Source organism: Streptomyces sp. NPDC030820 (assembly GCF_055572075.1).
In genome coordinates this window covers 146,008-202,775 of record NZ_JBVIEB010000014.1, presented here as the reverse complement: position 1 = coordinate 202,775, position 56,768 = coordinate 146,008, and the positions used below count along the sequence as shown (strand labels likewise).

Annotated in this window: 47 protein-coding genes and 3 pseudogenes (2 of these 50 only partly in view); 33 read left to right on the top strand and 17 right to left on the bottom strand. The window is 73.0% G+C overall.

The window, feature by feature from the left end:
• Positions 1–342, top strand: partial view of an isocitrate lyase/PEP mutase family protein gene (locus ACZ418_RS33540; RefSeq protein ID WP_468370684.1) — the end only. Its footprint begins 522 nt before the window's first position; only the last 342 of its 864 coding nucleotides appear in the window; the start codon falls outside the window, past its left edge; its stop codon occupies positions 340–342.
• Positions 339–599 carry a hypothetical protein gene (locus tag ACZ418_RS33535; RefSeq protein ID WP_468370682.1) on the top strand — a complete coding sequence of 87 codons (261 nt, stop codon included), beginning with the start codon at positions 339–341 and terminating at the stop codon, positions 597–599. Before ACZ418_RS33540 ends, ACZ418_RS33535 begins: the two co-directional genes overlap by 4 nt.
• 114 nt (positions 600–713) lie before the next feature.
• Here ACZ418_RS33535 and ACZ418_RS33530 read toward each other — a convergent pair whose 3' ends face one another.
• Positions 714–896, bottom strand: a complete 183-nt coding sequence (locus ACZ418_RS33530; protein WP_468370680.1) for a hypothetical protein — start codon at positions 894–896, stop codon at positions 714–716.
• A 243-nt stretch (positions 897–1,139) separates the two neighbouring features.
• A complete protein-coding gene (locus ACZ418_RS33525; RefSeq protein ID WP_468370678.1) occupies positions 1,140–2,153 on the bottom strand; it encodes a hydroxyacid dehydrogenase in 1,014 nt (337 codons plus the stop codon).
• Between the two features lie 212 nt (positions 2,154–2,365).
• Here ACZ418_RS33525 and ACZ418_RS33520 point away from each other — a divergent pair, with 212 nt between their 5' ends.
• The 4 genes and pseudogenes from ACZ418_RS33520 (at position 2,366) to ACZ418_RS33505 (ending at position 5,697) form a co-directional block, all read left to right on the top strand.
• A complete protein-coding gene (locus ACZ418_RS33520; protein WP_468370677.1) occupies positions 2,366–2,650 on the top strand; it encodes a putative Ig domain-containing protein in 285 nt (94 codons plus the stop codon).
• 51 nt (positions 2,651–2,701) lie between these two features.
• A complete protein-coding gene (locus tag ACZ418_RS33515; RefSeq protein ID WP_468370675.1) occupies positions 2,702–3,154 on the top strand; it encodes a hypothetical protein in 453 nt (150 codons plus the stop codon).
• Positions 3,155–3,181: 27 nt separating this feature from the next.
• Positions 3,182–3,978, top strand: a pseudogene (locus ACZ418_RS33510) (hypothetical protein).
• A 150-nt stretch (positions 3,979–4,128) separates the two neighbouring features.
• Positions 4,129–5,697 (top strand): carboxylesterase/lipase family protein, encoded by a 1,569-nt coding sequence (locus ACZ418_RS33505; protein WP_468370755.1) that lies wholly within the window; start codon positions 4,129–4,131, stop codon positions 5,695–5,697.
• Between the two features lie 140 nt (positions 5,698–5,837).
• Here ACZ418_RS33505 and ACZ418_RS33500 read toward each other — a convergent pair.
• Both ACZ418_RS33500 and mmuM read right to left on the bottom strand, forming a co-directional pair.
• Positions 5,838–5,988, bottom strand: a pseudogene (locus tag ACZ418_RS33500) (LacI family DNA-binding transcriptional regulator); the annotation flags it as partial.
• Between the two features lie 142 nt (positions 5,989–6,130).
• On the bottom strand, positions 6,131–7,057 hold the full coding sequence (mmuM, locus tag ACZ418_RS33495; RefSeq protein ID WP_468370673.1) for a homocysteine S-methyltransferase: 927 nt from the start codon (positions 7,055–7,057) through the stop codon (positions 6,131–6,133).
• 73 nt (positions 7,058–7,130) lie between these two features.
• Between mmuM and ACZ418_RS33490 the strand changes: the two genes are divergently transcribed.
• The 4 genes and pseudogenes from ACZ418_RS33490 to ACZ418_RS33475 all read left to right on the top strand — a co-directional run bounded on the left by ACZ418_RS33490 (position 7,131) and on the right by ACZ418_RS33475 (position 10,779).
• Positions 7,131–7,379 carry an RICIN domain-containing protein gene (locus ACZ418_RS33490; RefSeq protein ID WP_468370753.1) on the top strand — a complete coding sequence of 83 codons (249 nt, stop codon included), beginning with the start codon at positions 7,131–7,133 and terminating at the stop codon, positions 7,377–7,379.
• Between the two features lie 204 nt (positions 7,380–7,583).
• Positions 7,584–7,946: pseudogene (locus ACZ418_RS33485) on the top strand (SGNH/GDSL hydrolase family protein); the annotation flags it as partial.
• 67 nt (positions 7,947–8,013) lie between these two features.
• On the top strand, positions 8,014–9,747 hold the full coding sequence (locus ACZ418_RS33480) for a DUF2264 domain-containing protein (protein WP_468370751.1): 1,734 nt from the start codon (positions 8,014–8,016) through the stop codon (positions 9,745–9,747).
• Positions 9,748–9,969: 222 nt separating this feature from the next.
• Entirely contained in the window at positions 9,970–10,779 is an 810-nt protein-coding gene (locus ACZ418_RS33475) for an isocitrate lyase/PEP mutase family protein (protein WP_468370672.1), read from the top strand.
• Here the strand turns inward: ACZ418_RS33475 and ACZ418_RS33470 are convergent.
• Entirely contained in the window at positions 10,713–11,429 is a 717-nt protein-coding gene (locus ACZ418_RS33470; RefSeq protein WP_468370671.1) for an alpha/beta fold hydrolase, read from the bottom strand. The genes ACZ418_RS33475 and ACZ418_RS33470 overlap by 67 nt on opposite strands.
• Positions 11,422–12,006, bottom strand: a complete 585-nt coding sequence (locus ACZ418_RS33465; protein WP_468370669.1) for a TetR/AcrR family transcriptional regulator — start codon at positions 12,004–12,006, stop codon at positions 11,422–11,424. The genes ACZ418_RS33470 and ACZ418_RS33465 overlap by 8 nt, the downstream gene beginning before the upstream one ends.
• Before the next feature lie 179 nt (positions 12,007–12,185).
• On the opposite strand from ACZ418_RS33465, the gene ACZ418_RS33460 reads away from it, so the two are divergent.
• Positions 12,186–13,055, top strand: coding sequence for a 4'-phosphopantetheinyl transferase family protein (locus ACZ418_RS33460; RefSeq protein WP_468370668.1), 870 nt, complete (start codon positions 12,186–12,188; stop codon positions 13,053–13,055).
• Between the two features lie 242 nt (positions 13,056–13,297).
• On the top strand, positions 13,298–16,348 hold the full coding sequence (locus tag ACZ418_RS33455) for an AfsR/SARP family transcriptional regulator (protein WP_468370666.1): 3,051 nt from the start codon (positions 13,298–13,300) through the stop codon (positions 16,346–16,348).
• A gap of 112 nt (positions 16,349–16,460) precedes the next feature.
• Here ACZ418_RS33455 and ACZ418_RS33450 read toward each other — a convergent pair whose 3' ends face one another.
• Positions 16,461–16,619, bottom strand: a complete 159-nt coding sequence (locus ACZ418_RS33450) for a hypothetical protein (RefSeq protein ID WP_468370664.1) — start codon at positions 16,617–16,619, stop codon at positions 16,461–16,463.
• Positions 16,620–16,872: 253 nt separating this feature from the next.
• Between ACZ418_RS33450 and ACZ418_RS33445 the strand changes: the two genes are divergently transcribed.
• The 17 genes from ACZ418_RS33445 (at position 16,873) to ACZ418_RS33365 (ending at position 37,746) form a co-directional block, all read left to right on the top strand.
• The gene (locus ACZ418_RS33445; RefSeq protein ID WP_468370663.1) at positions 16,873–17,856 is read left to right on the top strand and encodes an AfsA-related hotdog domain-containing protein; all 984 of its coding nucleotides are present in this window, start codon (positions 16,873–16,875) and stop codon (positions 17,854–17,856) included.
• A gap of 64 nt (positions 17,857–17,920) precedes the next feature.
• The gene (locus ACZ418_RS33440) at positions 17,921–20,785 is read left to right on the top strand and encodes an AfsR/SARP family transcriptional regulator (RefSeq protein ID WP_468370661.1); all 2,865 of its coding nucleotides are present in this window, start codon (positions 17,921–17,923) and stop codon (positions 20,783–20,785) included.
• A gap of 376 nt (positions 20,786–21,161) precedes the next feature.
• Positions 21,162–21,659, top strand: coding sequence for a WhiB family transcriptional regulator (locus ACZ418_RS33435; RefSeq protein WP_468370659.1), 498 nt, complete (start codon positions 21,162–21,164; stop codon positions 21,657–21,659).
• Positions 21,656–22,636 (top strand): alpha/beta fold hydrolase, encoded by a 981-nt coding sequence (locus tag ACZ418_RS33430; protein WP_468370658.1) that lies wholly within the window; start codon positions 21,656–21,658, stop codon positions 22,634–22,636. The genes ACZ418_RS33435 and ACZ418_RS33430 overlap by 4 nt, the downstream gene beginning before the upstream one ends.
• A gap of 124 nt (positions 22,637–22,760) precedes the next feature.
• A complete protein-coding gene (locus ACZ418_RS33425) occupies positions 22,761–24,527 on the top strand; it encodes a fatty acyl-AMP ligase (RefSeq protein ID WP_468370656.1) in 1,767 nt (588 codons plus the stop codon).
• Positions 24,528–24,595: 68 nt separating this feature from the next.
• A complete protein-coding gene (locus tag ACZ418_RS33420) occupies positions 24,596–26,314 on the top strand; it encodes an acyl-CoA dehydrogenase (protein WP_468370654.1) in 1,719 nt (572 codons plus the stop codon).
• A gap of 35 nt (positions 26,315–26,349) precedes the next feature.
• Positions 26,350–26,637: an acyl carrier protein gene (locus ACZ418_RS33415; RefSeq protein WP_468370653.1), complete on the top strand. Its 288-nt coding sequence runs from the start codon at positions 26,350–26,352 to the stop codon at positions 26,635–26,637.
• Positions 26,634–29,594 (top strand): type I polyketide synthase, encoded by a 2,961-nt coding sequence (locus ACZ418_RS33410; RefSeq protein WP_468370651.1) that lies wholly within the window; start codon positions 26,634–26,636, stop codon positions 29,592–29,594. Before ACZ418_RS33415 ends, ACZ418_RS33410 begins: the two co-directional genes overlap by 4 nt.
• 44 nt (positions 29,595–29,638) lie before the next feature.
• A complete protein-coding gene (locus ACZ418_RS33405; protein ID WP_468370650.1) occupies positions 29,639–30,670 on the top strand; it encodes a 3-oxoacyl-ACP synthase III family protein in 1,032 nt (343 codons plus the stop codon).
• Positions 30,671–30,675: 5 nt separating this feature from the next.
• Entirely contained in the window at positions 30,676–32,715 is a 2,040-nt protein-coding gene (locus ACZ418_RS33400) for an HAD-IIIC family phosphatase (RefSeq protein WP_468370648.1), read from the top strand.
• Positions 32,716–32,729: 14 nt separating this feature from the next.
• Positions 32,730–32,966, top strand: coding sequence for an acyl carrier protein (locus ACZ418_RS33395; RefSeq protein ID WP_451008257.1), 237 nt, complete (start codon positions 32,730–32,732; stop codon positions 32,964–32,966).
• A complete protein-coding gene (locus ACZ418_RS33390) occupies positions 32,963–33,802 on the top strand; it encodes a 2-oxo acid dehydrogenase subunit E2 (protein ID WP_468370646.1) in 840 nt (279 codons plus the stop codon). The genes ACZ418_RS33395 and ACZ418_RS33390 overlap by 4 nt, the downstream gene beginning before the upstream one ends.
• On the top strand, positions 33,729–34,616 hold the full coding sequence (locus ACZ418_RS33385; protein WP_468370644.1) for a 4'-phosphopantetheinyl transferase family protein: 888 nt from the start codon (positions 33,729–33,731) through the stop codon (positions 34,614–34,616). The genes ACZ418_RS33390 and ACZ418_RS33385 overlap by 74 nt, the downstream gene beginning before the upstream one ends.
• Positions 34,613–35,704 (top strand): alpha/beta fold hydrolase, encoded by a 1,092-nt coding sequence (locus ACZ418_RS33380; RefSeq protein WP_468370642.1) that lies wholly within the window; start codon positions 34,613–34,615, stop codon positions 35,702–35,704. The genes ACZ418_RS33385 and ACZ418_RS33380 overlap by 4 nt, the downstream gene beginning before the upstream one ends.
• Positions 35,701–36,477, top strand: a complete 777-nt coding sequence (locus tag ACZ418_RS33375) for a thioesterase II family protein (RefSeq protein ID WP_468370641.1) — start codon at positions 35,701–35,703, stop codon at positions 36,475–36,477. The genes ACZ418_RS33380 and ACZ418_RS33375 overlap by 4 nt, the downstream gene beginning before the upstream one ends.
• A gap of 58 nt (positions 36,478–36,535) precedes the next feature.
• Positions 36,536–37,582, top strand: a complete 1,047-nt coding sequence (locus ACZ418_RS33370; RefSeq protein WP_468370639.1) for an ABC-2 transporter permease — start codon at positions 36,536–36,538, stop codon at positions 37,580–37,582.
• Positions 37,583–37,593: 11 nt separating this feature from the next.
• Positions 37,594–37,746, top strand: coding sequence for a hypothetical protein (locus ACZ418_RS33365; RefSeq protein WP_468370638.1), 153 nt, complete (start codon positions 37,594–37,596; stop codon positions 37,744–37,746).
• A 3-nt stretch (positions 37,747–37,749) separates the two neighbouring features.
• On the opposite strand, the gene ACZ418_RS33360 is transcribed toward ACZ418_RS33365, so the two are convergent.
• From ACZ418_RS33360 to ACZ418_RS33325, 8 genes are all read right to left on the bottom strand, one after another.
• Positions 37,750–39,066 (bottom strand): jacalin-like lectin, encoded by a 1,317-nt coding sequence (locus ACZ418_RS33360; RefSeq protein ID WP_468370636.1) that lies wholly within the window; start codon positions 39,064–39,066, stop codon positions 37,750–37,752.
• 103 nt (positions 39,067–39,169) lie between these two features.
• Positions 39,170–42,070: a glycoside hydrolase family 2 TIM barrel-domain containing protein gene (locus ACZ418_RS33355; RefSeq protein ID WP_468370635.1), complete on the bottom strand. Its 2,901-nt coding sequence runs from the start codon at positions 42,068–42,070 to the stop codon at positions 39,170–39,172.
• A 12-nt stretch (positions 42,071–42,082) separates the two neighbouring features.
• A complete protein-coding gene (locus ACZ418_RS33350) occupies positions 42,083–42,898 on the bottom strand; it encodes a carbohydrate ABC transporter permease (RefSeq protein ID WP_468370749.1) in 816 nt (271 codons plus the stop codon).
• Positions 42,899–42,921: 23 nt separating this feature from the next.
• Positions 42,922–43,887 (bottom strand): carbohydrate ABC transporter permease, encoded by a 966-nt coding sequence (locus tag ACZ418_RS33345; RefSeq protein WP_468370634.1) that lies wholly within the window; start codon positions 43,885–43,887, stop codon positions 42,922–42,924.
• A 20-nt stretch (positions 43,888–43,907) separates the two neighbouring features.
• On the bottom strand, positions 43,908–45,173 hold the full coding sequence (locus ACZ418_RS33340) for an ABC transporter substrate-binding protein (RefSeq protein ID WP_468370632.1): 1,266 nt from the start codon (positions 45,171–45,173) through the stop codon (positions 43,908–43,910).
• Positions 45,174–45,388: 215 nt separating this feature from the next.
• Complete coding sequence (locus ACZ418_RS33335; RefSeq protein ID WP_468370631.1) at positions 45,389–47,269, bottom strand: glycoside hydrolase; 1,881 nt, start codon at positions 47,267–47,269, stop codon at positions 45,389–45,391.
• Positions 47,270–47,280: 11 nt separating this feature from the next.
• Complete coding sequence (locus ACZ418_RS33330) at positions 47,281–48,522, bottom strand: ROK family transcriptional regulator (RefSeq protein ID WP_468370629.1); 1,242 nt, start codon at positions 48,520–48,522, stop codon at positions 47,281–47,283.
• A gap of 141 nt (positions 48,523–48,663) precedes the next feature.
• Complete coding sequence (locus ACZ418_RS33325) at positions 48,664–49,935, bottom strand: FAD-binding protein (protein WP_468370627.1); 1,272 nt, start codon at positions 49,933–49,935, stop codon at positions 48,664–48,666.
• A gap of 157 nt (positions 49,936–50,092) precedes the next feature.
• Here ACZ418_RS33325 and ACZ418_RS33320 point away from each other — a divergent pair, with 157 nt between their 5' ends.
• From ACZ418_RS33320 to ACZ418_RS33310, 3 genes are all read left to right on the top strand, one after another.
• Positions 50,093–50,767: a pyridoxamine 5'-phosphate oxidase family protein gene (locus ACZ418_RS33320; protein ID WP_468370626.1), complete on the top strand. Its 675-nt coding sequence runs from the start codon at positions 50,093–50,095 to the stop codon at positions 50,765–50,767.
• A gap of 58 nt (positions 50,768–50,825) precedes the next feature.
• Positions 50,826–52,163 (top strand): radical SAM protein, encoded by a 1,338-nt coding sequence (locus tag ACZ418_RS33315; RefSeq protein WP_468370624.1) that lies wholly within the window; start codon positions 50,826–50,828, stop codon positions 52,161–52,163.
• Positions 52,164–52,400: 237 nt separating this feature from the next.
• On the top strand, positions 52,401–53,888 hold the full coding sequence (locus ACZ418_RS33310) for a cellulose binding domain-containing protein (protein ID WP_468370622.1): 1,488 nt from the start codon (positions 52,401–52,403) through the stop codon (positions 53,886–53,888).
• A 169-nt stretch (positions 53,889–54,057) separates the two neighbouring features.
• Here ACZ418_RS33310 and ACZ418_RS33305 read toward each other — a convergent pair whose 3' ends face one another.
• Both ACZ418_RS33305 and ACZ418_RS33300 read right to left on the bottom strand, forming a co-directional pair.
• Positions 54,058–55,680: a DEAD/DEAH box helicase gene (locus ACZ418_RS33305; protein ID WP_468370620.1), complete on the bottom strand. Its 1,623-nt coding sequence runs from the start codon at positions 55,678–55,680 to the stop codon at positions 54,058–54,060.
• Positions 55,681–55,767: 87 nt separating this feature from the next.
• Complete coding sequence (locus tag ACZ418_RS33300) at positions 55,768–55,974, bottom strand: cold-shock protein (RefSeq protein ID WP_468370618.1); 207 nt, start codon at positions 55,972–55,974, stop codon at positions 55,768–55,770.
• Between the two features lie 326 nt (positions 55,975–56,300).
• Here ACZ418_RS33300 and rsgA point away from each other — a divergent pair, with 326 nt between their 5' ends.
• Positions 56,301–56,768, top strand: the 5' end (the start) of a protein-coding gene (gene rsgA / locus ACZ418_RS33295; protein ID WP_468370617.1) for a ribosome small subunit-dependent GTPase A. The gene runs 642 nt beyond the window's last position; the window shows 468 of its 1,110 coding nt (coding positions 1–468); the start codon lies at positions 56,301–56,303; the stop codon falls past the right edge of the window.

The following is a 56,768-nucleotide window of genomic DNA, read 5'->3' as shown; positions in this document are numbered from 1 at the left end:
GTGGTGCTGGTCGACGGGGTGCGCAGCATCGAGTGGATCAAGCGCATCCGTGAGGTCGTCGGAGACAAGCCGCTGCTGTTCAACCAGATCGCCGGCGGCAAGTCGCCCCGGCTGTCCCTCGGTGAGCTGTCCGACCTCGGCGTCGACGTCGCGATCTACAGCACCCCGTGCCTGTTCGCGGCGCACGAGGCGATGGACTCCGCGCTCGCCGGCCTGAAGGCGGCCGACGGCCGGCTGCCGGAGGTGGATCCGGCGAGCGGGATCGGCGTGAAGGCCGCCACCAGCCTGCTGGAGCGCAACATCGCCCGCGAGCGGCTCACCCCCGAAGGGGTGGGCGTGTGACGGGCGCCGTACTCCGGCTCGGGATGGTGGCGGCCGTCGCCGCCGCGGTGCTCGGGGCCGGTGCGGCACCGGCGGCCGCGTCCGGCAGTCTGCTCACCGTGATCGACAACTCCCACGCCGACTCCTGGCTGGAGATCGACCGCACGGCCAATGTCCAGACCGGCAAGGGCACCGCCGGCAGCGACCACGACGGCAGCGCCGTGGACGCGATCGAGGCCCTCGTCGGCGCCGCCCACCGCCACCGCGGGGAGGACTGACCGGCGGCCGTCCCCCCGTCACCCCGCACACGGCGTACGACGGCGGCCGGGCACCCTCTGCGGGAGGTGCCCGGCCGTCACCGCGGTGCAGGCCCGGGCGGGCCGGGGGCCGGTTCAGTCCTCGCCGAGGTCGGGCCGGCCGTCCTTGGGGTCGTGCTCGTCGCCGGGTGCGGCCACGGTGGCCCGGTGCGGTCCGGGAGCGACGGTGTGACAGGCGGCGTGGGCCGTGCCGTAGGCGGTGACCAGGGCGACTGCGGCCACGGCGAGGGCCGCTGTGGTGCGCGTGGTGAGGTCCATGCCCGGGAAACGATCCCGCCCGGGATGCCGTCACCGTCCTGCGCCCGAAAAGGCGCCCCACATCACGCAGTTGGCCGTCCCTCGGGCCTGCCCGGTCCCGCCCGCGCCGGTGCGGAAACCGTATCCCATCGTCACTCCGACCCGGCGGGCCTGTGGACAGCCGCCCCCGAGGGCCCGGTGAACCTGTGGACAGCGGCCCTCCAGGGCTCGGTGGGCCGGTGGACAGCAACCCTCCCGCGGGCATCAGGCGACCCGGGCCAGATCCGCGTGCCGCACCTCGTGCAACGGCGGCAGGCCCGCCGCCAGCCGCTCCAGCTCCGCCACGACGATCTCGCCCAACCGCTCCAGCTCGTTGCCGAGCGAGCCCGCGATGTGCGGGGTGAGGAACACGTTGGGCAGCCGGTACAGCGGGGAACCGGCGGGCAGCGGCTCGGGCTCGGTGACGTCGAGGACCGCGCGCAGTCGACCCGAGACCAGCTCCTCGGTCAGCGCCTCGTGGTCGACCAGCGCACCGCGTGCGGTGTTGATCAGCACACCGCCGTCCCGGATGAGGCCGAGCCGGGCCCGGTCGAGCATGTGGTGGGTCTCGGGGATGTCGGGGGCGTGCAGGCTGACGATGTCGCTGCGCCGCAACAGCTCCTCCAGCGGCAGCAGTTCCGCCCCGAGGGCGGCGGCCGCGGCGGGGCCCACGTAGGGGTCGTGCAGCAGCACCTTGAGGTCGAACGGGCGCAGCAGCTCCATGAGCCGGCGGCCCACGCGGGAGGCGCCGACGACCCCGACGCGGCGGCCGAGGTTGCCGGTGGCCCGGGTCTCGGCGGGGGGCGGGCCGGCGTGGGTGCGGCGGTAGCGCTCGCGGTGGTCGAAGGCGTCCTTCCCGACGAGCAGGATCATCGCGAGCGCGTACTCCGCCACCGGCAGGGCGTTGCCCGTGACCGCGCTGGACACGGTGACGCGGTGCTTCCACAGGGGCTCGCCGATCAGGGAACGCACCGAGCCCGCGGCGTGCAGGACGGCACGCAGCTTCGGGACCGCGGCCAGGACATCGGCGTCCAGATGCGGACAGCCCCAGCCGGTGATCAGCACCTCGGTCCGGGCCAGGGCGTCGGCCGCCGCCGGATCGGTGAAGTCCCGTACGACGAGCTCCGTGTCGATGTCGGCCGTCCGCCTCAGCCGGGCCATGAGCGGCGGGGGGAAGAGCAACGGCAGGTGCACCGGATCCATCGCGAACACGGCCCGTGGCTGGTGAGGGCTGGGCATGGCTCTCCTGGGAGGGAAGCGGGAACAGGGATGGAGCTGGTACCTGGATGCTTGCAGAAACCTTCAGAAAGCGCCTTCTACCGTATGTCTGCCGGGGAACGGCGGTCAATCGGCAGGCGGAGTGGCAGGGGTGGGGTGTATTGGCGATCCCGGCGCGGCTCGCGCACCAACACCGCCGGCCGGGGCCGCTGTCGGAGTCCGCCTCCGCCGCCATGCCGACCCCGTCCGTGCCACGGCTCACCTCGCCCACAACCGCCTTCGCGAACACGGGCGTTCCCTTCCAGCACCTCCTGCGGGCGGCGCACGAACCCACCCGGTTCACGGCGGACGGGCTGCCCGACGGCCTGCGCGTCGACCCCCGCACCGGCCTGATCTCCGGAACACCCACCGGCACCGGCGAGTTCACCGTCACCACCACCGCGGGCGACGCGGCCGGCGACACCAGCGGCACCCTCACCCTCACCGTCGGCACCCCGCCGCCCGCGCCCTGGACGTAGGGCGACCTCGGTGACGTCATCCTCGACGACCGCGCCTACGGCACGCTCGGCGTGGTCGCCGTCCAGACCCCCGCCTGCACCGCCCACCAGGACGGGACCTTCGTGGTGCGGGGCGCCGGGACCGACCTCAGTGTCAACAACCAGGACGTGACGGGCCAGTTCGTACGGCAGTCCGTCACCGGCGACTGCGAGATCACCGCCCGGCTGGTCTCCCGCAGCGGGGCGAGCGGCGACCGGGTCGGACTGCTCATGGCCAAGTCCCTGTCACCGTTCGACCAGGCGGCCGGGGCGATCGTCACCGGCGGCACCAGCGCCCAGCTCATGCTGCGCACGACCGTCGCCGGAAAGTCCGCCTTCACGGGCAACGCGACGGTCACCGCCCCCTGCCTGCTACGGCTCAGGCGCACCGGCACGACCTTCACCGCCTGTGCCTCCACCGACGGCGGCGCCACCTGGACCCCCTCGACCTCCTGGCCCGCAGGACCACCGAGTTCGACGAGGTGAGCATCACCCCCATGTAGACACTCCACGATGGGAGATGCCCTCCATGAGCCGCACATCCCCCCACGCACACCTCCCGGGACCGAGGTCAGCCGCCGCGGTCTGCTCAAGACCGCCGGCGGCCTCACCGCCGCCCTCGCCCACGGCGCCTCCGCCCCCGCGGCCCCGGCGACCTTCACCCACCCCGGGATGCTGCACAACTGGGGCGACATCAACCGCGCCAAGGTCAGGGTCGCCGCGGGCGACGACCCCCGGCTGTCCGGCTGGAACAGGCTGACCGCCAACTCCCACTCCGCGTCCACCCGGACACCCAACCCGCAGGCCACCATCATCCGCAACAGCTTCCTGACCAACCACAACGACGCCTGCATCACCAACTACTGGGCCAACTGGGACCTGTGCAACACGGCCGCGACCAGGGGCACACCATCATGGGCATGGGCCAGATGGGCGCCCTCTGCGAGATGGCCTGGAACCAGGGTGACGACCTGTACTCGTACGACGACCGCCGCTTCATGAAGGCCGCCCAGTACGTCGCGAAGTACAACACCGGCCAGGACGTCCCCTACACCACCTACACCTGGGGCAGTGGCCAGAACTGCGCCCAGCAGTCGCAGACGGTCATCGGCTCCGGCTCCCGCGGGCAGGTCCGCCCCGTGTGGGCGATGCTCCACTTCCACTACAACCGCCGTCTGTACCTGGACGACAAGTACATCTCGGCCCTGTACCACGACCTTGTGGCCCTCGAAGGCGGCGGCGGTGACTACGGCTCCACCAGAGGCGGCCACGACCAGCTCGGCTTCGGCACGCTGATGTACGCCAAGTAGCCGCCGCACGGAAAGCAACACGTCCCTCACCTACCGTACCGGGGTAGCCCGAACGGCCCTCCCGCGCGCCCGTGCGCCGGAATACCGGGCGCTCTTGTGGTGCTCTGATGGTGCACGGTGCACGAGCGCGCGGCGAAGGGCTGGTGGGCGATGACGGCGGACCAGGCGAACCCCGTGGTCAGAACGCCGTACGGGGCCGTACGCGGCCGGTACGAGCAGGGTGTCGCGGTGTTCCGGGGCATCCCGTACGCCGCCCCGCCCTTCGGCCCCCGGCGGTTCCGTCCGCCCGAGCCGCCCGAGCCCTGGGACGGGGTGCGCGACGCCGGCGCCTTCGGGCCCACCGCGCCGAAACCGCCGTACTCCGAGGCGTTCGCCCAGTACCTGTCCGACCCGGAGATCCCCGGCGACGACTGCCTCAACCTCAACGTATGGACCCCCGAGCCGGGTCCCGGCGCCCGCCTCCCGGTCCTGGTCTGGCTCCACGGCGGCGCTCTGACCAGGGGATCCTCCGCCGTGCCCGTCTACGACGGCGCCACCTTCGCCCGGGACGGCGTCGTCTGTGTCTCCGTCAACTACCGGCTCGGCGTCGAGGGCTACGGGCTCTTCCCCGACGCACCGCCCAACGCCGGCCTGCGCGACCAGCTCGCCGCCCTGCGCTGGGTGCACCATGCGATCGGTGCCTTCGGCGGCGACCCGGACCAGGTCACCCTGTGCGGCCAGTCGGCAGGCGCCATCAGCGTCGGCGCCCTGCTCGCCGCACCCGCGAGCCGGGGCCTGATCCGGCGCGCGGTGCTGCAGAGCGGACCACCGGAGGCGTCCGAACGGGACAAGGTACGGCGGATGGTGCGCCGCATGGCCACCCGGCTGAAGATCCCCGCCACCGCCGAGGCCTTCGCCGCCGTCGACCGTGACCTGCTGCTGCGCACCCAGGCCGAGGTCGGCCGGCTGAGCAGCCCGGTCCTGGGCGGACCCGCGTTCGGCATCGTCGTGGACGGCGACCTCGTGCCCCGCGATCCCCTCCAGGCCCTGATCGACGGCGACGCCGCCCAGGGTGTCGAGCTGCTCATGGGCTGGACCCGGGACGAGTACCGGCTCTGGCTGGTGCCCGGCGGGCTGCTGGAACGCGTCGACCGGCTCGGGCCCGTCGCCCTCGCCGGAGCCATGGCCCGCTGCCGCGCCGGCCACGAGGTGCCCCGCGGCTACCGCGCCCTGCACCCCGACGCCGGCGCCGCCGAGATCGTCGGCCAGATGGTCACCGACCATCTGCTGCGCCTCCCGCTGCACCGCCTCGCCGACGCCCGCCCCGGCGCTTCGTACGCCTATGAGTTCGCCTGGCCGTCCAACCGCCCCGGCCTCGGCGCCTGCCACGCCCTGGAACTGGGGTTCGTCTTCGACTCCGGTGACCTGCCCGAATCGAAGAAGCTGGCGGGCGAGGGCGCCCCGCGGGAGCTGGCCGAGGCGATGCACGCGGCCTGGGTACGCTTCGCGACGACCGGGGACCCCGGCTGGCAGGCCTGGGACGCGTCCCATCCGGTGCGGGTCTTCGGCGACGGCGAACCGCATACCGCACACGGGCCGCGGGACGCGGAAATCGCCCTCTGGTCGACCGCCCCCACCGACCCGGAACCCGGCCCCGCCTCGGACGTCCGGGCACCGGGAGCGGAGCTGGCGGCGGCGGCACGGCGCTTGCGGCGGTCGGTGGGGGCCCGGCGGCGGTGAATGGTCACGGTCGCCGGCTGTCGGTCGCGCGCTGACGGGAGTCAGCCGCTCATCCCTCGGTCGCCGCCACCGAATCCCGCACCACCCCATGCGTGCCCAACAGCAGGTGCTCGCCGGGGGAGTCCGCGGCGTGGCCCAGGGCGGTGCGCCCGCAGCACCCGGGTCCGGGTCGCCGAGCTCACCGGATACACCACGCCCAGCACCCGGGACACCGTCGACGCGGACACCCCGGCCCGCGCCGCGACAACCCCGGATCGTGCTCCGCCCGGCGGCCTCGCTCTTCCTGGTCACACCCAGCCCCTCCGCACCGTCGGGAACTGCGGCAACGCCATAGAAACCGGTTCCCGTGCGGGAGGCTAGCGCTCGGAAGGAGGCGGGGCCAGTGTCACCGGGGCACATACGTGCGATGAACGACGCAACCGTCCCTCGTCGTTCAGGCCGTGCCCAAGGCCCGCCTGATCGACGCGATCGCCTCCGGCCCCACCCGGCAGCACCCCCCGATGAGCTTCGCCCCCGCGTCCCGCCACGTCTTCACCTGGTCGGCGCCGAACCTCGTCCGCCCCGTCCAGGCGCGCGCCTCGGCGTCCCAGGCCTCGCCGCTGTTCGGATAGACCACCACCGGCTTGCCGGTGACCCGCGCCGCGATCTCCACGGCGGGCTCCACGTCCTTCGGCGCACAGCAGTTCACGCCGACCGCGATCACCTCGCCCACGTCGGCGGCCAGGGCGAAGGCCTCCTCCAGCGGCTGCCCGGCCCGCGTGTGCCGGCCGTCGACCGAGTACGACAGCCAGGCCGGCACCCCCAGTCCGCGCACCGCCCTGAGCAGCGCGGCGCCCTCGTCGGCGTCCGGCACCGTCTCCAGCGCGAGGACGTCCGGCGCGGCGGCGGCCAGCACCTCCATCCGCGGCCGGTGAAAGCGCTCCAACTCGTCCACGCTCAGCCCGTAGCGGCCGCGGTACTCGGAGCCGTCCGCGAGCATCGCGCCGTACGGCCCGACGGACGCCGCCACCCACAGCGGCCGGTCGATGCCCTCCTCCTCGGCCTGCCGGGCGGCCTCCCGCGCGAGGTCCACGCTCCGCGCGAGCAGCCGCGCGGCCTCGTCATGGCCGATCCCGCGCCGCGCGAAACCCTCGAAGGTGGCCTGGTAGCTCGCGGTGATGGCCACGTCCGCGCCCGCCCGGAAGTAGGTGAGATGCGCCTGCGTCACCGCTTCCGGCCGTTCGGCGAGCAGCCGCGCCGACCACAGCTCGTCGCTGAGGTCGTAGCCGGCCGACTCCAGCTGGTTGGACATGCCGCCGTCGAGCACGACCGTCCCGGCGGCGAGGGCGGAGGCGAGGCTGGGGGAGGCGTCGCTGGTCATGTCACGACGCTAGTCGAAACGGAACGCCGGCGGGCCTTGGCGTCCGGCTGGTGAGCGTCCCGCCGCGCCATGACTGACCTGCGGAAAACCGCCGTGTCAGGTTCGGCGGGCTGCCCCCGGCTCCGGTGCGCGCTCCGCTCGTGCACAACCGACGTGCGCACAGCAGTGGTCCGTGGTGACCTCGGGCTCGTACGTGAACATCAAGGCCCGGACGACCGGCGAGTGCCTGGACGTGTCCGGCGCATCCACCGCCAACTCCGTGGCGATCACCACCTACGCCTGCAACGGAGGAACGAACCAGCAGTGGACGCACGGAACATGAACCGACCTCAGGCGAGCAGGTCGATGGCGTCGATCGCCGTGCCCGCGCTGAGATGGCCCGTCGTCCCCGAACCGCTCACCAGGTCGATCCTCAGCACGTTGTACCGGCTGGGGTCCGTGTGCTCGGCTGGGTGGCCGGGAGGGGATCGCCGAGGCCCAGGTGCCGTTGACCGTGTCTGTGGCCGGCCGCCCGCGCAGGCCGGCCACCGACGAGGCCACCTACCGGGCCAACCTGGAGACCCTGTCCGCGGGCATCCGGGACCAGGGCGGCGAGCCGGTGCTCGTCACCCCGATCGTCCGCCGCTGGTTCAACGCCGACGGCACCCTGGACAACAGCACCGCACTGCTGGTCAACGGTCTCGGCGTCGATCTCCCGGCGGTCGTCCGGTCCGTGGCCGCCGCCGAACACGTCCCCCTGATCGACCTCACCGCGAAGACCAAGGCACTGGTGGAGTCCCTCGGCCCGGAGGGCTCCAAGGCGATCTACCTCTACAACGAGAAGCGTCTGGTCCGCGACGCGCTTGCCGACCTGCATCTGGTGCCCGAGGGCTCCGTGCGGGTGGGATGAGCTCCTGGGGCGCCCCGACCGGAACCGGGGCGTCCCGGGCCCCGCCAGGAAGGACAGCACTGCCGTGATCCGACTGCCCGCCGACGACCGCGAGTCGAGCCCGTACACCGGCTACACCCGCGCCCACTGGGAGGCCGCCGCCGACGCCCTGCTGGCCGCCGTCCAGCCCTACGCCACCCCCGACGGCGCCCTCTACCATCTGCCCGGCGACCATGTGAGCCACTCCGGGCACCTCTCCGACGGCCTGGAGGGGTACGCCCGTACGCTGCTGCTGGCCGCCTTCCGCCGCGACGAGACCGCGCTCGGCCGCTATGCCGACGGCCTCGCCGCCGGGCCCCGCGGGGTCTGGCCGCGCATCGAGGACCGCGGCCAGCCGCTCGTCGAGGCCGCGTCGCTCGCGCTCGCCCTGCGGCTGACCCGGCCGCTGCTGTGGGACCGGCTCGACGACTCCGTACGGCAGCGCACCGCCGACTGGCTGGCGGACGCGCTCACCGCGGAACCCTGGCCGTGCAACTGGGAGTTGTTCCCCGTCACCGTCGGCGGCTTCCTGGTGGAGATCGGCCACCGGCCGGAGGCGGCACGCAAGGCGATCGACCGCGGTCTGGAACGGATCGAGGGCTGGTACCTCGGCGACGGCTGGTACACCGACGGTGACGGCCGGAAGTTCGACTACTACAACGGCTGGGCCATGCACCTGTACCCGGTCCTCCACGCCTGGCTGGCCGACGACAGCGAACTGCTTTCTGTGTACGGCGGACGGTTGTCGCGCCACCTCGCCGAATACGCCCGCCTGTTCGACGGCGACGGCGCTCCCATGCACCAAGGCCGCTCCCTCACCTACCGTTTCGCGACGACCGCCCCGCTCTGGCTCGGCGCACTGACCGGACAGACGCCCCTGGCCCCCGGTGAGACCCGGCGCCTGGCCTCCGGCGCGCTGCGGTACTTCCTCGACGGCGGCGCGGTCGACGAGCGCGGACTGCTTCCGCTGGGCTGGCTCGGCCCCGACGAGTCACTGGTGCAGAACTACTCGGGCCCGGCCTCCCCGTACTGGGCCAGTAAAGGGTTTCTCGGCCTGTTGCTGCCCGCGGAGCACGAGGTGTGGACGGCGACCGAGCAACCGGGCCCGGCCGAGCGCGCCGACGAGGTGCGGCCCGTCCGGGCCCCCAACTGGCTGCTGCAGTCCACCCGTTCGGACGGGCTGGTCCGGCTGCACAACCACGGCAGCGAGGACATCCGCTACGACCCCTACTACACCCGGCTCGCCTACTCGACGGCGACCGTGCCCACCGCGTCGTACGACAACAGCGTGATCGTCGGCGGCGATCCGAGCCGCACCGGGATCGAACCGCTCGGCACGGGCGAGGGATGGATCGCCTCGCGGCACACCGTGCGCGACGGGATCACCGTCACCAGCCTCGTGCTGGCCGAGGGCGCGGTGGAGGTGCGCGCCCATCTCGTGGCCGGGGCCGAGCCCGGGACACCGGTGCGGATCACCGGTTGGCCGGCCTCGGACGGGCTGCGCGCCGAACTCCTGCCCGTGTCGGGCCTGTCCGGGGAGATGACGGGGGAGACGGGGGCGGGCGAGGCCACGCTGTTCGTGGCGCTCGCCCGGCTCACCGGCGAGCCGGCCCCCCGGCCCCTCGCGGAGCTGGTGTCCGTACAGGTGGGCGAGCAGTACGAGGTGAGCGTCCGCTGGGCGTCCGGCGCGGAACGCGTCTTCGGCTTCACGGCTGCGGACGGGCGGGCCAGGGCTTCGGACGGGCGATCCGCAGGCTCGTCGTGGTCGGTGCGGCGCCGGTGACATGGGCGGAGCGGGGCGCGGTGACGGGCGCGTAGGCCCAGGTGCGGGTGCCCGGGGGCGGTCACCGCGGTGGAACGGGTTGCCGTCGGCTCGGGGTTCCGCTTGGGCACCCGCCCGACGGACCAGGTCGGCCGAGGGCGCGCCGGCGGGGCGACTGCCGTTCACCGGTCCGGCCCGCACCGTTCGGCCCGCGCCGAAGGGTTCGGCGCCTAGCGTGGCCGCATGACCGCAGAGCCCACCGTGACCTCCTTCGCCGGACTCCACCACCACCCCGGCGAGCCGCTCCTCCTGCCCAACGCCTGGGACCACGCCTCGGCCGGCGCGCTCGCGGCCCGCGGCTTTCCCGCGATCGGTACGACGAGTCTCGCGGTGGCGGCGGCCGTGGGACTGCCCGACGGTCAGGGCGCGACCCGCGAGCACACCCTGCGCCTCGCCCTCACCCTCGGCTCGGAGCCGTACCTGCTGTCCGTCGACGCCGAGGACGGTTTCGCCGACGACCCGGACGAAGTGGCCGAGTTCGCAAGCGAGTTGTGGGCGGTGGGCGTGGTCGGCATCAATCTGGAGGACGGACTGGGGCCCGTGGACCGGCACGCCGCGAAGATCGCCGCGGTGACATCGGCCGTACCCGGCCTGTTCGTCAACGCCCGCACGGACACCCACTGGCTGGGCGACGGTGACGAGACGGACACCCTGCGCCGGCTGGATGCCTACCAACAGGCCGGTGCCGACGGGGTGTTCGTGCCCGGGCTGACCGACCCCGAGCGGATCGCCGCGCTCGTCCGGCACCTCGACGCCCCGCTCAACATCCTCTACTCGCCCACCGGCCCCACCGTCGCCCACCTCGCCGACCTGGGCGTCCGCCGCATCAGCCTCGGCTCGCTGCTCTACCGGCGGGCGCTCGGCGCGGCCCTGGACGCGGTGACCGAGATCGCCGCCGGACGTGCCCCGGGCGGCACCACCCCCACCTACGCCGAGGTCCGCGGACTGGAGCGCAGCGTGTCGGCGAGGAGGTCCGCGAACGCCGACGGATGATCCAACGTGCCCAGGTGCCCGCCCGGGAACTCGGTGAACGCACCGCCCAGCCGCTCGGCGAGCGACACGGCCGTCCGGTGCAGCACCCCGTCGCGCGAGTCGGCGCCGGCGGCGAGCGTGAGCGTGCCCGGTGCGGCGGTGAAGGCCGGCGCGTACGACGTGAACGGGCGCAGTACCCGGGCCAGGAACACGCCGTACGGCGTCGCCGACTCGCCCTCCGCGGGCGGGCGTCCGGGGCCGTCCAGCTGCCCGATCAACTCGGCCCGCCGCTCCGCCCCGTCGGGCAGCACCGTCACACAGGGCGCTTCGTGCGCGACCACGTGCGCCAGCCGCCCGGGGTGCCGGGCGAGCAGGTCCAGAGCGGTGATGCCGCCGGAGCTGGTCCCGAACACATACGCTGACCCGCCCTGGGGCAGCACCGCCTCCAGCACCCGGTGCGCGCCCTCGCTCCAGTCGGCCACCCGCTGCCCGGGGACCGGCAGGCCGAGCCGGCCGTGGGCGAGGCCCAGCGGGTCGTACGTCACCACGGTGAAGTGCGCGGCCAGCCGCTCGGTCAGCGGCCCGAGCCCCATCGGATGCCCGGCCCCGCCCGGCAGGACCAGCAGCACCGGACCGCGGCCCGAGACGTCGTAGTGAAGCGGTTCAGTCATCGTTCCCCTTCTCCCGGGGCCAGTGGGTGAGGGCCAGGTGCAGGGCGTCGATCGCCTTGTCCCAGGAGGCCCGTACGTCCCGGTCCGCGCCGAAGCCGCCGGAGGACTCCAGGGCGCAGTAGCCGTGGAAGGTGCTGCGCAGCAGGCGTACGGCGTCGGTCAGGTCCGGTTCCGCCAGGTCGTAGGCGCGCAGCATGCCGTAGGTGATCTCGGCGGTGCGGCGCATCGCCGGGGAGTCGGCGATCAGGGACTGGTCGATGCGGATCTGAGTGGCCGCGTACCGGCCGGGGTGCTCCAGGGCGTAGGCGCGGTAGGCACCGGCGAAGGCGGCCAGCGCGTCCTTGCCCGCGCGGCCCGCCACGGCCGCCGCGATCCGGTCGATCAGCTCGCCGCCCGCGTGCAGCGCGAGCCGGGTGCGCAGGTCGGCGAGGCCCCGGACGTGTGAGTACAGACTCGCGTCCTTCACGCCGAAGCGGCGGGCCAGCGCGGACAGGGTGACGTTCTCGAAGCCCGCCTCGTCGGCGAGTTCGGCGGCGGCCGTGACGACACGGTCGGCGGTGAGGCCGGCTCGGGCCATGGGAGCCCCTTTCCCTAAGGCCTCTAGGTTACACCCTAGGCAAGCCAGGAAACCGCCCGGGCTGAAGCGTCCGGGTCCGAAGCGGTCCTGCCGCGAGCCGTGCTGAAGCCGTTCTGCAGCAGCCGGACGCACAGTGGTTCCCGGCCTGTTCGGGAACTCTCGGTGCGAGGTGGTGCCGTATGACGTCGACGACGGACGCGAGGCCCGTGCGGCGGGCGCCGCTCTTCCCCCAGGCGGCACCCCTGCCGGAGTCCGGTTACTGCCCGCCCCCCGGGCAGGTGGACGTCTGGCTGGTGCGCGTGTCACCCCGCCAGTGCGCCGAGGCCGAACGGTCGGCGCACCTCCTCGGTCCGGACGTGGTGCGACGTCTGGACCGAGGGGTGCACCCCCGGCTGCGCCCCCGGGTCCTGCTCGCCGAGGTCACCCTCCGGCTGCTGCTCGCCGCGTGCGCCGGACTGCCACCGCAGCAGGTGCGCCCGCTGCGCGAGCGGTGCGCCGAGTGCCGCGTGCGGCACGGCAGGCAACTGCTCCCCGACATGCCGGGGCTGCACTTCTCCACCGACCACACCGGCGAGACCGTCGTCTGCGCCCTGGCCGCCGCCCCCGTCGGCATCGCCGCGGAGGAACGCGAGCCGTGGGACGCCGGACTGCTCGACGCCGACGCCCTGGCGCCCCAGTTGCACCCCGCCGAACGGCTCGCCATCGCCGTCCAGCCGCCCCGCCGTCGCGGCGCCGCCCTGCTCAACTGCTGGACCCGCAAGGAGGCTTACCTGCGCGGCTGCCACAACGGCCTGGAGGCCGACCGCGGCACCATCTGCGTGGGCCCCGGACCGGGCTACGGCACCCCGCTCGCCCGGGTCGACCGCTGGGCGCTGCTGCCCGTGCCCGCCGGAGCCGGTGTGTCCGCCGCCGTGGCCCTGCGCCAGGCCGGTGAACTGCCGCCTCGCGTCCGGACCTTCGGCGCCGATCTGACCGCGTGGCGGCACTCCGCACAGCGACGGCCCGGCGAACCTTCCCGTCTTCCCCACGAGTTGGAGAAGGGCAACTAGGCCGTCGGCAAACGTTTGTTCAAGTGGCAAGTGCCCCCGGCTTCCCTCGTCGCACTGAGGTTACGATCACGCGCGGACCGTGACACGCGGGTCGACTGGATCCACGGGGGGTGCCAGAGCGTGTCGGTCCCGGCACGCCTCGACGTACAGTGCCGTGCGTCCAGGCGCAGGACGGCTCGATGTCCCCCCGTCGTCGAGTGCTGCCGGTCGATGCAGGCCCTCGGGACCTGGAGACGGAGAACATGACGCAATCGGGGGAGCAGGACCCAGCGGTGTTCCGCGTGCTGGGTCCGCTGGAAGTGCATGTCGGTGACCGGCCCGTGGAACTGGGCGGCCTCAGACAGCAGCGGCTGCTGGCCACCCTGCTGCTGGAACCGAACCGGGTCGTGCCCGCCTCGCACCTCGCCGAGGCCGTCTGGGAGGAGGACCCGCCCGCCACCGCCGCCCAGCAGATCCGCAAGACCGTCGCCGAACTGCGCCGCCGCATACCCGGCGGCGCGGAACTCATCCGCACCGAGGGCGTCGGCTACCGCACGACCGTCGGCGACGACCAGCTGGACTCGCTGCGCTTCCGTGCCCTGCTGCGGCAGGCTCGCGACGGCCGCGGCAGGGACAGCGCGGGCACCGCCGCACTCCTGGAGGAGGCGCTCGGCCTGTGGCGCGGCCCCGCCCTCGACGGGCTCGGCGGACTCGTCGTACAGAGCGCCGCCACCGCCCTGGACGACCAGCGGACGACCGCCGCCGAGCAGCTGTACGCCATCCGGCTCGACCAGGGCGCCGGCTCCGAACTCGTCCCCGACCTCAGGCGGTTCGTGTCCGCCCACCCCCTGAACGAGCGACTGCGCGGCCAGTTGATGCTCGCGCTGTACCGCTCGGCCCGGCAGGCCGAGGCACTGGAGACCTACGCCGACATCCGCCGCCGGCTCGCCGACGAACTCGGCGTGGACCCCTCCGGCGAACTCAGCGGCCTCTACGAGGACATCCTGCGCAACAGCCCCGCCCTGGGCCTGCGTTCCTCGCTGTCCGAACAGGCCCGCGCCGACGCCTTCCGGCCCGCGCCCGTACCCGTGGGCGGGCCGCCGAACTCCCTGCCGTACGACCTGCCCGGCTTCACCGGACGCCAGGAGGAGCTGCGGCTGCTGGAGAAGTGGACCCAGGGCCAGAGCGGCGAACACCTGAAGATCGTCTCGCTGGAGGGGATGGGCGGCAGCGGCAAGACCGCGCTCGCCGTGCACTTCGCCCACCGCGTCCGCGACCGCTACCCCGACGGCCAGCTCTACATCGACCTGGCCGGCTTCTCGCCCGGACGCGAACCCCTCGCCTCCGGAAGGGCGCTGGAAGTACTGCTGCGCACCCTCGGCATCCCCGGCGAGCGCATCCCCGAGGACCCGCTGAGCCGGATAGCGCTGTGGCGGGTCACCACCGCCGGCCTGCGGCTCCTCGTCGTCCTCGACAACGCCGCCGACGCCGCCCAGGTCAGGCCCCTGCTGCCGTCCTCCGCCGACTCCCTCGTCCTGGTGACCAGCCGCAGCCGGCTCGCCGGACTCGACGGGGTCGCCGCCCTCGCCGTCGGCGAACTCACCCCCGAGGACTGCCGGGCGCTGCTCGTCCACACCCTGGGCGCCGAACGCCTCGCCACCGACCCGGCCGCCACCGAGGCACTGATCGGCCTGTGCGGGCGGCTGCCGCTCGCCCTGCGCATCGCCGCCGGACGGTTCGCCGACCGGCCCCGCTGGACCCTGTGCCATCTCGTGCGCCGACTGCGCAACCAGGAGCGCACCCTCGCCGAACTCAGCCAGGGCGACCGCAGCGTGGAGTCCAGCATCCGGCTGTCGTACGACGCCATGCAGCCCGAACGCAGGCGCGTCTTCCGGCTGCTCGGGCTCTTCCCCGGCGACGGCCTCGACGTCGCCGCGGCCGCCGCCCTCCTCGGCACCGACCACTACACCGCCGAGGAGCACCTGGAGGCGCTGGTCGACGTGAACCTGCTCGAACAGCGCACCGACGAACGGTACGGCTTCCACGACCTGGTCCGCAGCTTCGTCCGCGCCCTGCCCGACGAGACCACCCACGCCGAGGACCACCACGCCCGCCGGCGGCTCCTGAAGCACTACGGCGAGCGGGTGCGCGCCGCCCAGCGGGTCCTGTACCGGAGACAGGACGAGCGGGCCGGTGACGGTGACGACAACGACGCCGGGGACGACGGCGGCACCGGGTTCAGCGGATCCGCGCAGGCCGTCGACTGGTTCAACCGAGAGCGCGGCAACCTCGTGGCGCTGCTCCGACTGGCCCGCGACACCGGCCTGCCCCGGGAGGGACTGCCCCTCGTCCGGCCGCTCGGCGCGTACCTCGCGGTGAACGGCAATCTGCACGACCACCTGGACGTCGCCGAGACCGGGGTGGCCCTCGCCCGTGCGCTGGGTGAGACCGGGCCACTGCTGGACATTCGGACCGAGCTGTGCATCGCGCTGTGGGGGCTGAGCCGCTACCAGGAAGGCATCGCGGCCTTCCGGCAGAACAGGGAACTGGCCCGGAGCGTGGGCGACACCGAGACCGAGGCGATCTGCCTGCGCGGCATCGGTGTCATCCTCGGCGAGCTGGGCGAGTACCAGCAGGGGCTGGAACTGCTGGAACGCGCCGCGGAGATGCACCAGGTGCTCGGCGATCCGCGCCGGGTCGGCATCGCTCTGTTCAACATCAGCTGGACGAGCGGGGTCCTCGGCGACTACGAGCGGGCCGCTCGCTGCGCGGACGAGGCCGTCGCCCTGATCCGCGCCGCCGGGGACGAGGTCCTTGAGGTGGACGCGCTGCTCAACGTGGCCCACGCGCAGGCCGGTCTCGGCCGGCTGGAGGTGGGCCTCACGGCGCTGGCCCGGGCCGAGCACCTCGTCGCCCGGCACCGCACCCGGCCCCGGCTGGCCCGGCTGGCCGCCCGCTCGGCCGAACTCCTCGCCCTCGCGGGCCGCCACCGGGAGGCCCGCGAACACGCCAACCGGGCGCTGCGGCTCAATCGCATGGAGAGCTCGCCGTTCCTCTCCTCGCGCGTGCACACCGCCGCCGGGCTGGTGTACCGCGCGGGCGGCGATTTCGCGCACGCGCTCGACCACTTCCAGAAGGCGTACACCCTGGCCTCCGGCATCGGCCGGCGGCTGGGCGAGGCGCTCGCCCTGCAGGGCATGGCCGACGCGCACGAGGCCCTCGGCGACACCTGCCGCGCCCGCACCGACCGGGAACTGGCCCGGGCGCACTTCGAGGCGATGGGCGTACCGCGGGGGTTGCTGAGGACCTGCTGAGGCTGTGCTGACGGCCTGTAAGGACGGTTCCGGCCGCGGGCCGGTGCACGGCTGACGTGTCGTGCGGCGCCCGGGCCGCCGTACGGTGGTGCGCCGGGCGCCGACGCCGCGGTCAGCCGAGGACGAGCGACGGTGCGCCGGCCGGTGTCCTGTTGCCCACCTCCGGGTCGGCGACCACACTGTGCCCAGCCGGGGAGTGCCCGTGGGCGGTGGCGGCGAACGGCAGCAGGGCAGCGACGGCCACCAGGGCGATGACGGCACGCTTGAACACGGATCCTCCTAGGGACGGGACAGGGCGGGCACACGGCTGACGTACGGCCGGCGTACGAGGCCGGCGCGGAGCCGGCAGGGGCCGGCACACGGGTGGAACCCGTGCTGGGCCGGACATCCGGTCCGGCGACGGCCGGGTCCGGCTCGCTGCCTCCACCCTCGCCCCGCCCTGTTCCGAAGGAGTACCGGGAACGCTCCGCCGCCCTTCCCGGCGCGGGATCGGGAACGGAACGGGCCTGGCCCACACTGCCGGTATGCACGCAGACCCCGTCATCACCCGCGAACCCGAGCCGCTGCACCACCTCGTGCACCGGCCCGGCCCCGCCCTGGGCGCGCCCGCCGCGGCCGGGCCGGTGCGCCAGGAGTTCGGTCTCGCCACCGTGCTGCCCCAGCCCGCGCCCCCGTTCGCCGAGGGCACCGGTCCCTGCCACGACCCCTGCGTCCCCGTCGAGATCCTGCGCAAGATGGCCCTCTTCGTCGCCCACCAGCACTTCGACGTGCCGGCCCGCCGCGAGACCGCCTTCGCCGAGGCCGCCCTCGCCCTCGACCCCGCCGACGCCTGGCGGCGCGGTGCCCTGCCCGCCCAGCTCGACCTGGACCTGACCGTCGACCCCGTCGACGTCGTGGGCGGGGTGCCCCGCGGACTGCTGTGCCGCGCCGGACTGCGCGTGGACGACGTCCCGTGCGGTACCGCGAGCGCCCGGCTGGTGTTCCTCACCCCGGGCGTGTACCGCCTGCACCGCACCCAGGGACGGGACAGGGCACTGGACGGGCTCGAAGCAGCCGGATCATCACCTGGTGCGGACGGGCCGGGTTCGCCGGTCGGAGCGGCCGACGTGGCCCGCACCGACCCCCGCGACGTGCTGCTGACCGGCGTCCGCCACACCGCGGACACCCTGACCGCACACGTCCGCCCGCACCCCGGCCGCCTCCTGCGCCACATCAACGGCGTCGGTGACCACATCCCCTCCCTGGTGCTGATGGAGGCCACCCAGCAGGCCGCCGTCCTCTTCGCCCAGCGCGAGCGGTCCCTGACCGCCGGCTCGTGCGTGCTGACGCAGTGGCAGGCCCGCTTCCAGGGATTCGCCGAACCCGACCTGCCCCTGCGGCTCGATCTGCGCGCCCGTGCCCCGTACCGCACACCGGACGGACCGCCCGAGCTCCGCGTCGACGTGCAGCTCACCCAGCACACCCACCAGGTGGGGGTCGTCCGGATGACCGTCGTCCAGGACGTCTGAGACGTCCGGACATCGGGAGAACACACGGGAGAAGTCAAGAGGAGAACGAGGAGACACGGGGGACATGAACCGCTACCGCCTGCTGGGGCCGCTGGAGGCCGAACCGGCCACTCCGACGGCCGGAAAGGTCCGCACGGTGCTCGCCACCCTGCTGCTGCGCGCCCGTGAGGTCGTGCCCAGCAGCACCCTGATCGACGAGGTGTGGCCGGACGGTCCGCCCCGCTCGGCGCCCGGTGTGCTCCAGGTGTACGTCTCCCAGCTGCGCACCGTGCTCCAGCCACCGGGCCCCGGCTCGGCCGCCCGGCTGCTGGTTCACGTGCCGCCCGGCTACCGCCTGGACAGCGCACCCGGCGACACCGACCTGGAGGTCTTCGCCCGGCTGGCCGGGCAGGGCCAGCAGGCATACGACGAAGAGGACTTCGCGACCGCCGCACGGCAGCTCGGCCGGGCGCTGGCGCTGTGGCGGGGCCCCGCCTTCTCCGGGGTGCCACAGGGACCGCTGCTGTCCGCGGCGGCCGTCCGGCTGGAGGAACAGCGGCTCACCGCGCTGGAACGCCGGATAGCCGCCGAACTCCGGCTCGGCCGGCACGCCGCGCTCGTCGGCGAACTCCTCGGGCTCACCACGGAACACCCCTACCGCGAGGTCTTCCACGCCCATCTGATGGTCGCCCTCTACCGCTGCGGGCGGCAGGGCGAGGCGTTGCACCGGTACGACAGGCTGCGCCGCATGCTCGCCGACGAGCTCGGCACGGACCCCGGCCCCGGGCTGCGCCGGCTGCACCAGCGGATCCTGCGGTCCGACCCGGCCCTGCTCACCGCCCCGGCGGCGGACCGCGACACGGGCGCCCGGTCCCGACTGCCGGAGCGCGTACGGCAGTTCATCGGCCGGGAGCGGCTGCTGACCGAGGCCGGTGCCCTGCTCACCGGTGGTGGCCCCGCCGGTCCGGCCGTCGTCCTGCTCGCCGGGACGGCCGGCGTGGGGAAGACCGCCGTCGCCCTCGAACTCGCCCACCGGCACGGTGGCGCGTTCCCCGGCGGCGCGGTGTTCGCGGCGGTCGCGGCGGAGGAGGACCGGAGCGGCCGCGCCCTGCGCGCGATCCTGCGCGCGCTCGCACCCGACGCGGCCGACGGCGCGGACGCGGACATACGGCACCGGGTCGCCGAGGCGCTGCGGGAGCCGCGCCGCCTCCTGGTCCTGGACGGCCTCGACGGCCCCGACGCGGAAACGGAACTCACCGCCGTCACCGCGCTCCTCCCCGCCGGCACCCTCTTGGTGACCACCCGCCACCCGCTCACCGGCCCCGACGGAACCCGCCACCTGCCGGTGGAGCCCCTCCGCCAGGGGGAGGCGGAACGCCTGCTGCGGGCGGTGATCGGGGCGGGCGCGGAGGAGGACGCCTCAGTCGGGGCCGGTCACGGTGAGGGCACGGGGGGCTCGGGTCAGACCGGGGCGGGTTCTGACGACGCCTCGGGGTACGTCTGGTTCGGTTCCGTATCCGGCACGGCCCCGGGCGGGCTCGGTCCCGGCACCGTGGAGCCCGGAGCCGGTGCCGAGCCCGCGGGGAGCGGGGCCGAGAGCGGAGCCGGAGCCGACGGGGTCGGTGACGACGAGGCCGTGCGGGATGTCGTAGGGGCCTGTGGCGGGTTGCCGGCGGCCGTGCGGGCCGCCGGGATGCGGCTGGCCGAACGGCCGCACTGGTCCCTGCGGACCCTCGCCGACGCGCTCACGGACCCCGGAGCCCTGCTCGACCTGCCCACCCGGGATGCGGAGGGCCCCGACCTCCGGGCCCGGCTGCTCGGCGCCTGCCGGCCGCTGTCGGCACCCGCCCGCCGGGCCTTCCGGCTCAGCGCGCTCGCCCCACGCGAGGGCTTCCCGCTGTGGACCCTGGCCGCGCTGCTCGGCGCCGACCCCACCCAGGCCGCGGGCGTGGCCGCCGAACTCACCGCCGTCCACCTGCTGCTGCCCCGGCGGCAGGGCGGCGGGGCCGAGCCGTGGTACGACTGTCATCCGCCGGTCCGCGCCCTGGCCCTGGACCTGCTGCACACCGAGGAGCCGGCGGAGAGCCGCAGGGCAGCCGTACGACGGCTGGCCGGCGCCTGCGCCGCGATCGCCCACTACGCCGACCGCCTGCTCGCCCCGGGCCGCGGGCCGGCGAAGGAGCCGGAGGCCGAGGCGATGCCCGGCTGGCTGGACCCCGCCCGGATCGTCGCCGGCGACCCGGCCGCCTGGTTCGGCACGGCGCTGCCCGGCCTGACCACCGCCGCCGGACACGCCCATGCCGCCCGCCTGTGGCCGCAGGTCTGGCGGCTGGCGGACGCGGCGAGCGGCTACCTGGAGGCGGGCGGGCACTGGGACACCTGGGCGCAGCTGCTGCGGGCGGCCCGGGACGCCGGACGCCGGGCCCGCCGCCCCGACGTGCTCGCCGGGGTCGAGCGCTCGCTCGGCGATCTGGCCTGGCAGCGCCGCCGTATCGAGGAAGCCGCCGCGCACTACCGGCAGGCCCTGGCGTACGCGGACCTCGCCGCCGGCGGTGCCGAGGCCGGCCGGGCCCTGGTGGGACTCGCCGACAGCGCGCTGAGCGCGGGGGACCCGGCCGGGGCCGAGGCGCTGTACCGGCAGGCACTGGAGCCCGCCCGGCCGGACGGGACCGCCGCGGGCGACGAGCGGTGCCGTACCGACGCGCTGCGCGGGCTCGCCCTGGCCGAACTGGCGGCCGGGCGGCTGCCGGAGGCGCTGCAGGGGTTCACCCGCTTCACGGAGGCGGCCGAACGGCTCGGCGACACCCGCTGGCTCGACTACGGCCACCGCACCACCCGCCGCATCCTGCGTGACCTCACCGCCGCCGAGCACTCCGGGTCCCCCGGCGAGCCGCCGGCCCTGGAGGTCCGCCCCGGGGTCTGGCTCATACGGGAGCCGGTGCCGGGATGACGGCAGGTCAGGCCACCGGCCCACCACGGAAACTCCGCGAGCGGACGCGCGCTCCGCACAGGCGCGGGCGCCACCGCACCGCCCGCCGCATCCTGCGTGACCTCACCGCCCGAGCACTCCGGGCCCACCACGGAAACTCCGCGAGGGGCGCGCCCCGCACAGGCGCGGGGAACCGTGCGGGCGACCACAGTGCATCCGCACCCGGCGCAGCACCGAAGCCCTCACTCACCTGCCGCGATGAAGCCACTCTGAAGCACCCCCCGGCAGCGTGTCCGATCGGTCGCCCGTCCGTGCGGCGGGCGCCGTGCCGCATCGCGGTGGCCCGCCCCCACAGGACAGCGAACCGAGACACCGGGACCACGAAGGTGACCTGAAGATGACCACCGACACCACCACGCTCCCCGCCCCGGACCCCCGCCCAGGCGCCGACCTGTTCGCGCAGGCGCCCTGCCGCGGGCTGGACCCGGAGCTGTTCTTCCCCGTAGGCGAGGGTTTCGCCGCCGCGCAGCAGGTGCGCCGCGCCAAGGCGGTCTGCGCCGGCTGCCCGGTGCGCCGCGCCTGTCTGCGCGAGGCCCTGCGGGTCGGGGACACCGAGGGAATCTGGGCGGGCCTGACCGCGGCCGAACGCCGCGAACTGCATCAACTGGCCCGCGCCCAGACCCCGTTGTCCCGCGTCACCCGCGCGGCGCTGGAGCTGCTCGCCGGCCGCCCGGCCCGGATGCGCAACGCGGAGAAGCCCGCCGTCGCGCTCGCCCTGGTCGGCCACGGCTGGAGCGAGGAGCGCGCCGCCGGCGCGGTCGGTGTCAGCCCGCATGTGGTGCGGCAGGCCCGCGAGACGGTCCGGCAGCTGAGCCGGACGCTCGATGCCGCATGACCGGCACCGCTCCGGCGCCCCGGCGCGTCTCGGAACTGCGCACCCGCCACCGCGTGATCCACGGCCACCGCATCGCCTTCCGCATGGCCGGCCGGGGCCCGGCGGTGCTGCTCATCCACGGCATCGGCGACACCTCCGACACCTGGGCCGACATCCTGCCCGGGCTGGCCCGCGACCACCGGATCATCGCCCCCGACCTCACCGGGCACGGCGCCTCGGACAAACCCCGCGCCGACTACTCGGTGGCCGGATTCGCCAACAGCATGCGCGACCTGCTCACCGTCCTCGGCATCGAACGGGTCACCCTGGTCGGCCACTCCCTCGGCGGCGGCGTCGCCATGCAGTTCGCCTACCAGTTCCCCGAGCGCTGCGAGCGCCTGGTCCTCGTCGGCACCGGCGGAGTCGGCCGCCAGGTCACCCCGCTGCTGCGCGCCGCCACCGTACCCGGCGCAGAACTCGCCCTGGCCGCACTGCAGTTGCCCGGCATGCGAATCCCACTCGGGCTGCTGGTACGGCTCGCCCGGCTGGTCGGCGGCGGACTCGCCCTGGACGCGCCCGAACTGCTGCGGGTCGTCGAGGCGCTGCCCGACGGCCCGTCCCGGCAGGCCTTCGTCCGCACCCTGCGCTCGGTGGTGGACTGGCGCGGCCAGGTCGGCACCCTGATGGACCGCTGCTACCTGGCCCGCGGCATGCCGACGATGCTGGTGTGGGGGCGGCACGACGAGGTGGTGCCGGCGATCCACGCGGGCCTCGCCCACATGGCCATGCCCGGCAGCAGGCTGGAGATCTTCGACGGCGCCGGGCACTTCCCGTTCCGCCACGACCCGCAGCGCTTCCTCGCCCTGCTGAAGGACTTCATCGCGCACACCGAACCGGCCCGGTACAGCGCCGAGGAGTGGCGCACCATGCTCCGCGCCCGCCGCCCGCACCCACGCAGCACGACCGTCACACCACCGGCCCTCCCGCACGCCGTATGACACACCGGCCGTACGGACGGCCCGCCCCCGGCCGCGTGAAGCGGCCCTGAAGCCGTCCGGCGCAGCATCGACGCAGATCCAGGGGCAGCCCGCAGGCCCCGAGACATCCACGAGGGGAACAACCGTGCCCGCCTTCACCAACTTCACCGACCTGGTCCTCGACCGGTGCCGGCAGCGCCCCGACCGGGACGCGTACGTGTTCCTGTACGACGACGGCGCCGACGTCCGGCCCGAGCACCTCACCTACCGCGAACTCGACGCCGAGGCACGGCGGTTGGCGTCCTGGCTGCAGGGCCGCGGCCTGCAGGGCGAGCGGGTGCTCATGCTCTACGACCACGGGCTCGCCTTCACCAAGGCCTTCACCGGCTGCCTCTACGCCGGTGCCGTCGCCGTGCCCTCCCCGCTGCCCGGCGGGCACGGCCAGGCCTTCTCCCGGGTCACCGGCATCGTCCGGGACGCCGGGGTGCGCACCGTGCTCACCGACCGGGCCAGCGCCGAGGAGGTCACCGACTGGCTGGAGAGCGAGGGCCTCGGCGAGGTCGAGTGCCTGGTGACGGACGAGCCCGGCTACGGCGACCCGGACGCCTGGCGGGCCCCGGAGATCGAACCGGACGACCTCGCCTTCCTGCAGTACACCTCCGGCTCCACCAGCGAGCCCAAGGGTGTGATGGTCTCCCACCGCAACCTGCTCGCCAACGAGGAGGTGCTCGCCGTGGTGCTGGGCACCGACAGCGAGGACCGGCTCGGCTCCTGGCTGCCGTACTTCCACGACATGGGCCTGATCGGGTTCATCCTGCACGCCCAGTACCTGGGCACCACCCTGGTCCAGATGGCCCCCGTCTCCTTCCTCAAGCGTCCCATGCGCTGGCTGGAGATGATCAGCCGCTACCGGATCACCGTCTGCGGCGGCCCCAACTTCGCCTACGACCTGTGCACCCGCCGCATCACCGACGAGCAGCTCGCCACCCTGGACCTGTCCTCCTGGAAGGCCGCGGTCAACGGCGCGGAGCCGATACGCGCCTCGTCCATACGGGAGTTCGCCGAGCGGTTCGCCCCGGCGGGCTTCCGCGCGGAGGCCAGCCACCCCGGTTACGGCATGGCCGAGGCCACGCTCGGCGTCACCGGCTCCGAGATCGGTGTCGCCCCGCGCGTGCGGTCGGCGTCCGCCGAGCGGCTGGAGCGCGACGAACTGGCCGACGCCGCACCGGGCGAGACCAGCCGTACGGTGGTCAGCTGCGGCCGGCCCTACGGCTTCGACCTGCGCATCGTGCACCCCGAGACCCGCGAGGTGCTGCCCGAGGGCCGGGTCGGCGAGATCTGGCTGCGCGGCGAGAGCGTGGCCCGCGGCTACTGGCGCCGCGAGGAGGTCAACAAGGAGATCTTCGGCGCGCTCACCAGCGACGGCGAAGGACCGTTCCTGCGCACCGGTGACCTCGGGGTGCTCGACGACGGCGAGCTGTACGTCACCGGGCGGCGCAAGGAACTGCTCATCTTCCAGGGCCGCAACGTCTACCCGCAGGACATCGAACAGGCCGTCCAGGCGCTGCTGCCCGCCCTCGCCACCGGCCCCGGCTCGGTGTTCACCGTGGAGGCCGACGGCCGGGACGTCGCGGTGGTGCTCCAGGAGGTACGGCCGCGCGACGTGGCCGGCACCGACCTGGAGGCGCTGGTGCAGACCGTCCAGTGGGGCGTGTCGCGGGAGTTCGACGTGCCCGTCGGCGGCGTCCTGCTGGTGCGGCCCGGCACCATCCGCAAGACCACCAGCGGAAAGATCCAGCGCGCCCTGATGAAGCAGTTGTTCCTCAAGGGCGAGATCACGGCGGTGCAGGAGGTGCTCACTCCGGAGGTGGCCCGCCTGATCGGCCGTGAACTGCCCGCGGCGGTCGCCTAGCCGCATAACGGTACAGCCCCGCGCCCCTTCGGGGCGCGCCCCCCAGAACCGAGAGAAGGACGAACCCGATGGACACGGTGCGGAACACCCCGGTGCGGCCCGCCCCGGCCCCGCCGGTCTCCCGGCCCGGCTCCCGGCCCCACCCCGGCGAACTCGCCGTACGGGAGCGGATCCGGCGGATCGAGGAGGCCTTCGGCGACCCCTGGGATCCGCACAACCCCACCGGGCACGCGGCGCTGCTGGAGGCCGACGCCCGGCGGGCCGTGCCCTGGCCGGGGCTGCGTGCGCTGGAGCGGGCGGAGCTGACCGCCGACCTGGTGCCGGACCGGCTCGGCGGCCGGCTCGCCCGGGCCGACGGCTTCGCCCGCATCCTGCGCCATGTCTTCCGCCGGGACGCCTCCCTCGGGATCGGGCACGGCCTCATGTCGTACATGGCCGCCGCCCATGTGTGGACCGCGGGCGACGCCGCGCAGCAGCGGCGCACCGCCCGACTGCTCCTGGACGGCGGCTGGATGACCAACGCCTACCACGAAGTCGCGCACAGCAACGACCTGTTGCGGGAGGAGTACCGGGCCCGCCCGGTCCCCGGCGGCTACCGGCTCTCCGGCCGCAAGCACGCCGTCTTCAACGGCGCCCGCGCCGACGCCCTCACCCTGGTCTGCCGCACCGCCGACGGACCCGGCACCCGCAACTACTCGCTGCTGCTGGTCACCCGCGCCGGCCTCGACCCGGACCGGGCCCGGGAGCTGCCCCGGCAGCACACCCACGGCGTCCGCTCCTGCCATGTCGCCGGCCTCGACCTGCGCGACTGCCCCGTCGACGACGGCTGCCTGATCGGCACGGAGGGCGACGGCGTCCGGCTCACCCTGCGCTCCTTCCAGGCCGTGCGCGGGGTCGCCGCCTCGGCGCTGATCGGCGTCGCGGACACCGCGCTGCGCACCGCCGTACGGCATGCCCTGCGCGAGGCGCCCGGCGAGCGCCCGCGGTCGGTGCTGGCCGGCGCCTTCGCCGACCTGCTGCTGTGCGACGCGCTGGCCCTGGCCGCCACCCGCGCGCTGCATCTGCTGCCGGAGGAGACCAGCGTGCTGGCGGCCTGTGCCAAGTACCTGGTGCCCCGGGTGCTCGACCAGGCCCTGCACGACCTGTCCAGCGTGCTCGGCGCCCGCCGCTTCGAGCGCACCGGCGAGGCCGGCTTCTTCCAGAAGGCCGTCCGCGACCTGCCCGTGGTGGGTCTCGGCCATGCCGGCACCGCCGCCTGCCAGGCCATCGTCGTCCCGCAGCTGCGGCAGCTGGCGAGCCGGTCCTGGCTGCGGGACGAATGCGCGCCCGCAGCGCTGTTCCGGCCCGGCGCCGACCTGCCTGCGCCGGCCGCGGCCGACCTGCTCAGCCTGACCGCGCCCCGGGAGACCGTCAGCGGCTGGCTCACCCGGGCCGGCGGGGCCGAACTCCGTCCGGCCGGCGAGGTGTTGCTCGCCGAGTTCCGCGCGCTCGGCGAGGCCTGCCGGACCCTCGACGCCAAGGCCCCGCGGGGCGGTCCGGCCCTGGCCGACCGGTACGCGCTGCTGCTCGCCGCCGCCGCGGTCGTCGCCGTGCACACCGAGAGCGCGGACCCGTTCCTCGCCGACCCCGCCTGGGCGCGGGCCGCGCTCACCCGCATCGCCCACCGGCTCGGCCACAGCGTCCCCGGCCCGGCCGAACCCTGGGCGCAGCCGCTCGGCGACGAACTGCTGCGGCGCGGCGCCGAACAGCGCACCTTCGACCTCTACGCGACCCCCGTGCCCGGCTGATCTGCGCACCACCGTTTCCCCGAGGAGCCTCTTCCATGATTCCTGCCACCACCGACCCGACCGTCGCCCGTCTGCGCGAGTGGCTCACCGAGCGCATGGCGGTCTATCTGCGCCAGAGCCCGGCCGACATCGGCCCGCAGGTGCCGCTGGCCACCTACGGCCTGGACTCCGTCATCGCGCTCAGCCTGTGCGGCGATGTCGAGGACGAGTTCGGCATCGTCCTCGATCCGACCGTCGCCTGGGACTACCCGACCATCGAGGAACTCGCCGACCACCTCGCCGGGCTGGTGCCCGCGGATCTGCCGGGGAGTGCCGCTCGATGAACGCCGTCGCCATCGTCGGTCTCGACTGCCGCTTTCCCGGCGCCCCCGACCCGGCCGCCTTCTGGGACCTGCTGATGCGGGCCGGGGACGGCGGCGGCGAGGTCCCGCCGGACCGCTGGAGCGCCGCCGACTTCCACGACCCCGAGGGCGGGCCGGGCCGTACCAACACCACCCGGGGCGGTTTCCTCACCGACGCCGACGCCTTCGACAACGAGTTCTTCGCGGTCTCGCCCAAGGAGGCCGGCGCGATGGACCCGCAGCAGCGGCTGTTCCTGCAGACCGTCTGGCGGGCCCTGGAGGACGCGGGCCTGCCCCCGCACCAGCTCGCCGACACTGCGACCGGTGTCTACACCGGTGTCATGGCCGGCGAGTGGGGTCAGCTGCACCTGTCGCAGTACGACCATGTCACCGCCCAGAGCGGCCCCGGAAACGGTTACTGCATGATCGCCAACCGGGTGTCGTACCACCTCAACCTCAAGGGCCCCAGCCTCGCGGTGGACACCGCCTGCTCCTCCTCCCTGGTCGCCGTGCACCTCGCGGTCAACGCCCTGCTGTCCGGCGAGGTCGACACCGCGGTCGCCGGCGGGGTCAACCTCCAGCTCACCCCCGCGCTCGGCATCTTCTACACCGCCGCGGGCCTCTCGGCCCCCGACGGCCGCTGCAAGCCGTTCAGCGCCGACGCCGACGGCATCGGCCGCGGTGACGGCGTCGGCGCGGTCGTCCTGCGCCGCCTGGAGGACGCGCTCGCCGACGGACAGCAGATCTACGCCGTCATCCGGGGCACCGCCGTCAACCAGGACGGCCGCAGCAACGGCCTGACCGCGCCCAGCCGCTGGGCCCAGGAGGAGGTCCTCGCCCAGGCGCTGCGCCGGGCCGGTGTCGAGGCCCACCAGGTGGCCTTCGTCGAGGCGCACGGCACCGGCACCGCCCTCGGCGACATGATCGAGTCCAAGGCGCTCGGCCAGATCTACGGACAGGGCCGCACCAAGCCGTGCGCGATCGGCTCGGTCAAGGGCAACATCGGGCACACCGAGGCCGCCGCCGGCATCGCCGGGCTGATCAAGACGGCGCTCGCGCTGCACCACCGGATCGTGCCCGCGAGCCCCTTCGCCGCCCGCGAGAACCGCCGCCTCGACCTCGCGGGTCTCGGCCTGAAACTGCTGAAGTCGCCGCTCAGGCTGCCCTCCGGCACCCAGCTCGCCGGGCTCAGCAGCTTCGGCATGGGCGGCACCAACGCCCATGTCGTGCTGGAGACCTCGCCCGTGCGCGCCCGGCGCCCGCTCGCCGCCGACGGCAAGCCCCGGCCGGTGGTGTTCACGCTGAGCGCCAACAACCCCGACGGGCTGCTGCGCAACATCCGCGCCCAGGCCGAGAACCTCTCCCGCCGCGCCCAGGAACCCCTGGCGCCGCTGGCCTGGAGCAGCAACAAGGTCCGCACGACCCTGCCGTACCGGTTCGCGGTCACCGCCCGCACCACCTCCGAGCTGGTGGACCGGCTCACCGGCGCCGTCCGCGACGCCGAGGAGCTGGCCGCGCTCACCGGCCACCCCGAGGGCCGGCACCAGGTGGCGTTCCTGTTCACCGGGCAGGGCGCGCAGTTCCCCGGCATGACCAAGGCGCTGTACCGGGACTCGGCCGCCTACCGGCGCCACCTGGACGACGCCGACGACGCCCTGCTGCCGCACGTCGGCCGCTCGGTGCGCGACCTGCTGCTCTCCTGTGACGAGGCGATCCACCGCACCGAGAACGCCCAGCCCGCCCTGTTCGCCGTCGAGTACGCCATGGCCCGCACCCTGGGCGGCCTCGGCATCGAGCCGGACGCCGTACTCGGCCACAGCATCGGCGAGTTCGCCGCCGCCGTGACCGCCGGGGCGCTGTCCCTGGACGAGGCGGCCTGGCTGGTCGCGGCTCGCGGCAGCCTCATGCAGCGGCTGCCCGAGGGCGGCGGCATGCTGGCGGTCCGCGCCGCCGCCGAGGACCTGGCCGAACTCGTCGAGCAGGAGCCCGCGGTGGACGTGGCCGTGCTCAACGGCCCCGAGGCCACCGTGCTCTCGGGTGAACTGGAGGCGCTGAAGCGGATCGGGCGCGCGCTGCGCCGGCGCGACATCGGCGCCACCGCGCTGCGCGTCTCGCACGCCTTCCACTCCTCGCTGATGCGGCCCATGCTCGCCGAGTTCAACCGGATCGCCTCCGCCTGCCGGCCCCGCCCGCCGCACCGCCCGTTCTACTCGACCGTGCTCGGCCGGGCCCTGGACGGCGAACCGCTGGACGGCGGCTACTGGACCCGGCACGTCAGCGACCCGGTGCGGTTCGCCGAGGCCGTCACCGAGCTGGTCAAGGACGGGCCCCGGCTGCTGGTGGAGATCGGTCCCAAGCCCGTGCTCACCCCGCTGGTCCGCAAACTGCGGCTCGCCGACGACCTGCTCTGCCTCAACCCGGGCGCCGGGGAGACGGCCGGCGGCCACGAGCTCGCCGAGACCACCGCGGCCCTCTTCCGCGCCGGCCTCGCCCCCCGCTGGGAGGACCTGTACGAGGAGGAGGAACGCCGCTTCCAGCGGCTGCGCCCGTACGAGTTCGCCACCGGCCACCGCTACTGGTTCCGCACCACGGGTGCCGCCGGTCCCGCGATCACCTCCGTCACCTCGGCTCCGGCACCCGCCGCGGACGGCGGCGCGGACGGCCGCCGGGCCGGGACGACGGGGGAGCGGGTCGCCGACGCGGTGCTCGGCGCCATCGCCGAGACCGGCGGCTACGCGGCCGGCGAGATCGCCCTGCGCGCTCGGCTGTACGAGGACCTCGGCTTCGACTCCGTGACGATCATGCAGCTCAAGGCGCGGGTCGAGGCGAGCCTGCCGGAGACGGCCCACCTGTCCGTGCAGGAGCTGCTGCCCCATCTGTCGTCGGTGGGCGCCCTCATCGAGTTCCTGCGCGAGCACGCGGCCGCCACCGCCGCCTGACCCGACCCCCCGACCCTCACCCCTTGCCACCGGAAAGGCAGCCCATGTCCGTGACCGACGATCCGCAGGCGTACATCGCCTCGATCGGCACCGCCCTGCCCGGCGATCCCGTCGACAACCAGGAACTCGCGGGGCGCTTCGGCATCGACCCCGACTGGATCGAGGTGTTCATCGGCACCCGCACCCGGCACTTCGCCGTCGACCTCGACACCGGCACCCCCCGCCAGACCCTCGCCGAACTGGCCGCGCTGGCCGGCCACCGCGCGCTGACCGCCTCCGGTGTGGACCCCGACGACATCGGCTTCCTCGTCATGGGCACCGCCACCCCCGACGCGCTGATGCCCGCCACCGTCAACCTGGTCGCCGACCGGCTCGGCCTGGACCACCTGCCCACCTACCAGCTGCAGTCGGGCTGCGCCGGCGCCGTCCAGGCCCTCGACCTCGGCCGCACCCTGATCACCGGCGGCGGACACAGGGCCGGACTGGTGCTCGGCGGCGACGTGTGCGCCAAACACCTGCCGCTGGACCAGGACTTCAGCCGGATGCCGGCCTCCGAACTGGTCAACTTCGTGCTCTTCGGCGACGGTGCGGGGGCCGCCGTCCTGACCGCCGAACCGGCCGGCGCCCGGCTCGCCCTGCGCCGGGTGCTCAACCTGCTCACCGGCCTGGGCCGGGAACCGGGGCAGACCGTCGAGTGGTTCGGGGTCGCCGACCGCACCTCGGACCGGCAGCCCATCCGCGAGGACTACAAGTCCATCGAGCAGGCCGTGCCGGTGATGGCCTCCGAAACCCTGTGGGAGCTGCTCGACGAGCAGGGCTGGAGCGACTCCGACCTCGACTTCCTGCTGCCGCCCCAGCTGTCCGCGCGGATGACCGAGAAGATCGTCGCGCACATGGACGTGCCCGCCGCGGCCGAGGTGTCCTGCGTCGCCGACACCGGCAACACCAGCAACGCCCTGCCGTTCATGCAGATGGCCCGGCTCCTGGACCGCATCGAGACCGGCCAGAAGGCGATCGGCGTCGCCATCGAGTCCAGCAAGTGGATCAAGTCGGGCTACGCCCTGGAGAAGGTCTGACCACCATGACGGACATCACGGAAACAGCGACAGAAACCGTTTCAGCAATCACTTCGGCAACCGCTTCAGAAACCACTTCCGTAACCGCTTCGGCAACCGCGCCGGACGCCAAGCCGGACACCGCGCTGCTCGACGGCGCCGACGCGCTCGCCGCGATCCGCGGCTGGCACGCCGAAGCCCGGCTGGTGGAGCACTATCCGCAGGTCCTCGGACTGCTGCCGGGCCTGGACGCGGCCGCCCGCGGCTCGGTCGGACAGCTGCTGGCCCGGCTGGACGCCGAGGAGGTGCTGCGTCTGCACCCGCAGACGCCGGCCTTGACCGTGGCGATCACCGGCCACTCCACCCTGGCCGGTCTGGTCGCCCCGCTCACCGCTGAACTCGCCCGGCACGGACTGCTGTTGCGCCACCGCCTGAGCGACTACGACGGCTGGGTGCGCGACCTCGGCGACCCGCAGAGCGAGGTCTACCAGGACGGCACCGACCTGGTGCTGTGCGTGCTGGACGCGGAAACCGTCTTCGACGACCTGCCCGTGCCCTGGCGGGTGGAGGACGCCGAGGCCGCCCTCACCGCCCGGCTGAACCTCCTCGACTCCCTCGCCGGCACCTACGCCGCCCACGGCAGCGGTACCCTCGTCCTCAACACCCTGCCGCTGCTGCCCCGCTTCCCGCGCCAGCTGGTCGACCTGCGCTCGCGCACCCGGCTGTCCATCGCCTGGCGCGAGTTCAACGCCGACCTGCTGCGGCTGGCCGAGGCCCACCCGAACGTCCTCACCGTCGACCTCGACCCGCTGCTCGCCGCGGGCGGCCCCGCCGCCGACCCCCGCCTGAGCAGCTATGCCAAGGCCCGCCTGTCGGACGAGACCCTCGCCGGGTACGCCGTCGAGATCGGCCACCTGGCCCGCGCCCTGACCGGGCGCGCCAAGAAGGTCCTCGTCCTGGACGCCGACGGCACCCTGTGGGACGGCATCCTCGGCGACGACGGCCCCGAGGGCATCGCCGCCGCAGGCAGCTTCCGCGGCGAGGCGTTCGGCGACTTCCAGAAGGTGATCAAACAGCTCGGCGCCCAGGGCGTCCTGCTCGCCGTGTGCAGCAAGAACGACCGCGAGCCGCTGCTGTCGGTGGTCCGCGACCACCCGGACATGGTGCTGCGCGAGGACGACTTCGTGCACATCACCGCCAACTGGCAGCCCAAGGACGGCAATCTGCTCGCCCTCGCCGAACGCCTCAACCTCGGCGCCGACAGCTTCGTCTTCGCCGACGACAACCCCTTCGAGTGCGGCCTGGTCCGGGCCGGCGTCCCCGGCGCCGCCGTGATCGGCCTCGACGACGAGCCCGCCCTGCACATCGACAAACTCCTCGCCGACGGCTGGTTCGACGTGCGGGAACTCACCGACGCCGACCGCGGCCGCGGCGCCCAGTACCGCAGCGACGCCGCCCGCCGCGAACTGCAGGAGGCCTCCGGCTCCGCCGAGGAGTACCTGGCGAACCTCGGCGTCACCGTCACCTTCTCCCCGCCGGCCCCGCTGGAGGTCGCCCGGGTCTCCCAACTGACCCAGCGCACCAACCAGTTCAACCTCACCACCGTACGGCTGCAGCCGGAGCAGGTGCGTGAGCAGCTCGCCGACCCGGGCCGGCTGGTCCTCGCCATCCGCGCTTCCGACCGGTTCGGGGACAACGGCCTGGTCGGCGCCGTCTTCGCCCGCCACGCCGACGACGGACTGCACCTGGACAACATCCTGCTCTCCTGCCGGGTCTTCGCCCGCGGCATCGAACAGGCCTGCCTGGCCCACCTGTTGGAGGCCGCCCGCGCGGCCGGGGTGCCCGCGGTGCACGCCGAGTACCGGCCGACGAAGAAGAACCACCGGATGCGGTCCTTCTACCCGGACCACGGTTTCGCGGCCGTCACCGAGCCCGCCGAACCCGCCGAACCCGCCGGGACCGCCGAGGACGCCGGCGTGCTCCGCTTCCGGCACGACCTGACCACCATCGCCGCCGCGCCCGCCCATGTCGATCTGACCGCCGACCTCTCCGGCGCCTTCCAGTAGGGACTGCACACGCCATGGCCACCCTCACCACCCAGGACGACTACCTGCTCATCCTGCGCGACCTCGTCGGATTCCCCGTCGAGGCCGACGAACTCGACACCCCCTTCGACCGGTTGCGCGGCTGGGACTCCGTGCACCTGCTCAAGCTCGTCACCGCCATCGAACGCGAGACGGCCGTCCGGCTGCCGGTCACCCGGGTCCTGGAGGCCCGCTGCCTCGCGGAGATCTTCGCCCTGGCGGTGGCCGGATGAGCACCGGCGCCGTCCAGCGGTACGTCCCGGAACGCCAGCGCCGGCACACCCTGTACTTCCTGGAGTACGCCTTCGCCCGGCAGCGCTCGGTCCTGATCGACACCGAGATCGACATGAGCGCCGTCGCCGCACACCGGGCCGCCGCCCGGACCGCGGGCCGGCGGATCTCCCTGGTCAGCTATGTGGTGTGGGCCGGCGCCCGCGCGGTCGCCGCCCACCCCGAGGCCAACGCGGCCCTCACCGGCCGGTTCGCCCCGCGCATGGCCCAGTACCAGGGCACCACCGCGAAGGTCGCCCTCGACAAGACCTACCAGGGCCGGCGCGCGGTGTTCTCGGCACTCGTCCAGGACGCCGAGCGCCTGACGCTGGAGCAGATCCAGCAGGTCGTCGACCGGCACCGCGACGCCGACGCCGAACACTTCCCCCAGTTCGCGGGCGTCCGCCGGGTCAACCGGCTGCCCGCACCGGTCGGCCGGCTGCTGTTCCGCCGGCTGCTCAGTCGCCCGGAGGCCCGCCGCCGCGTCCTCGGCACCTTCTCGGTCAGCTGCCTCGGCCACCGGCCCGTCGACGCCTTCGCCGGCGCCGGCGGCACCGCCGTCACCCTCAACATGGGCCGGATGAGCGAGCGTCCCTGGGTCCAGGACGGGCGGCTGACCGTCGCCCCGGTCATGCGGCTGAACCTCACCTTCGACCACCGGGTGATCGACGGCGCGCTCGCCGCCGACCTCCTGGCAGACATCAAAGCCAGTCTGGAGGGCTTTCATGCCGGCACCTCCGCCGACCATTCCGCGGCCGGTACGGATCGGCTCCCCCCGGTCCTGGAAGGTCGTCCATGACGACCTCGCCCGGCTGGGCACGGCCGTGCTGTACGCGCCGGCCGGCGAATGGCGGCGGGACGAGCGGGACGAGGCGGGGCTGCGCCGGCTGCTCGGCCGCGACTGGGACCGCTATCAGTCCTTCGGCCACCCCGGGCTGCGCCGCCAGTTCGCCGCCTCCCGCGCCCTGCTGAAACAGGCCGCGGCGGTGGCCCTGCGGCTGGCCCCGGAGGACATCGAACTCGCCTACGGCCCCTCGGGGCGGCCGTATCTGCGCGGCTTCGACCAGATCGACCTCAGCCTCAGCCACACCGACGACATCCTGCTCGTCGGCATGACCACCCGCGGCCTGATCGGCGTGGACGTGGAGCGCTCCGACCGGCCCCTGTACGGCCCCGGCCTGGGCCGGCAGATCTGCACCCCGCACGAGCTGAAACAGCTGTCCCGGCTGCCCGAGCAGCGGCGCAACGCCGAACTGGTCCGGCTGTGGACCCTGAAGGAGGCGTACAGCAAGGCCATCGGACAGGGCATGCGGTTCCGCTTCACCCAGTTCGGCTTCGCCACCGACCCGGCCGACGGCCGGGTGCTGCGCCCGGACGGCCGGCGCGGCGGCGAGGAGTGGACCCTGCGCACCTACGCGCTGCCCGAGGGCTACTGCGCGAGCGCGGTGGTGGAGAACGCCGGCTTCGGCCGGCTCGACGACCCGGCCGCGGCCACCATGCTCGACCGCGACCTGGTCGTCGCCCTGACCAGCGCCCTCGCCGACCAGCCGGACCCCGCCGAGCCCCGCGACGAGCACCCTGCCGACGACCCCGCCAAGGAGACACCCCGATGACCCACGACCCGCATGCCCGGCACGACCTGGCAGAGCTGAAGAACTTCGTGCTGCTGCACGCCCGCGCCCTCGGCCTGGACGCCGAGGAGGCGGCCCTGGTGCGCGACCGCATCGACCGCGACGACGGCAGCGGCCGGCCCGGCAGCTGGGCGGGCGAGTGGACGGCCGCCGCCGAGACCCGCGAACACGCCGGTGATCTGCCCGGCGCCGTCGCCCGCTACATCCTCGCGAGCTTTCCCTACCCCGACAGCCTCGCCCGGCACCGGGCCCGCACCCGCGGCCAGGAGGTCTTCGACCGCTGGCGCTCCGCCCTGCCCGGCGTCGGCCGCCTCGACGTACGCACCCCGGCCGGCACCGTCCGCTGCTACACCGCCGGCCTGGACGCCGACCCGGCCCGCCCGGTGGTCGTGGTCACCGGCGGCATCGTGAGCGTCAAGGAACAGTGGTCGCCGTTCCTGCTCCTCGCCGAACAGGCCCATCTCGCCGTCGTCGTCGCCGAGATGCCCGGCGTCGGCGAGAACACCATGCCCTACCGCCGCGACAGCCACCAGCTGTACGGCGCCGTCCTCGACGCGCTCGACGGCCGCGCCGACACCTCCCACGCCGTCCTGGTCGCGCTCAGCTTCAGCGGGCACCTGGCGCTGCGGCACGCCGCCCAGAACCCGCGCATCCGCGGCATCGTCACCGTCGGCGCCCCCGTCGCCGCGTTCTTCACCGACCCCGCCTGGTGGCCGCGCATCCCCGCGCTCACCCTGGACACCCTGGCCCGGCTCACCGGCGTACGCCGGCCCGGACTGCGCGAGCACCTGACCGAATGGGCGCTCGCCGAGGACGAACTGCGCGCCCTGGACATCCCCGTGACCTATGTGCGCAGCCTGCGCGACGAGATCATCCCCGGCGCGGACGCCGAGCTGCTCGCCCGGCACGTGCCCGAGCTGGAACTGATCGAGTACGACGACGTGCACGGCTCACCGGGCCACGTCGACGAGGTCCGCGCCGCCCTCGCCCAGGCCGTACTGCGCATGACGGGCCGTCAGCCCACCGGCGCCCGGCCGACGGTGGGCTCGCTGCAGGGGAGCGGCGCATGACCGGCCCGAACCCCTATCTGCCGCACCCGCCCACCGGCGAGGCCCCGCTGCGCCTGTTCTGCTTCCACCACGCCGGCGGCAGCGCGGGCGCCTTCCGCGGCTGGCCGGACCTGCTCGGCCCCGGCATCGAGATCGTCCCCGTGCAACTGCCGGGCCGCGAGGGCCGGATCCGCGAACCCCGCTTCACCCGGCTCGCCCCGCTGGTCGAGGAGGTCTCCGACGCGCTCTCGGGCCTGCTGGACGTGCCGTACCTCTTCTACGGCCACAGCATGGGCGCCCTGCTCGCCCACGAGATCACCGCCCGGCTCCCGGAGGACGCCCGCAGACCCGAACTCCTCATCGTCGGCGGCTTCCCCGCGCCCCACCTGGGGCACGCCCTGAACCTGCCGCCGGGCCTGTCCGACGCCGAGCTGACCACCCTGCTGCTCGGCCTCGGCGGGCTGCCCGCCGAACTCGCCGACCGGCCCGAATGGCTGGAGGTGCTGCTGCCGGTCGTCCGCGACGACCTCACGGTCTGCGCCGACCACCGACCCGCCCCGCCCGAACCGCTGCCGGTGCCGATCCACGCCCTCGCCGGCCAGGACGACCTGCTCGTCGACGTGGACAAGGTGCTCGCCTGGCAGCGCCACACCTCCGTGTCCTTCCGCGCGGAGTCGCTGCCCGGCGGCCACTTCTTCGCCAAGGACCACCCCTCCGCCTTCTTCACCGCCCTCACCTGGGCGATCCGGGCCCGGCTGCCGCACGGCCCGATCCCGGTGCGGGCGGCGCGCTGAGCCCCCACCCGCGACCCGGCCGGGTCCCGCCCGACCGCGAACAGAACCGAGGTACACCATGTCATCCCCGTCCACCACGACCCCCACGCCGACCGCACCCGATCCCGCACCCGCCCCCGCCGCCGGACCCCGTGCCGTCCCCCCGCTGCGCGGGCTCGGCGGAGTCGCCCTGGCCGCGCTCGCGGTCGTGGCGCTGTTCGTGTGGATCGTCGGCGCGTCGATGAGCGCGCCGAAGCCGCACGACGTGCCGCTCGCCGTGGTAGCCCCCGCCCCCGTGGCCGCGCAGGCCGCCAAGCAGCTGTCGGCCGCCCAGCCCGGCGCGCTCGACGTGCGGACGTACGCCGACCCGGCCAAGGCCCGCCGCGCACTTCAGAAGCAGGACGTGAAGGGAGTCCTCACGCTCGGCCTCCGCAGCGACGAGGTGCTGGTCACCGGCGCTTCGGGCGACGCGGTCAAGCAACTGGTGACCACCGTCGGCGAGAAGGCCGCGGCCGAGGGGCACGTGCCGCTGAAGGTGACCGACGCCGGCCCGCTGCCGAGCGGCGACCGGCACGGACTGATCGCGTTCACCCTCATGGTGGCCCTCAGCCTGGCGGGCCTGGTCTTCCAGGGGCTGTTCGCGTTGCGGCTGCCCGCGCTCGGCCGATGGGCCTGGCTGGCCGCCGCGGCCGTGTTCTCGGCGGTTGCCGGGGTCGTCGCCGCGAGCGTGGCGGACCTGGTCCTCGGCGCCTTCCCTGGCCGCCTGTGGCAGGTCGCCGGGGTGGCGGCGCTGCTGTCCTTCGCGACGGTGGCCACGATCGCCGCCCTGCACCGCCTGCTCGGCCTGCTCGCCTTCCCGCTGTCGACCCTGCTGCTGCTCCAGCTGGGCATCGCGACGTCCGGCGGCCCCGTCCCGCGTGACTTCCTCCCCTCCTTCTACCGCGCGCTGTCCCCGGGAATGCCCGGCGCCGCCGAGGTACAGGCCGTACGCCGTCTGGCCTACCTCCACCAGGCCCCGGTGGCCTCCTCCCTGCTGGTCCTGGTGGCCTGGGCGGCGGCCGGCACCCTGATCACCCTGCTCGCCTGGCGCCTGCGGCCGGCCCCGGCGGCGCGGCCCGCGTCCTGAGGGGGGCACGGGTGCACACACTGCCGTACGACACCCACACCACAGGCACGCCCCGTCCCGGAGCCCGGCCCGGTGACGGGGCGAACGCCCCACGGCAGGCGCTCCTCGCGGGCGAGGACGACCACGACCCGGCCGAGTCCCACATCTTCCGGGGCATCGACTGACGGTCAGCCGATCGGTGCGTACAGCACGCCCAGTTTGTCGATCTCGTCGCCCGCGCGGCCGGTGAAGCCGACGATCTGCCAGCCGGACGGGGCGGTGAAGGTGGCCGTGTCCGTCGTCGCCGTACCGGCGGTCAGGGTGTGTCCTTCGTCGGTGGTGAAGGCCGCCGAGAAGATCCGGGTACGGCCGTCCTTCTGGCCCTCCGTCAGCTTCACCGAGGTGAGGTGTTCGCCGGCGGCGAGGGTCAGGGAGGCGGCCGTACCGCCCGTGCCGCCGTGACCGAGGACCGTGCCGTCGTCATGGGTGAGGGACACCGCGTCCAGCCGGGCGCCGCCGCGCAGGGTGAGGGTGCGCGGGGAGAGGGCGGCCGGGAGGTCGTCGGCGTCGTCGAACGCCGTACCGTGCGGGCCGCCGAAGAAGTCGCTCGCGCGGAGCCTCGGGTTGAGGGTGTAGGAGAAGTCGACGGTGTGCGGAAAATGGTCGGAGAGGTTTCCGCCGCTGGAGTCGAGGAACTTCGCCCACTCGTCGCTGTAACGGGTCGCGGTGAGCGAGACGAGGTCGCTGCCGCGGTAGAGCACCTTGTCCACCACCTCGCAGTCGTCCGGCGGCGCGGACGTCGGGCACAGCAGCGGGTCGGCGCCCTGCGCGGGGGCCGTACCGCCCTTGATCAGCTGCACCCAGGCGTCGGACAGGTGGTTGCCGTCGACGAGCGTGCGGATGTTGTCGCCGGTCCTGGTGTAGCGGGTGTTGGTGTCGCCCATCACGATCACCGCGTCGCCTGCCGAGTTGGCCTGGATGAACTGCGACAGCTGGGTGATGTTGGCGCGGCGGGCGGCGAGGGCGTCGTCGGTGTCGTCGGCGTTGGGGTGGAGGTTGTACAGGTCGACGTACACGCCTTCCGCAAGGCGTACCCGGGCCAGCGTGAAGCCCTTCGGGGTCAGGCAGTTGGTGCCGGTGCAGTCGTGCCACCTGACCCGCTCGAAGTCCTCGAAGGGGTAGCGGGACAGGGTGTTGAGGCCGTCACCGATGCCCGCGCCGCCGCTGGTGGCCGTGCGGTAGGGATGGTCGTCGCCCGCGTACAGCGCCGCGTGGTAGTTGAAGTCCTCCTGGACGTTGACGATGTCGTAGCCCGCCAACCTCGGTGAGATCAGCGGCGTGTCGGTGGCCGGATGGCTGGAGCTGAGCCCTTCCGGCAGGCCCGCCACGTTGTACGTCAGCACGCTGAACGTGCCCGAGCCGGCGGCCTGCGCCGGGACGGCGGCCAGGCCGAGCCCGCTGAGGGCGAGCGCACCGGCCGCGAGGACGCGAAGGAGTCGTCTCATGGGTCGCCAGTTCATGTTCATGTCAACTCACTTTGTGTTTGCGTGAGCGTGGCCGGCCGGGTGGGGTGCCGGCCGGCCGCGCTGGGTGTCGGGATCGTGGTGGTCAGTCGGCCTCCGAGTCGGGGGCGGTGGAGAACACGAAGGAGAACTCCGCCGGTTCGGCCCGCAGGTGGTACTGGGGCAGCGGGGCCGGGCCGCAGGACTGGGAGCCGATGCCGTGCTGGCCGTGGTCCAGGTTGACCCACACGCCCGCGGCGGAGCCGCTGTCGGACGCGGTACCGGGGACGAGATCGGTGCGGTGCGCGGCGGCGTCCAGCTGCTCCGTGGTCCAGCGGCGCGCGGTGAGCCAGAACGCCGGGTCGCCCTCGATGCGCAGGCCACCGAGCTCGGCCCAGCGCACGTCGATGCGGGCGCCGTTCTCCTGGGGACGGACGTACGGCGTCTGCATACCGTCCACGGTCGACTCCCAGCGGCCGATCACCGCCGCCGTCCTGGTGTCCGGGTACGCCTCACCGGGGCCGCCGCCGTACCACTGCACACGGTCGGCCCCGGACAGCCCGAAGCGGATGCCGAGCCGGGGGAGGGGGACGGTCCAGTCGCCCTCGGGGGTCATGCTCACGGTCAACCGCAGCCGGTCTCCGTCCGAGGTCCAGCGGTACACCGTCGACAGCCCCAGCTCCCGCGCCGCCGGAGCCACCCGGGTGCGGACCGTCAGGGTGTGCTCGCCGGTCTCCACCGCGTCCAGCCGGTGCCGCATCCGGTGCAGGCCGAGCCCCCGCCACAGCAGGCCGTAGCGCAGGTCGGGCTGCCAGGGGGCGCCGTCGTCGTTGTCGGTGGTGGCTCGCCACACGTCCAGGCGCAGCCCGGAGACGGGCACGTCACCGACGGCCGTCAGAGCGCCGGTGCGGGCGTCGAAGGTGCCGGGGCCGAGGGTGATCACGCCGTCGCCCGACACCGGGCGGGCCGTCGCCGCGACCGTGGGTACCCGGCGCTCCGACGCCGGGACCTGGCCCCAGGCCACCACATGGCCCTTCGCCGCCCAGGCGGTGTCCGCCGCGAGCGCCGCCCGGACCGTCCAGAGGGCCTCGCCGGCCGGCGCCCCGGCCGGCGGCGCGGGCAGCTTGACGTCGGCGGACTCGCCGGGCGCCCGCGCCGGCACCGACAGCGTGCCGGACTCCACCGTCTCCCCGTCGACCTCGTACGACCACGAGAACGCCAGCGCCGACACGTCCGCGAAGTCCTGCTTGTTGGTGATCCGGACCGTGCCGTCGCCGAAGTCGCCGGCGATGCCGACCGGTTCGATCACCTTCTTGAACTCGACCAGGCCGGGGGAGGGCTCCCGGTCCGGGAAGAGCAGGCCGTCGCAGACGAAGTTGCCGTCGTGCAGCTCCTCGCCGAAGTCGCCGCCGTAGGCGTGGCCCAGCTCCGGATGGGCGATGCCGTGGTCGATCCACTCCCAGACGAAGGCGCCCTGCAGCCGGTCGTACGACTCGAACAGCCGCTGGTAGTCGGCGAGTCCGCCGGGGCCGTTGCCCATGGCGTGCGCGTACTCGCAGAGGATGAAGGGCAGTCGGCGGCGCTTGAGGCTGCCGCCGTCCAGGCCCTGGCCGATCCGCTCGACCTCGGCGTGGTCGGCGTACATCCGTGAGTACATGTCCGTGTCACGGCAGGTGGGGTCGCCCTCGTAGTGGATCAGGCGGGAGGAGTCCCGGCCGCGGATCCACTCGGCCATCGCGGTCAGGCCGCGGCCGGTGCCGGCCTCGTTGCCCAGCGACCAGACGACGATCGACGGGTGGTTCTTGTCGCGTTCGACCATGCGGGACGCCCGGTCCAGCAGGGCCGGGGTCCAGCGGTCGTCGTCGACGGGGTTGTCCCGCCAGCCCTGCTCGGTGAAGCCGTGGGTCTCCAGGTCGCACTCGTCGATCACCCACAGCCCGTACTCGTCGCACAGGTCCAGGAAGGCCGGGTGCGGGGGGTAGTGGGAGGTGCGGACGGCGTTGATGTTGTGCCGTTTCATCAGCAGCACGTCCTCGCGCATGGTGGCGAGGTCCAGTGCGCGGCCCTTCTCCGGATGCCACTCGTGCCGGTTGACGCCCTTGAAGAGGACCGGCCTGCCGTTGACCTTGATCCGGCCGTCCGACAGTTCGACGGTGCGGAAACCGATGCGCAGCGGCACCCGCTCGCCCTCGGTGGCCAGTTCCCCCTCGTACAGCCTGGGTGTTTCCGCCGACCACGGCTCGACCGGCACGGTCACGCTCTCGCCCGTCGCGGTGTCGATACCGAGCTCGGAAACGGTGACCCGGCCGTCCACGTCGCAGTCGACGCGCAGGGTGCCGGTGCCGGCGCGGTGGTCGTAGGAGGCGTGCACGAAGAAGTCGAGGGCGGCGCCGGCCGGGCGGTGCAGCAGGGTGACGTCACGGAAGATGCCCGGCAGCCACCACTGGTCCTGGTCCTCCAGATAGGAGCCGGCCGACCACTGGTGGACCCGGACCGCCAGGACATTACCTTCGGGCCTGAGCAGATGGCCGACGGCGAACTCGTGCGGCAGCCGGGAGCCCTTGAACTCGCCGAGGTCCGTGCCGTTCAGCCACACCCGGGCGCAGGACTCCACCCCGTCGAAGCGCAGCACGGCACCCCCGTCCGACGGCCAGTCCTGAGGCAGGTCGAAGACCCGCAGATGGTCGCCGGTGGGGTTCTCGGTCGGCACCCGGGGCGGATCGACGGGGAACGGGTAGAGGTGGTTGGTGTAGATGGGGGAGCCGTGCCCCTGGAGGACCCAGTGGCCGGGGACCTGGATCTGAGCCCAGTCTCCGGCGTCGTACCCCTCCTCGGCGAAGGAGTCGTCCTCGGCGTCGGCCGTCGGCGACAGCCGGAAACACCAGCTGCCGTTCAGAGAAAGGGACTTGGCGTCCGAGGACGCGTACCACGCACGGGGTGGCAGCGTCCCCGTGCCCGGCGAGACGTCCTCGACGTAATCGGTGACGGTGCGGTTGCTCAACGACATCGGTCTCCTAGCTCAGCCCTTGATGCCGGTCTGTGCGATCCCCTGCACCAGCCAGCGCTGGAGGAAGAGGAACACGAGCAGCAGCGGCAGGATGGAAATGGCGGCCGCCATGAAGATCTGGTGGAAGACGACGGTCTGGTTGGTGATGTACGAGGAGAGCGCGACCTGGACGGTCCACGAGTTCGGGTCCTGCCCGATGACCAGCGGCCACAGAAACGCGTTCCAGCCGTTGATGAACGTGATCGTCGCGATCGCCGCGAAGAAGTTCAGCGAGTTGGGGACGACGACCCGCCAGTACGCGCCCCAGTAGCCGAGCCCGTCCACGCGCGCCGCCTCCTCCAGCTCCTTGGGGAACCCGAGGAAGTACTGCCGGAACAGGAAGCAGGTGAAACCGCTGAACAGCCCCGGAATGATCAGGCCCCGGTAGCTGTCCACCCAGCCGAGGGACGAGACCAGCACGAAGCTCGGTACGAAGGTCACCGAGGTCGGGACCATCAGGGTGCCCAGGACGACGTAGAAGATCTTGTTGGCGTGCCGGTACGGAATGCGGGCCAGGGCGTAACCGGCGAGCGAGCACACCAGCAGGATGCCGACGGTCATGGAGACGGCGACGATCGTGGAGTTCACCAGCGACCGGGCGAACGGTACCGACTGGTCGTCGAACAGCTCGCCGATGTTGCCCCAGCGGAGGTGCGTCGGGAAGAACTCCCAGTGTTCGCCGGTGATCTGGGCGTCGGTGGAGAGCGCGTTGCGCAGCAGCACGTAGAACGGGATCAGGAAGAGGAAGGCGGCGACACCGGTGGCGACCCAGAGGCCGGTGCTGCCCATCGTCCCGCCCCTGCGTTTGGTGGTCACTTGGACTCCTCCCCCCTTCCGAAGCCCATGAGCCTGCCCTGGAACAGGGTCACGACGACGATCAGCGCGGTCAGGATGACGGCGCCCGCGCTGCCGGCGCCGTAGTCCTGTTCCGTGCCCAGGGCCGTGTAGTACAGCTCGACCAGCGGGGGGCGGCCCCAGGTCGTCTTGTCGAGCAGGTTGAAGAACTCGTCGAAGGCCTGGTAGGCGGCGATGAGCAGCAGCAGGATCACCGCGGTGGACGTGGCGCGCAGCTGGGGCAGCGTGATGTGCCGGAAGGTCTGCCAGCCCGGCCTGGCGCCGTCGATGGCGGCGGCCTCGTACAGCTCGGCGGGGATGTTCTGCAGCGCGGCCAGGAAGAGGATCATGTAGAAACCGGACTGCAGCCACAGCCGCGCCGTGACGATGACCAGCCAGTACCAGGGTGGACTCGGGCTCGCCAGCCAGGCGATGTTGTCGATCCCGAACCAGCCGAGGACCGTGTTCATCAGGCCGAAGCGCACGCCGCTGAACAGGGACATCTTCCAGATCAGCGACGCGGCGACATAACTGCACGCGGTCGGCAGGAAGAACACCGACCGGAAGAACGCCCGCATGAACCGCAGCCGGTTCACCAGCAGGGCGAGCCCGAGCGACACCGCCCAGGTGGTGGGCACGATGAACGCGGCGAAGACGGTGAAGGTGCCGAGCGAGTGGACGAACTTGGGGTCCGTCAGCATGTACGTGTAGTTGTCGAAGCCGATGAACCTGCTCGGCGTGACGGTGAAGCGGGCGTCGAAGAAGCTGAGGTAGACGCTCCAGACGATCGGCACGTAGATGAAGACGATCAGCCCGATGAGGAAGGGGCTGATGAAGAGCCAGAAGTTGAAGGTGCGGCTGCCCCGCAGGCCCCGCCAGGTCCGGGCCGGTGCGGCCTTCGCCGGGGCGGGGCTCGCGAGGGCGGGCTTGGTGGTCGTCGACATGTCGTGGTCCGTCCGCCGGCCTATCCGAAGAGCTTCTTGAGCTCGCGGTTCACGGCCTTGTCGCAGGTGTCGAGCGCCGCCCCCGGGTCACCGTCCTTGCGGACACAGTCGGCGATGACGTCCCAGGTCGCCTGGATCATGGCCTGGGTCCAGCCGATGTTGTCGAAGTGCCCGTAGTCGTTGAAGAGCTTGACCCCCTGCGCGGGCAGACCCGACTTGAGCTTGGTGGCCGATGCGGCGATCGAGGAGCGCGGCGGGATGTGGAAGCCGTACGAGGTCGAGAAGTCCTCCTGGTACTGCTTCTGGTCGATCCACAGCCACTTCACGTACTCCTTGGCCGCGTCGACGTCGCCCCCCTTGGCGTTGACGAACATCGACCAGCCGCCGTTGTAGACCGAGGGCTTGCCGGAGTCGACGGTCTTCGGGAAGGGGAAGATCCCGAGGTCGTCGCCGAGCGCCTTCTGGAACTGCGGCATGGCCCACATGCCGCAGAACTGGATGGCGCACAGGCCCTGGCTGAGCGAGGAGGGGTCCCAGAAGTCCGTCGGGGCGCCGAGGAGCAGATGGCCGCTGGTGAAGAGCTTGCGCAGCTTCTTCAGGCCCTCGATGACGCCCGGCGTGTGGTAGGCGATCTGGTTCTTGTCGTCGAGGGTGTCGGCGCCCGCGGACCAGATCAGCGGGTTGACGATCGCGTGCAGGTCGTTGCCGAGATAGACGCCCTTCATCTTGCTGGTGGTGAGCTTGGCGGCGGCCTCGATCAGCTCGTCGAGGGTCTCGGGGACCTTGACGCCGGCCTTCTCGAAGAGCGAGGGCCGGTAGAAGAAGAACTGCGGGTCGTCGATCATCCGGACGCCGTAGATCTTCCCGTCGACGGTGTGGGACTTGATGTCGGCCGCGTTGAAGTCGTCCTTGACCGGATTGACGAGGTCGCTCAGATCCGCCACCTGACCGCTCTTGACCATCTGGATCTGCGGGTGGAACTCGAAGACATCGGGCGCGTTCTTGGTGAGCAGGGTGGCGAAGAGCTTGCTCTCGTAGTCGGCACTGGTGATCCACTGCGTGGTCACGTTCGCCTTCTGGTACGCGGCGGCGTACCGCTTGAGCGCCTGCTCCACGCCCGGCTCGCCGTAGGCGTGGAACATCTGGGTGAGCTGCTTGCCCGAACCGGAGCCTCCGCCCCGGCCGTTGTTGCTGCCGCACGCCGCGAGCGGGGCGGCGACGGCCAGTCCGGCAGCGGCGCGGAGTATCGAGCGGCGGTCCCAGGTGTTGTTGCGCTGTGCCGACATGGTGACGTCCTTGTCTGTCGAGGTGCGGGTGCGGGTGCGGCTAAGGCTGGTGCGGGACGTTAAGCTTCGGCTAATGCTTCGGCAAGGGGTTGGACGAAGTCTGTTCGAAGCGTTGTGCCTGGTTCGGAATTCCGAACGGCCTGATGAGGAAAGGGAGATGAGGGCCGCCGGGTCAGAGGAGTGGCCGGCGGCCCTCGGTCAGGGAAGAGTGGCGGCTACTGCCGGGTCCAGGCCTCGTTGGCGCCGCCGTTGCAGCTGTACACAATCACCTTGCTGCCGTCGGCGGTCGCCTGTCCGCTGACGTCCAGGCACGTGCCCGACGCCTCGTTCACGATCTGCCCGTTGCCGTTCAGCAGCCACTGCTGAGTGCCGTCGTCCGTGGCGGCCGCGGTGGCCGTCAGGCCCGAACTCCCCGCTGTCAGGTAGCCGTTGGCGTCCTTCAGGGTGCCCTTCGCGTCGTACGACCACGACTGGCCCGCCGCGCCCGTGCAGGAGGCGAGCGTGGCCCCCGAGGCGTCGGCGGTCAGGCACTTGCCGGACTGATTGCCGACCAGGGCGCCGGTGAGCGCCGTACCGCCCTGGCCCGTCCGGTCGAAGACATAGGTCGTGATGGAGCGGGCGGCCAGGGTCGCGGACACCGTTCCGCCGGCGACGGCCGGTTTCGCGACCTTCGCCCAGTTCTCCTCCGCCGAGGTCCGCACGGCCTGTGTCGTCCGCACCGGCGCCTTGCTGTTGAAGTGCAGGTTCAGCGCGGTGTCGGTGCTGTTGTGGTTGTTCACCACGACCACCCACTGCCCGGTGGGGGTGCCCCCGGGCGAGTCTGTTCGAGCCTGGGGGAGGTCGTACGACGACACCTCCACGCCGTCCGGAGCCCCGGTCACGTCGTGTGCGACCGCGCCCGGCCGGACGAACCTGCTGTACTGGCCCAGCGCGTAGTACCGCTTGGTGAAGTACAGCTTCTGGTTGCCGTTCGTCGCGTAGTCGGGGTCGTAGTAGATCAGGCCGTCGTTCCAGCCCTGGTCGTTCCTGGTGTTCGGATCGGTGCCGTAACCGCTGGCGAGCGCCACCCACCACTGGAACGCCGAGTCGTGGGAGACCGCGAAGTCCTTGTAGATGATCCGCGACATCAGCAGGGCGTTGTCGATGGTCGGGTCGTACTCCTGGTTCCAGCCCGTGGTGCCCTTGCCGAAGCAGCAGATCTCGGTTGCCCAGGGCGTCTTGCCGACCGACTTCGCCGTTTCGTAGACGTTTCCGAGCTGGCCGTCGTCGGGGTTGTTGTACGTGTGATGGGCCAGCTTGGACACGTAATGCGCGGTGCCGGGCTGCGTGATCCACTGCGGGACCTCGCTGGTGAACTGCGTGGTCTTGCTGGACTCGTCCGCGATGATGCCCGTCTTCCGGTGCCGGGCCCGCTGCTCGGCGCCCAGCGCGCGCACGATGTCGTCGCGCTGGTCGACGGGCACCGGCATGCCCTCCTGACCGCAGTCGGCGAAGCTGTTGTCCGGCTCGTTGAAGGGGCTGATGTAGTCCAGCCGCACGCCCTGCCGCGCGAAGTGATCGGTCACGTCGGCGATGTACTTCGCGAAGTCGGTCTCGTTCTCCGCCTTCAACTGGCCGCCGCAGCTCTTGCCGTTGGTCGTCCACCGGGCGGGCGCGCTGTTCACGAAGCCGATCAGATCCTTGACGCCGTACTGCGCGGCGTACTTCAGGAAGGTCCTGCCGCCCTTGTCCTTGCTCCAGTCGTAGGAGCCGTCGGAGGCGAGGAAGTCCTCGGCGGCGCGGGCCGGCGTGGTGACCGCGACACCTCCGCCGCCGATGTTGTAGCGGTACGAGCTCAGGGCCAACCCCTGTTGGGAGAACAGGAGTCGGCCGACCCGTGCCTGGACCTTCGGGTCGAAGTGCTGGAGTTCGTTGACCCACCAGGCGCCGGACGCGCCGATGTTGTCGATGGTCTGGGCGGCGTGGGGGGAGACCTCGGCGGCCGCCGGGGCGGCGTCGGCACTCGCGGTCGGGGAGCTGAGGAGGGCCCCGGTGACGGCCAGTGCGGCGGAGGCTGTCAGCAGCAGGAATCTCTTGCGGGGGTGAGACACATGCATCCCTTCCGTCGTCATGAAGGCGGTGCGGTACGGCTCCTTGCGTTGCTGCTTCTTGCTGACCTCTGCCCGACGGACTGCAGCGCCCCTTCCAGCGCGAACGTGGCCGCGCCGAGGGACACCGGGTCGGTGGGGATCGGGGAGAGGACGATCTCGGTGGCGGCGAGCGGCCGGCGCAGCGCGTGCCGGGCGACGGCCTGGCGGACCTCGCCGAGCAGCGGCTCCCCCAGCCGGGCGGCGACCCAGCTGCTGAGCACGACCACTTCGGGGTTGAGGAGGTTGATCAGGTCGGAGATGCCGGCGCTCAGGTAACGGGCGGTGTCCCGGACCACTTTGAGGGCCACCGGATCGCCCGCGGCGACCGCGCCGGCCAGGGCGTCGACGGTGGCGGTCTGGTCCTCGGGATGCAACAGCGGGGACTGCGGGCTGAGTTCGCGCAGGTTCTGCATGATGCCGGGCGCGCCGACGTATGTCTCGACACAGCCGTGATTGCCGCAGTGGCACAGCCGCCCGTCCAGCACGAGCGTGGTGTGGCCCCACTCGCCGGCGCTGTTGCTCACGCCCCGGTGCAGGCCGCCGCCGAGGGCGAGACCGGCGCCGACCCCCGTGCCCAGATTGACCACGACCGCGTCCCCGCGGCCCCGCGCGGCCCCGAACCACAGCTCGGCCACCGCGCAGGCGCGCAGCGGATTGTCCAAGTACAGGGGATAGGCGATGTGTTCGCTGAGCAGGTCGAGCAACGGCACGTCGTGCCAGTCCCAGTTGGGCGCGTACTCGGCGACGCCGGTGTCCCGGTCCACCTGGCCCGGCACGCTCACCCCCACGCCGAGCACCCGGGCCGCCTCGACACCGGCCTGCGCCACCACCGAGCCGACGGCCGCGGCCACATGCCCGACCACCTGCTCCGGACGGCTCTCACCGGGCCGCATGTCCTCGTCGGCGCGGGCCAGCACGTTCAACGCCAGGTCGAACAGCTCGACATGGACGTACGTCTCCGCGATGTCGACGCCGATCAACGCGCCCCCCGACGCGTTGACGGCGACCAGGCCCCGGGGCCGGCCGCCGGCGGAGTCCTCGAACCCCACTTCGGTGATCATGCGGAGGTCGAGCAGCTCGCCGACCAGCGTGGCGACCGTGGCCAGGCTCAGTCCGGTGGCGGCGGCCAGCTCCTGCCGGGAGGTGGGAGACTCGGCGATGATCTGGCGCAGCACCTCGTAGCGGTTCGCGGTGCGGATGTCACGTGATGTGCGCTTCAATGCGGCTGCCCCTCCCATCCCGTCCGGCCGGACCAGGCCGGGGCGACATGGGCACCGGCGCGGGCGTCAGGCTATGGGCTGGGACGTCCTTTCGGCAAGGGCTTTGGAAAGGGGTTGGAGAAAGTCTGTGCCCGGGTGGCCTCAGTCGTTGGGGAGGCCGAGGTGGTCCCGCACGAAGGCGTTGGCGAACGTACCGGAAGGATCCACGGACCGGCCCAGCCGCCGGAAGTCGTACAACCGTGGGTACCGCCTGCGGAGTACGGCCGACGGGATCTCGAAGACCTTCCCCCAGTGCGGGCGCGGATCGAACGGGTCCAGCACCTCCTCCAGTCGGCGCACCACCGGCAGCACCGCCGCCTCGTCCCGGACCCAGGTGAAGTGCAGTGCGACCGAATCCCGTCCGTGGCCCGGGCTCAGCCACTGCGTGTCGGCGGCGACCGTACGCACCTCGCAGGTCTGCAGCACCCCGGCGACCGTCTCCCGGATGCCCTCGATCGCATGCAGGGCGTCGAGGGCCGCCGACCTGGGCAGCAGGTACTCCGACTGGATCTCCTCCCCGCTGCTCGGCGTGAACTCCGCCCGGAAGTGCGGCAGCCGCTCGTGCCACGGCCCGGGCACGCCCAGCTGCTCGGTGCAGTTCTGCGCGGGCATGCCGGGCACCGGATGCAGCGGACCCGCCGCGGGCGCGGCCCACGGGAAGTCCACCGCCGGCCGGTCCGTGCGCCGCTTGACCCACACTTGCCGGAAGCCCGGCTGCCGCCAGTCCGTGAACAGGCTCACGCTGTACCCCGCGGCCGTCACGGCATCGAAGTCCAGCCCCTTCAGCGGGAGTTCGGTGTAGACCCGCTGCTCCACCTCGTAGGCCGGCTCCAGGTCGAGCGTGAGCGCGGTGACGACGCCGAATGCGCCGAGGGAGGTCACGAAACCGTCGAACCGCGCATCGTCCCGGCCCATCGTCCCGGTCGTGCCGTCCGCGACGACCATCTCCACCTCCCGGACCGCCGACGCGAGGGGGCCGTTGTGCACGCCCGAGCCGTGCGTGCCCGTCGCCACGGAACCGGCCACCGAAATGTGCGGCAGAGACGCCATGTTGGCCAGGGCGAGACCGTGCGCGTGGACCGTGCGGGCCAGTTCGGCGTAGCGGACCCCGCCCGACACCCGGACCGTGCGCGCCGCCGTGTCGACGTCGATCACCCGCGGCAGCCCGGCGGTGGACAGCAGCACGCCGTCGGCACCCGGGTCGGCGATCCGGTTGAAGGAGTGCCCGCTGCCCAGCACCCGCACCCGCTCACTGCGCGCCACCAGCGCCGCCAGTGCGTCGAGCGTGCGCGGACGGTGGAACTCCCGCGCGGCGTAGGTGATGGTGCGCGCCCAGTTGGTGACCGTCCCGGCGGTCTCGGCCGTCCCTGTCACAGTTGCGTCCCTCCCGGAGAGTGCGTGTGCGCCGACCCTCTCATCCGCGGTGGCCCGGAGGAGGATGCTTCTACGGATTTCGTCGTCGCAACCGCATTCATCGACGTATCCGGAATTTGACTGGCCTGACTAGTGCGATATCGATACCTTGCGGACCATGCCCCAGGAACCGCTTCCCGCCCGCCTGCCCGTCACCGACCGCACCCGCCATCGCCGGCTGCGCGAGCAGGGCAGCCTGGAACGCGCGGAACTGGAGGCGATCCTCGACGCCGCCTTCGTCTGTCACCTCGGGGTGCTGGTCGAGGGGCGGCCGGTCGTCGTGCCCACGGTGTACGGGCGGGACGAGCGGTGGCTGTATCTGCACGGGTCGGTGGCCGGCCGCAGCCTCGCCGGTGACACGCCGGTGTGTGTGACGGTCACCCATGTGGACGGGCTCGTGCTCGCCCGGTCCGTCTTCGAGCACGGCGTCAACTACCGCAGCGCCGTGATCCACGGCACGCCCCGCAAGGTCACCGACCCCGAGGAGAAGCTGGAGGGGCTGCGCCGGCTCACCGAGCACTCCGCGCCGGGACAGTGGTCGTACGCCCGTGGCCCCAACCGCAAGGAACTGGCCGCCACCACCCTCCTCGCCCTCTCCCTCGAAGAAGCCTCCGTCAAGATCCGCACCGGCGCCCCGGACGACGGCGACGGCCCCGACGCCGCGCTCGGCCTGTGGGCCGGGGTGCTGCCGCTGACCACGGTCTGGGGCACCCCGGAGCCCGACCCGGCGCTGCCGGCCCAGGCCGCCGTACCGGACCACATCGCACGCCGTGCGGGGACCCGGCACGGCTGAGCCGCAGGCGGGGGCATACGGTGTGAGACGTACGCCTGAACCGGGAGGAGACAGACGGATGGGCAGTCGTACCGCGCTGGTCGAGGATCTGATGGAGCGGTTCCCGCACGTGCCACGGGAAGCCGTCTTCAAGGAGGACCTGCTCCGCGGCGGCGTCGCCTTCGACCCGTCCGCCCTCAGCGACAACGAGACCGGCGAGGTCAAACCGAAGTCGTACTTCATCTTCTCCTTCGACCACGGCACCCTGCCCGAACTCGGCGAGGCCGCGCTGCGGCGCCCGCCGGAGGAGATCATCCTCACCGGCGGCCCCTACGACCTGCGCCGTACCGTCGTCTCCGTACGGGTGAACCCGGCCTCCCCGTACCGGGTGGCCGCCGACGAGGACGGGCTGCTCGGGCTCTACCTCGACGGCAAGCGGATCGCGGACGTCGGCGTGCCGCCGATGCCGGAGTACTACCGGCACACCCTCTCCAACGGGAAGTCCGTGATGGAGGTGGCCCCGACCATCCAGTGGGGTTACCTGATCTATCTCACCGTCTTCCGGGTCTGCCAGTACTTCGGCGCCAAGGAGGAGTGCCAGTACTGCGACATCAACCACAACTGGCGCCAGCACAAGGCGGCGGGCCGACCGTACACCGGTGTGAAGGACGTCGAGGAGGTGCTGGAGGCCCTGGAGATCATCGACCGGTACGACACCCAGAAGACCTCCACCGCCTACACGCTGACCGGCGGCGCCATCACGAAAACGGTTGCCGGGCGCGACGAGGCCGACTTCTACGGCCACTACGCCAAGGCCATCGAGGAGCGCTTCCCGGGCCGCTGGATCGGCAAGGTCGTCGCCCAGGCGCTGCCCAAGGCCGACGTGCAGCGGTTCAAGGACTACGGCGTGCAGATCTACCACCCCAACTTCGAGGTGTGGGACCGCCGGCTGTTCGAGCTGTACTGCCCCGGCAAGGAGCGGTACGTCGGCCGCGACGAGTGGCACAAGCGGATCCTGGACTCCGCCGAGGTCTTCGGCGCGCGCAATGTGATCCCCAACTTCGTGGCGGGCGTGGAGATGGCCGAGCCGTTCGGGTTCACCACGGTGGACGAGGCGATCGCGTCGACCACCGAGGGCCTGCGCTTCTTCATGTCGCACGGCATCACGCCCCGCTTCACCACCTGGTGCCCGGAGCCCACCACCCCGCTCGGCAAGGCCAACCCGCAGGGCGCGCCGCTGGAGTACCACATCCGCCTCCTCCAGGCCTACCGTCAGACGATGGAGGACTTCGGGCTCTCCTCCCCGCCCGGCTACGGCCCGCCCGGACCCGGCCGCGCCGTCTTCTCCGTCAGCTCCTTCATGGACAGCCTGCCCGCGGGCGAACCCACGGAGGCGGAGACGCCGGCCGACGTGTGATCCCGCGCACCGGGCCCGCCCCGCGTTGAGCGCGACGGTGTCTGCATCCGTACAACAGGCCGGAGTTGTGGGTTCGTCGCGTCACGCATCGGTCCCGCCACCATCGGTAACCGGATGTGAACAGGCCGCTTGTCAGTTGTGTCCAGGACGTGAAAGGCTCTGTGCACTGCCGTGAGGTTCCCCGCAACTCCCTTCCCTCTATGGTGAGTTGACCTCGCTCGTGGATGCAGGAGTTTCATGCCCGACCTGCCGACCCCCAAGGACGCCACCGAGTCCGCGCTGTTCTCGGAGGGCTGGGACGCGGTGCTCAGTTACGCGGACCTGTGCACCTCCGGCTCCCTGACGGCCCATCAACTGGCGACCGAGGCCTTCGCGCTCGGCATGCGCGAGATCCGCGCCGCCGCGAGCACCCATGTGCGCGGCGCGGGCCGCCGCACCGCCCGGCTGCCCACGATCCCGGGACTGCTCACGGCCGTACGCGACACCGCCGCCGCCTGGGAGGCCGACGGGCAGGGCCACAAGCTCGACCCCGACCTCAGGCTGTGGCTCAACTCCGGCAACGCCGCACGCTATGCGGGGCCACCGCTGGAGCGCCCGGTCGCGCTGCGCGGCCTCAGGGACATGCAGGAGGCCGACGCGTCACTGCTGTGGCTCGCCGAGGTGGAGGCGCTGCCCCTGCCCACCGTCGCCCGCCGGCTCGGGCTGGACCCGGCCGCGGTCGCCGACGAACTCGACCAGGTCCGCACCCTGTTCCGGGACCGCTGCCACCGCGCCCATCTCGACACCCCGATGGACGCGCGGTGCCGCTCCTACGCCCGCCTGCTGGACGCGGTCACCCGCTCACCGGCCGCCGACACCCCCGAGGACCTCTCCCGGCACCTCGCGACCTGTGTGCGGTGTGCCGAGGCCGCCGCGTGCCTGCGCCTGCACGGCGGCGGGCTGCCCGCCGCGCTGGCCGGCGGGGTCATCGGCTGGGGCGGCCTCGCCTACCTGGAACGCCGCCGCCGCGCCGCCGAGGTCCGCCTCGGCGCGGGCCGCCCCGCCGACCCCGCCGCCGGCGATCCGGAGGAGGGCACCGGCCGCAGCCGCGCGCTGCGCGGCGGCCTGCTCGCCGCCGCCGTGCTGCTCTCCGCGCTGGCGCTCGGCGTGTCGATGATGCCGTTCGGCGGCTCCGGCGACGACGGCGCCGCCGCCCGCGACGACCGGCAGCCGGTCGCCGCCGAACCCAGCGTCTCCTGGACCAGCACCCCGCCCGGCTCGTCGACGGCACCCGCCGCCACCCCCTCCGCGACGCGGGCCACATCCGGCTCCGGCCACCGGCAGCCCGATCCCGAACCCCAGGGCAGCACCTCCTCGGCCGCGCACCACCCCGGCCCCAGCGCCGGCCCCGGCCGCTCCAGCGCCCCCGAGGCCGGCTGCCGCGTCGCCTACGACCTCGTCGACCAGTGGCCCGACGGCTTCCAGGCCTCCGTCACCGTCACCACGGACCGGCCCCTCGACGGCTGGACTGTGTCCTGGTCCTTCCGCGACGGCCAGCAGGTCAGCCAGATGTGGGACGCCACCGTCCACCAGAGCGGCGCCCGGGTCACCGCCACCGCCGCCGACTACAACAAGACCGTCGCCGCGCACGGCACGCTGTCCCTGGGGTTCATCGGCACCTGGCAGGGCAGAAACCGGGCACCGTACGGCTTCACGCTCAACGGGGCGCCCTGCACGGCCGGGTGAACGCGTCCGGGCGCCCGGTCCTTCGCCACCGACCCGGGCCACCACGACATCGCGGGCGCTACCCTCGCGCCCAACAGATCGCGCTCACCGACGCGTCGATCACCGTCCGGTGCGCGGTCTGCAAGCCGTGTGGGGGTGACCGACAGGGCCAACGCTGCCTGATGCCGCACTAGGTTGCCGAGGTGCGGCGGCCGCCGGTGCCGGCCCCGTCGGCCGCCGTGCGTCGGCCGGACCTGCGGACAGCCTTGCCCGAGGCGGTGCCGGTCGCCGTGTCGGCCGCGGCTCGGCGGCTGGAGTTGCGGCCGCCCGTGCCGACGGCATCACCCGTGGCCTTGTCGGCACCCGCCCGGCGGGCCGACCGGCTCCTGCCGGTCGCGGAAGCGCCGGCAGTTGCTGCCGCCCCGGCCCCGCGGCCGTTACGGCGGCGGGACCGCCTCCCGGGCTCGGTGCCGGTCTTCCGGTCCGGGCCGGACGCAGAAGGTGTCGCCGGCTGGGGGACCTCGATGGTGACGGGCACGCCGGAAGGGTCGCGGGCGCCGGTGATGGTGGCCAGTTCCGCGTCGCTCGACTTGATGCGCACCGTCCGGGGGCGGACGCCCGCGTCCGACATGAGCCGGGTGACGTCCCGTTTCTGGTCGGGCAGGACCAGCGTGACCACGCTGCCGGAGCCGCCGGCGCGGGCCGTGCGGCCGCCCCGGTGGAGGTAGTCCTTGTGGTCGGTGGGCGGATCGACGTTCACGACCAGGTCGAGGTCGTCGATGTGTATGCCCCGGGCCGCGACGTTCGTTGCCACCAGCGCGGTGACCTGGCCGTTCTTGAACTGGTCCAGGGTGCGGTTCCGCTGCGGCTGGGAACGGCCTCCGTGGAGTGCCGCCGCGCGGACTCCGACGGCCAGGAGCCGCTTGGCGAGACGGTCCGCGGACCTCTTGGTGTCGAGGAAGAGGATCACCCGGCCGTCACGCGCCGCGATGCGCGTGGTGACGGCTTTCTTGTCGGTCTCGTCCTGGACGTGGAGCACGTGGTGCTCCATGGTGGTGACCGCCCCCGCGGACGGGTCCACGGAGTGCACCACGGGGTCGGTCAAGAACCGCTGCACCAGCCGGTCGATGTTGCGGTCCAGGGTGGCCGAGAAGAGCATGCGCTGTCCGTCGGGCCGTACCTGCTGGATCAGCTTCGTGATCTGCGGCAGGAAGCCCATGTCGGTCATCTGGTCGGCTTCGTCCAGCACCGTGATGCGTACGTGGTCGAGCCTGCAGTCCCCGCGTTCCACGAGGTCGTTGAGCCTGCCGGGAGTCGCCAGGAGCACCTCCGCGCCGCGCCGGAGCGCATCGGCCTGCTTGGTGATGGACAGCCCGCCGACCACGGTGGCCAGCCGCAGGTTCACGGCCGTCGCGTAGGGGGTCAGCGCGTCCGCCACCTGCTGGGCGAGTTCACGGGTGGGCACCAGCACCAGGGCGAGGGGTGCCTTGGACTCCGCGCGCAGTCCGGCCGTGCGGGCCAGGAGCGCGAGCCCGAACGCGAGGGTCTTGCCGGAGCCGGTGCGTCCGCGTCCCAGCAGGTCACGGCCGGCGAGCGAGTTGGGCAGCGTGGCGGCCTGGATGGGGAACGGGGTGGTGACACCTTGCGCGGTGAGGGTTTTCAGCAGCCCCGCAGGCATGTCGAGCCTGGCGAAGTCCTCGACGGCGGGAAGCGCGGGTGTCGCGCTTTCCGGCAGCCGGAATTCCGTCGGTGACGACGCGGACGGTGAGGGCGACGAGGCGCGCCGGTTCGGCTTCTGGGACCTGCGGGACATGCAGCTATCTGCCTTCCTGGGAACAGCACAAACCGGGGTCCGCACCACTTCGGTGCGGACCCCGGTGAGTGGATACGCGTCCGGCGATCAGGCGGGGACGATGTTCTCCGCCTGCGGGCCCTTCTGGCCCGGCGCGACGTCGAAGGAGACCCGCTGGCCCTCCTGGAGCTCACGGAAGCCCTGGGTCGCGATGTTCGAGTAGTGGGCGAAGACGTCGGGGCCGCCGCCGTCCTGCTGGATGAAGCCGAACTTGCCTTCATGGGTACCACAACTGGAACTGCAAGACTCTAGCACAGCGTCAGGCCGGCGTTCGGCAGGTCCGTGTTGGGGTTGGCAGGGTGGTTCATCTGGTGGGTGCGGAGCCGTTGGTCGGGTGGGTGCCGCGCCACATAAGGGTTGGCATCGCGGCACCCCTCTCCCATAGGCTCCGCCCAAGCCGTTGAGTGAGCGTGAGCTCGTGAAGGAACAGGAGGTGAGGACCGTGATGACCGTCGTTGCGCTGGGCGCCGCCCAGATCCAGAAGTTCGTCCATCCCACCCCTGTGGTTTCCGGCTGAGCCTTCCAGCGTCGTCTGCGCCTGCGAGTGCGCGCGGCCGGGGCCGCCCTGTGAAGGGTTCCCCTTGAATCTCTCCTCTCTTTCGGCTTCTTCCGCTTCGTCGCACCCTCTGGCCCCCTACGGTTGGGACGAGGGATGGGAAGCGGAGTTCGCTCCCTATGCCGAGCAGGGTCTCCTGCCCGGCCGTGTCGTACGTGTCGACCGAGGCCAGTGCGACGTCGTCACGCCCGGCGGTACCGTCCGTGCCGACACCGAGTTCGTCGTGCCCCGAGATCCGATGAAGGTCGTGTGCACCGGGGACTGGGTCGCCGTAGACCCCGACGGTGATCCGCAGTACGTCCGCGCGTGCCTGCCGCGCCGCACCGCCTTCGTCCGCTCCACCTCCTCCAAGCGGTCCGACGGGCAGATCCTCGCCGCCAACGTCGACCACGCCGTGGTCGCCGTGTCGCTCGCCCTCGACCTCGACCTCGGCCGGATCGAACGCTTCCTCGCCCTGGCCTGGGAGTCCGGCGCCCAGCCCGTCGTCGTCCTC

What these genes read in the sequence shown, in the direction of transcription:
- ACZ418_RS33465 (WP_468370669.1), bottom strand. Translation starts at nt 12,006, where the DNA reads ATGGCCCGAGCCGGCCTCACCGCCGACCGTGTCGTCACGGCCGCCGCC.
- ACZ418_RS33435 (WP_468370659.1), top strand. Translation starts at nt 21,162, where the DNA reads ATGACCACCGACACCACCACGCTCCCCGCCCCGGACCCCCGCCCAGGC.
- ACZ418_RS33420 (WP_468370654.1), top strand. Translation starts at nt 24,596, where the DNA reads ATGGACACGGTGCGGAACACCCCGGTGCGGCCCGCCCCGGCCCCGCCG.
- ACZ418_RS33375 (WP_468370641.1), top strand. Translation starts at nt 35,701, where the DNA reads ATGACCGGCCCGAACCCCTATCTGCCGCACCCGCCCACCGGCGAGGCC.
- ACZ418_RS33430 (WP_468370658.1), top strand. Translation starts at nt 21,656, where the DNA reads ATGACCGGCACCGCTCCGGCGCCCCGGCGCGTCTCGGAACTGCGCACC.
- ACZ418_RS33390 (WP_468370646.1), top strand. Translation starts at nt 32,963, where the DNA reads ATGAGCACCGGCGCCGTCCAGCGGTACGTCCCGGAACGCCAGCGCCGG.
- ACZ418_RS33335 (WP_468370631.1), bottom strand. Translation starts at nt 47,269, where the DNA reads ATGCATGTGTCTCACCCCCGCAAGAGATTCCTGCTGCTGACAGCCTCC.
- ACZ418_RS33455 (WP_468370666.1), top strand. Translation starts at nt 13,298, where the DNA reads ATGACGCAATCGGGGGAGCAGGACCCAGCGGTGTTCCGCGTGCTGGGT.
- ACZ418_RS33460 (WP_468370668.1), top strand. Translation starts at nt 12,186, where the DNA reads ATGACGTCGACGACGGACGCGAGGCCCGTGCGGCGGGCGCCGCTCTTC.
- ACZ418_RS33410 (WP_468370651.1), top strand. Translation starts at nt 26,634, where the DNA reads ATGAACGCCGTCGCCATCGTCGGTCTCGACTGCCGCTTTCCCGGCGCC.
- ACZ418_RS33310 (WP_468370622.1), top strand. Translation starts at nt 52,401, where the DNA reads ATGCCCGACCTGCCGACCCCCAAGGACGCCACCGAGTCCGCGCTGTTC.
- ACZ418_RS33380 (WP_468370642.1), top strand. Translation starts at nt 34,613, where the DNA reads ATGACCCACGACCCGCATGCCCGGCACGACCTGGCAGAGCTGAAGAAC.
- ACZ418_RS33525 (WP_468370678.1), bottom strand. Translation starts at nt 2,153, where the DNA reads ATGCCCAGCCCTCACCAGCCACGGGCCGTGTTCGCGATGGATCCGGTG.
- ACZ418_RS33445 (WP_468370663.1), top strand. Translation starts at nt 16,873, where the DNA reads ATGCACGCAGACCCCGTCATCACCCGCGAACCCGAGCCGCTGCACCAC.
- ACZ418_RS33520 (WP_468370677.1), top strand. Translation starts at nt 2,366, where the DNA reads ATGCCGACCCCGTCCGTGCCACGGCTCACCTCGCCCACAACCGCCTTC.
- ACZ418_RS33505 (WP_468370755.1), top strand. Translation starts at nt 4,129, where the DNA reads ATGACGGCGGACCAGGCGAACCCCGTGGTCAGAACGCCGTACGGGGCC.
- ACZ418_RS33355 (WP_468370635.1), bottom strand. Translation starts at nt 42,070, where the DNA reads ATGTCGTTGAGCAACCGCACCGTCACCGATTACGTCGAGGACGTCTCG.
- ACZ418_RS33530 (WP_468370680.1), bottom strand. Translation starts at nt 896, where the DNA reads ATGGACCTCACCACGCGCACCACAGCGGCCCTCGCCGTGGCCGCAGTC.
- ACZ418_RS33315 (WP_468370624.1), top strand. Translation starts at nt 50,826, where the DNA reads ATGGGCAGTCGTACCGCGCTGGTCGAGGATCTGATGGAGCGGTTCCCG.
- ACZ418_RS33475 (WP_468370672.1), top strand. Translation starts at nt 9,970, where the DNA reads ATGACCGCAGAGCCCACCGTGACCTCCTTCGCCGGACTCCACCACCAC.
- ACZ418_RS33470 (WP_468370671.1), bottom strand. Translation starts at nt 11,429, where the DNA reads ATGACTGAACCGCTTCACTACGACGTCTCGGGCCGCGGTCCGGTGCTG.
- ACZ418_RS33385 (WP_468370644.1), top strand. Translation starts at nt 33,729, where the DNA reads ATGCCGGCACCTCCGCCGACCATTCCGCGGCCGGTACGGATCGGCTCC.
- ACZ418_RS33340 (WP_468370632.1), bottom strand. Translation starts at nt 45,173, where the DNA reads ATGTCGGCACAGCGCAACAACACCTGGGACCGCCGCTCGATACTCCGC.
- ACZ418_RS33370 (WP_468370639.1), top strand. Translation starts at nt 36,536, where the DNA reads ATGTCATCCCCGTCCACCACGACCCCCACGCCGACCGCACCCGATCCC.
- ACZ418_RS33405 (WP_468370650.1), top strand. Translation starts at nt 29,639, where the DNA reads ATGTCCGTGACCGACGATCCGCAGGCGTACATCGCCTCGATCGGCACC.
- ACZ418_RS33400 (WP_468370648.1), top strand. Translation starts at nt 30,676, where the DNA reads ATGACGGACATCACGGAAACAGCGACAGAAACCGTTTCAGCAATCACT.
- ACZ418_RS33415 (WP_468370653.1), top strand. Translation starts at nt 26,350, where the DNA reads ATGATTCCTGCCACCACCGACCCGACCGTCGCCCGTCTGCGCGAGTGG.
- mmuM (WP_468370673.1), bottom strand. Translation starts at nt 7,057, where the DNA reads ATGACCAGCGACGCCTCCCCCAGCCTCGCCTCCGCCCTCGCCGCCGGG.
- ACZ418_RS33305 (WP_468370620.1), bottom strand. Translation starts at nt 55,680, where the DNA reads ATGTCCCGCAGGTCCCAGAAGCCGAACCGGCGCGCCTCGTCGCCCTCA.
- ACZ418_RS33345 (WP_468370634.1), bottom strand. Translation starts at nt 43,887, where the DNA reads ATGTCGACGACCACCAAGCCCGCCCTCGCGAGCCCCGCCCCGGCGAAG.
- ACZ418_RS33320 (WP_468370626.1), top strand. Translation starts at nt 50,093, where the DNA reads ATGCCCCAGGAACCGCTTCCCGCCCGCCTGCCCGTCACCGACCGCACC.
- ACZ418_RS33350 (WP_468370749.1), bottom strand. Translation starts at nt 42,898, where the DNA reads ATGGGCAGCACCGGCCTCTGGGTCGCCACCGGTGTCGCCGCCTTCCTC.
- ACZ418_RS33360 (WP_468370636.1), bottom strand. Translation starts at nt 39,066, where the DNA reads ATGAGACGACTCCTTCGCGTCCTCGCGGCCGGTGCGCTCGCCCTCAGC.
- ACZ418_RS33440 (WP_468370661.1), top strand. Translation starts at nt 17,921, where the DNA reads ATGAACCGCTACCGCCTGCTGGGGCCGCTGGAGGCCGAACCGGCCACT.
- ACZ418_RS33395 (WP_451008257.1), top strand. Translation starts at nt 32,730, where the DNA reads ATGGCCACCCTCACCACCCAGGACGACTACCTGCTCATCCTGCGCGAC.